The sequence below is a fragment of the Kitasatospora sp. NPDC052868 genome (assembly GCF_044547105.1).
GTDB lineage: Bacteria > Actinomycetota > Actinomycetes > Streptomycetales > Streptomycetaceae > Kitasatospora.
Genome location: NZ_JBITZW010000041.1, coordinates 1 through 44,617 on the forward strand (window position 1 = coordinate 1; position 44,617 = coordinate 44,617).

The window sequence follows — 44,617 nt, forward strand, 5'->3', positions numbered from 1 at the left end:
ATCCTCGAATCCCTCGGCCTGCGCGAACGCGGCCTGGAGATCGTCTCCTGCCCCTCCTGCGGCCGCGCCCAGGTCGACGTCTACAAGCTCGCCGAAGAGGTCACCGCCGGCCTCGAGGGCATGGAGGTACCGCTGCGCGTCGCCGTCATGGGCTGCGTCGTCAACGGCCCCGGCGAGGCCCGCGAGGCCGACCTCGGCGTCGCCTCCGGCAACGGCAAGGGCCAGATCTTCGTCAAGGGCGAGGTCATCAAGACCGTCCCCGAATCGAAGATCGTCGAGACCCTGATCGAGGAGGCCCTCAAGCTCGCCGAGCAGATGCAGGCCGACGGCGTCGAAGCCGGCGCCCCCACCGTCACCGCCGGCGAGTGACCGGCGGACGGTAGTTTCCGGAAGCGGGGCCGTCCGTCCACGGACGGCCCCGCGGCCGTAGCCGGGTGGGGCCACGGAGTAGGGTGCGGCCAGAGTCGTCTCAGTGAGGTGCTGTCTCGATGCTCGATCGAGGTGTGATGCTCCCCAGCTCGTTCCAGGTCGCCCGCGCGCTGGCGACCACCCGTGTCCTGGAGGCACCGGACCTGGCGGACACCCTGGAGGTGCTGCGCCGCAACCCGGTCGCCAACGCCTTCGTCGCCACCCGGGTCGAGAGCGTCGGGCTCGACCCCTGGCGGCTCGGCGGGGAGATGTGGGGCTGGTACGACGAGCACGGCGAGCTGGACGCGCTCTGCTACGCCGGGGCCAACCTGGTGCTGGTGAACGCCGGGCCGGCCGCCGTCCAGGCCTTCGCCGAACGGGCCCGCCGCCAGGGCCGCCGCTGTTCCTCGATCGTCGGCCCGGCCGACGCGACCGCCGCCCTCTGGGCGCTGCTGGAGCGCAGCTGGGGGCCGGCCCGCGAGGTCCGGGCCCACCAGCCGCTGATGGCCGCCACCGTGCCGTCCGCCGAGATCGCGCCCGACCCGCTGGTGCGGCGGGTGGAGCGCAGCGAGGTCGAGACCGTGATGCCGGCCTGCGTGGCGATGTTCACCGAGGAGGTCGGGGTCTCCCCGCTGGCCGGGGACGGCGGGCTGCTCTACCAGGCCCGGGTCGCCGAACTCGTCTCCACGGGGCGCTCGTTCGCCCGCTTCACGGACGACGGCCAGGTGGTCTTCAAGGCCGAGATCGGCGCCGTCACCGAGGGCGCCTGCCAGGTCCAGGGCGTCTGGGTCGCCCCCGAGTACCGCGGCCGGGGCCTGTCCGAGACGGGTATGGCGGCCGTCCTCGACATCGCCCTGCGAGAGGTCGCCCCGGTGGTCTCGCTCTACGTCAACGACTACAACCTGCGGGCCCGCGCGGCCTACCGTCGGGTCGGCTTCCGCGAGGTCGGCGCCTTCATGAGCGTGCTGTTCTGATCCCCGACCGCGTTCGGGCCGTACGGGTAGTAACGTCCGGGGCATGGATCAGCTGACCGGGGTGACGATCGAGGCCATCGACCTTGCGGCGTGGGCGCCGCAGGCGCTCGAGGTCCAGGCGGTGGCGTTCGGGCTGACGCCCGAGGAGGTCGCCGTCCGGCTGCACATCGTCGGCCGGCACGCCCAGCAGCCCGGGGTGATCGCGCTGGGGGCGCTGAGCGGCGACCGGCTGGTCGGCTTCGGGTACGGGATGCCCAACCGCCGGGAGCACTGGTGGAGCACGGTGATCCAGCCCTACCTGGAGCAGCGCGGGTACGGCGACTGGCTGGACGAGGTCTTCGCGATCACCGAACTGCACGTGCTGCCCGGGTTCCAGGGCCAGGGCATCGGCTCCTCGCTGATCCGCACCCTGTGCGAGCGGTCCGGGCTGCGGCGCAGCATCCTCTCCGCGATCGACGCCGAGACGCCGGCGCGCCGGCTCTACCGGGCGCTCGGCTACCAGGACCTCGCGCGCGCCGTGCACTTCCCGAACACCGATCGGCTGTACGCGGTGATGGGCGCCGCGCTGCCGTTGCGCGGGCGGCCGGATCAGAGCGCGCCGGCGAACTCCAGGTAGAGCTCGGCGTCCTCCCGGCGGCCCACCGCGAGGGCGCGCAGCCCGGTGGCCGCGGCGCGGAACAGCGTCCAGCCGCGCAGGCGTTCCTGGTCGACCTCCAGGGCGTCGGAGAGCTGGTGCAGCCGGCGGCGGACGGCGGCGGCCGCGCCGGGGGAGCCGATCAGGGTGTCGGCCCGGTCCATGGCCAGCCGGGCCAGGTCGTAGGCGCGCTCCCCGACCAGCGGCCGGGGGTCGATCGCCAGCCAGGGCGCGCGGTCGGCGGCGAGCACGTTGCCGTGGTGGAAGTCGCCGTGCAGCAGGAAGTCCTCCGTGGCGGAGGCGGTCAGGCCCTCGGCGCGCTCCAGGGCCTCGGTGACCAGGGCGTCGGCGTCGGCGGCGCCGGGCAGTTCGCGGTGGCGGCGCAGTTCGTCGGAGGTGGTCGCGACCCGGTCGGCGAGCGAGGGGAAGGGGTGGCCCTCGGAGGCCGGCCCCCAGAGGCGGTGCAGCAGGCTGGTGGCCTCCAGCGTGGCCTTCGCCTCGGCGAGCGAGCGCAGCGGGATGTCGCCGTGCAGCCGCTCCAGCAGCAGGACCCCCTCGGCGGGGTCGGCGGCGAGCAGCAGGACGGCGCCGCGGCCGGCCCAGTGGGTGAGGGCGGCGTGCTCCTGGGCGGTCTCCGGGGTGACCAGCCCGGTCTTCAGGACGGCCGGCGTCAGGTCGTCGCGGTGGACGTACCCGACCAGGCTCAGACTGCCCCCGGGGTCGAGCACCCGCTCCAGCGTGAGGTCCCAGCGCGCGAGGTGGTCGGCCACCCGGGCGGGCAGCTCCGTGAGCCACTGCCGTCCTGCCGCGCCCCCGCCCTCGCCGACGCTTCGCGCCAGCCACTCGGGGACGGTGATCTGCCCTGGTGCTGCCGACATGCTGGCCTTCCGGTTGGTGCTTCCCCCGTGGTGCTACCTGTCCATTGTCGGCCATGCGACCGAAACCGCAGGTCAGAGATAAGGAGGGCGTGGAGGCCGGCTCAGGGGGTGGTGGTGGGGGAGGGCGTGGGGGCCGCAGAGCCGGTCGGGGAGCCGCTCGGGGAACCGGTCGGGGAGCCGGTCGGGCCGGTGGCGGGGTCGGGGAGGCCGGGGAAGGCGATGGGGGCGGCGCCCCAGCGCTTGGCGCGCAGGGCGCTCTCGCGCAGCGCGTCGGCGGCGGCGGTGCGCTGCGCGCCGGTGACGGCGGTGACCAGGTCGGCGTAGACCGTGGTGAGCCTGGTCTCGAGGTGGGCGGCGAGCTTGGCGGCGCCCGCCGCGTCGGTGACCGCGAACGGCAGCTGGTAGCCGGCCGCGGCGGCACTCGGGGTGGCGCCGGTGCCGCTGACCAGCCGCTGCCAGGCGTCCCGCCGGGCCTGGTGGGCGGCGTAGGCGGTCCGGGCGTCGGTGCGCTGGTCCTCCGGGAGCCGGGCACCGACCACGCCGTAGCCGTAGACGGCGGCGTGTTCGGCGCTCAGCGCGCCCTGGAATGCGGCGACCGCCTCGGGGCCGAGCGCCGCCCCGGTGCCGGACGCGGCGGCCGAAGCGGAGGCGGAGCCGGAGGCCGACGGCGAGGCCGATGCGGAGGTGGAGCCGGAGGCGGACGTGGAGGAGGTGGGGGAGCCCGACGCGGACGCCGTGGGCGCACCGGTCTGCACCGGGGCCGGGGCGGCGGCGAGCGGGGCGCTGTCACCGAGGGCGACGGCGTGCAGCACCCCGGCCGCGGAGACCGAGGCGAGCAGCCGGGCCAGCTGCGGGGAGGCGGCCCCGAGGTCGGCGAGCCGGGCCTGCGCGGTCTGTCGTTCGAGCGAGGCGAGCGCCGCGGCGGTGGCGATGCCCGTCCCGGCGGAGGCCGACGGCGAGGTCGCAGCGGAGCCCGCAGCGGAGGCCGGAGCGGAGGTGGTGGGGGAGGCCGAGACCGGAGTGGAGGCGGAGGGGGAGGCCGACGGCAGCCCGGCGGCCAGCGCCGCCCGGTGCTGGACGACCTCCGCCCGCAGCGGCTGGAGCTGGGCCGCCTGCCCGGCGCCGGGGCCGGTCAGCAAGGCGTCGTACCCGGCGAGCAGGGTGTCGGTTGCGGCGACCGCGCGCAGCCGGACCGGCTCGTCCGGGTCCGGCCGGCGGCGTTCGCCGGGCGCGGTCGTGGTGTCCTTGCCGTCGTCGGTGCACGCGGTGAGCGCCGCGCCCGCGGCGAGGAGCACCCCGAAGGCCAGGAAGGTCCGTCGGCTGGGCGGCTGCATCGGCGTCACTCCGGGGCGTGTACGGGAGGACGGCCTGCCCGCCTGCCCTCGTTGGCGTGAATGATTACAGAATCCTCACGTTACCGGGCCCTGATTTCGCCGAGCGGTACCGCGGTCGACCGGTGTGAGCTTGCTCGCAGTGGGTGTCGCACGGCGGCCGGGCGCCGTGCGGAATCGGTGGTTGGGTCCCCGACCGGATAGGCTTTGGGCCGAGCTGCCGCGACCCGGCCTGCGCCGAACCGGGCGCCAGGGGGCGCGGTGCGACCTTCTGACAACAGCAGACGCGGCCGAGGAGTCCACCCGGATGAGCACCACCCACATCGACCGGCTGCGTGTGTTGCTGGAGCCCCTGGCCGCCCAGGCGGGCCTGGACCTGGAGGACGTGAAGGTCACCCAGTCGGGCAGTCGCCGGCAGGTGCAGATCGACGTGGACGCCGACGGCGGCGTGGACCTCGACGCCATCGCCGAGTTCAGCCGCGAGGTCGGCGAGGCCCTGGACGCGTCCGACGTGATGGGCAGCGGCGCGTACGTGCTGGAGGTCGGGTCGCCGGGGGCCGAGCGCCCGCTGAGCGAGCCGCGCCACTGGCGCCGCGCCGAGGGCCGGCTGGCGAAGATCCACCTGGTCGACGGCGGGGAGATCGTCGCCCGGGTGCTGGAGGCCGACGAGGACGGCGCACTGGTCGAGGTGCAGCCCGTGAAGGGCCGCGGCCGGGCCAAGGAGCGCCGTCTGGAGTACTCCGAGGTGGACCGGGCGCGCGTCCAGGTGGAGTTCAACCGCAAGGACGAGAAGCTCCTCGACGAGGCCCCGGACTTCGCGGACGGCGAAGCCGACGAAGCCTCCGAGGAGGGGGACGACGGTGTGCAGTGAAGGCCTGCGCACCGACCGCACCATGACGAACGTGACGAAAGACGAGGAGGCGTAGCCGTGGACATCGACATGAGTGCCCTGCGCACGCTGGTCAACGAGAAGAACATCCCTTTCGACCTGCTGGTCGAGTCGATCGAGTCCGCCCTCCTCACCGCGTACCACCGCACCGAGGGCTCGCGCCGTCGGGCCCGGGTCGAGCTGGACCGCAAGTCCGGCCACGTCACGGTGTGGGCGACGGAGGACCCGGCGGAGCTGGACGAGGGCGTCGAGCCCAAGGAGTTCGACGACACCCCGAACGGCTTCGGCCGGATCGCGTCCAGCATCGGCATCCAGGTGATGATGCAGCGCCTGCGGGACGCCGCGGACGACCAGACCTTCGGTGAGTACGCCGGCAAGGAGGGCGACATCGTCACCGGTGTCGTCCAGCAGGGCAACGACCCGAAGAACGTGCTGGTCGACATCGGCAAGCTGGAGGCCATCCTGCCTCCGCAGGAGCAGGTCCCGGGCGAGGACTACCGGCACGGCACCCGCCTCAAGTGCTACGTGGTCGCGGTCCGGCGCGGTGTCCGCGGTGCGTCGGTGACGCTCTCGCGCACCCACCCCAGCCTGGTGAAGAAGCTCTTCGCGCTGGAGGTCCCGGAGATCGCGGACGGCAGCGTGGAGATCGCGGCGATCGCCCGCGAGGCCGGCCACCGCACCAAGATCGCGGTCTGGTCGCGCCGGGCCGGCCTGAACGCCAAGGGCGCCTGCATCGGCCCGATGGGCAGCCGGGTGCGCGCGGTGATGGGCGAGCTGCACGGCGAGAAGATCGACATCGTCGACTGGTCGGAGGACCCCCGGGACATGGTCGCCTCGGCGCTGTCCCCCGCGCGGGTGACGAGTGTCGAGATCGTGGACCTCCAGCAGCGCTCCGCACGGGTGATCGTGCCGGACTACCAGTTGTCGCTGGCGATCGGCAAGGAGGGGCAGAACGCCCGCCTGGCCGCCCGCCTCACCGGCTGGCGGATCGACATCCGCCCGGACACCGAGGGCCAGTCGGAGGACCGCCCCGAGGGCGGCCACCGGGAATCCTCGGACCAGTAGTCAGCGTTGTCCTGGGCTCCCCGCCGGTCCTCCCCGGATCGGCGGGGCGGCGCCATGTCCCTTCGGAGGGGTAGACTTGCCTTCGTCTGGCCGGACGCATGTCCGAGCACGCCCGGAACGCACCTGCGTGGGCTGCCGCAAGCGAGCGGCCAAGCACCAGCTGTTGCGTGTCACGGCGGTTGAGGGCGTCTGCGTCCCCGATCCCCGTGGCGCACTGCCGGGCCGGGGCGCGCACCTGCACCCCGATCCGACCTGCCTCGACCTCGCGGTCCGCCGCCGGGCGTTCCCCCGGGCCTTCCGGCTCCAGGGCACGCTCGACACCGAGCGGCTCCGCGAGTACATCGGGGAGCGGGTGGACGGCACCCCGGCGCCCTGATCCACTCAGGCCCGTTCGGCGGAGCACCACCCGCTACGGCCGCCGCTCCACGCGGCGGAGAACCACCGCAACAAGCACAGTGCGCGGGTAGCCGCACGCCGTGCCACCAGTCAGGTACCTCGCGATGTGGAAGTAGGTCGAGATTGCGATGAGCACTCGATGAGTACGCGATGAGTACGCGATGGGTACGCCCATGAAGTAGCGACGGTCCGGCGGACGAGACACCCCGGACTCATAGACAGGAGTGAAGTGGCTAAGGTCCGGGTATATGAACTCGCCAAGGAACTTGGCTTGGAGAGCAAGGCCGTCATGGCCAAGCTCACCGAGCTCGGTGAGTTCGTCCGTTCGGCGTCCTCGACCATCGAGGCGCCGGTCGTACGCAAGTTGACTGACGCGCTGGGCGTCGCCCCCACCGGTGGCGCTGCCAAGCCTGGCCCGCGGAAGCCCGCGGCGCCCCAGCCGGCCGGCGGTTCCGCCGCCGGTTCGGCCGCACCCAAGCCGGGTGCCCCCACCCCGGGTCCGCGCCCCGCCGCGACCCCGGGACCTCGTCCCACCCCCGCTGCCGCGGCGCCCGCCGCCCCGGCCGCGACCCCCGCCGCCGCCCCGCGTCCGGCCGGTGCGCCGACCCCGGGCCCGCGCCCGGCGGCCCGCCCGGCCACGCCGGCGGCTCCGGCCGCCCCGGCGGCCGAGTTCTCCTCGCCGGCCCCCGCCGGTGACGCCGCTCCCGCCGAGCGTCCGGCCGCCCCGGCCGCGCGTCCGGCTGCGGCCGCTCCCTCCGCCGGTGCCGGCGCCCGTCCGGGCCCGCGTCCGGCCGGTCCGCGTCCGGGCAACAACCCGTTCACCTCCGGCAGTGCGACCGGCATGGCCCGCCCCGGCGACCGCCGTCCGGCCGCGCCGGGTGCGCGTCCGGGTGCCGGTGCTCCCGGTGGCGAGCGTCCGGCGCGTCCCGGTGGCGACCGCCCCCGTCCGGGTGCCGGTGCGCCCGGTGGCGAGCGCGCGCCCCGTCCCGGTGGCGACCGTCCGCGTCCGGCCGGTGCCCCCGGTGCCGACCGCGGCGCCCCGCGCCCCGGTGGCGACCGTCCGCGTCCGGCCGGCGGCCCCGGTGCCCCCGGCGCCGGTGCCCCCCGTCCGGGTGGCGCCCCGCGTCCCGACGGCATGCCCCGTCCGGCCGGTCCGCGTCCCGGCGGCCCGAGCCCGTCCGGCATGCCGCGCCCGAACCCGGGCATGATGCCGCAGCGTCCGGCTCCGGGCCCGCGTCCCGGCCCCGGTGGCCGTGGTCCCGGTGGCCCCGGCGGCCGTCCGGGTGGTCCCGGTGGCGCCGGTGGCGCCCGTCCGGGCTTCGCCGGTCGTCCGGCCGGTCCGGGTTCGCGCCCGGCCGGTGGCTTCGGCGGCCCCCGTCCCGGTGGCGGTGCCCCGGGTGGTGGCGGCGGCTTCGGCCCCCGTCCCGGCGGCTTCGGCGGCCGTCCCGGCGGCCCGGGTGCCCGTGGTGGCACGCAGGGCGCCTTCGGTCGTGGCCCGGGCGGTCGCCCGGCTCGCGGTCGCAAGTCGAAGCGGGCGAAGCGCCAGGAGTACGAGGCCATGCAGGCCCCGTCCGTCGGCGGTGTGATGCTGCCCCGCGGCAACGGCCAGACCGTTCGCCTGTCGAGCGGCGCCTCGCTGATGGACTTCGCGGAGAAGATCAACGCCAACCCGGCCGCGCTCGTCTCCGTCATGTTCAACCTCGGTGAGATGGTCACCGCGACCCAGTCGGTCTCCGACGCCACGCTGCAGCTGCTGGCGGACGAGATGGGCTTCGTCCTGGAGGTCGTCAGCCGCGACGACGAGGACCGCGAGCTGCTGGAGTCGTTCGACATCGACTTCGGCACCGACGAGGGCGACGAGGACCAGCTGGCCCCGCGCCCGCCGGTCGTCACCGTCATGGGTCACGTCGACCACGGTAAGACCCGACTGCTGGACGCGATCCGCAAGTCGAACGTGGTGGCCGGCGAGGCGGGTGGCATCACCCAGCACATCGGCGCCTACCAGGTGGCCACGGTCGTGAACGGCGAGGACCGCCCGATCACCTTCCTCGACACCCCGGGTCACGAGGCGTTCTCCGCCATGCGTGCCCGTGGTGCCAAGTCCACCGACATCGCGATCCTGGTGGTCGCGGCCAACGACGGTGTCATGCCGCAGACGGTCGAGGCGCTCAACCACGCCAAGGCCGCGGGTGTGCCGATCGTGGTCGCCGTCAACAAGATCGACGTCGAGGGCGCCGACCCGACCAAGGTCCGCGGTCAGCTGACCGAGTTCGGTCTGGTGGCCGAGGAGTACGGCGGCGACACCATGTTCGTCGACATCTCCGCGCGCCAGGGTCTGAACATCGACCAGCTGCTGGAGGCGGTCGTGCTGACCGCCGACGCCTCGCTCGACCTGCGGGCCAACCCGGACCAGGACGCGCAGGGTATTGCGATCGAGGCCCACCTCGACAAGGGCCGCGGCGCCATGGCGACCGTGCTCGTGCAGCGCGGTACCCTCCGCGTCGGCGACTCGATCGTGGTCGGCGACGCCTACGGCCGCGTCCGCGCGATGCTGGACGAGAACGGCAACAGCCTCAGCGAGGCCGGCCCGTCCCGTCCGGTGCTGCTCCTCGGTCTCACCTCGGTGCCCCGCGCCGGCGACAGCTTCATCGTCGTCGACGAGGACCGCACCGCGCGTCAGATCGCCGAGAAGCGCTCGGCCCGTGACCGCAACGCCGCGTTCGCGCAGCGCCGGGTCCGGGTGTCCCTGGAGGACCTGGACAAGGCCATCGCCGCCGGCGAGATCGAGCAGCTCAACCTCATCATCAAGGGTGATGTCTCCGGTTCCGTGGAGGCCCTGGAGGACGCGCTCGTCAAGCTGGACGTGGGCGAGGAGGTCGAGCTCCGCATCCTGCACCGCGGTGTGGGTGCGATCACCGAGTCCGACGTCAACCTGGCGATGGGCTCCGACGCCATCATCATCGGCTTCAACGTGCGCGCCGAAGGCCGTGCGCGTACCGCGGCCGACAAGGAAGGCGTGGACGTCCGGTACTACTCGGTCATCTACCAGGCGATCGAGGAGATCGAGTCGGCCCTCAAGGGCATGCTCAAGCCGGAGTACGAGGAGGTGCGCCTCGGTTCCGCGGAGGTGCGCGAGGTGTTCCGTTCCTCCAAGTTCGGCAACATCGCCGGTGTGCTGGTCCGCGAGGGCCTGCTGCGCCGCAACGCCAAGGCCCGCCTCATCCGCGACGGCCGCCTGGTGGCGGAGAACCTCTCCATCGAGGGTCTGCGCCGCTTCAAGGACGACGCGACCGAGGTCCGCGAGGGCTTCGAGGCCGGTGTGACCCTGGGGTCGTTCAACGACATCAAGGTCGACGACGTCATCGAGACCTACGAGATGCGCGAGAAGCCGCGCGGCTAAGCAGGGCTCACCGGGGCCGGTCGACGGGTGGAAATTCCCGTCGACCGGCCCCGGTCTCGCTGTGTAGGGTCCGGGGTAGTCAGACGAGCACCACCAGCCCGGTTCAGGGCTGTCCCCGAGGCCCCCAGGTCGGCGAGACCTGTCATACATGTTCGTGGGAACACTCACCTTCGACCTGCTGCTGGGCGACGTCCACTCGCTCAAGGAGAAGCGTTCGATCGTGCGGCCCATCGTGGCCGAACTGCAGCGCAAGTACAGCGTGTGCGCTGCCGAGACCGGGAACCAGGATCTGCACCGCAGGGCCGAGATCGGCCTCGCGGTGGTGTCCGGCGAAGCCGGGTACGTCACCGAGATCCTGGACAGCTGTGAGCGGTTGGTCGCCGGCCGCCCCGAGGTTCAGCTGCTCTCCGCCAGGAGGCGCTACCACAACGACGACGATGAATGAGGTCTGCGGTGAGGGCCGGCGCACGTCGCCGTTCTCACACAGATCAGGACCGAGAGCGCCCACAAGGCTGGGCGCGGGCCGGTACTTTGGGGCATGGGCCCCGACGGGTGAGCGATCGACCCGGATACCCGGCCCACTGCACGAGGAGGCAACGTGACCGACACCGCAAGGGCGCGCAAGCTCGCCGACCGCATCCAGGTGGTCGTCGCCCAGACCCTGGAGCGCAGGATCAAGGACCCGCGTCTGGGGTTCGTGACCATCACCGACACCAAGGTGACCGGCGACCTGCGCGAGGCCACCGTCTTCTACACGGTCTACGGCGACGACGCCGAGCGCGAGTCCACGGCGGCCGCGCTGGAGAGCGCCAAGGGCGTGCTCCGCTCCGAGGTCGGCAAGCAGACCGGGGTGCGCTTCACCCCGTCGCTGACCTTCGTCGCGGACGCCCTGCCGGAGAACGCCCGGAACATCGACGACCTGCTCGACCGGGCCCGGCAGATCGACGCGGCGGTGCGCACCACCGCCGCCGGCGCGACCTACGCCGGTGACGCGGACCCGTACAAGGTCCCGGGCGCCGAGCGTGACGACGAGGACGAGTAGTCATGGCGGGTGAGCCGGCGAAGGCCGGTTCGGTAGCCGGAGCAACCGCGGGGGCGTCCTCCACCAGCACGGTGGAGGGTGCCCTCGCGGTGCTTCCGGGGCCGCGCGCCGAGGCGCCCGGCTTCGAGCTGGTCTGGCAGCAGGTGGTCGCCGAGATCGGGCGGGCCCGGTCCATCGACCTGATCTGCCACATCTGCCCGGACGGCGACGCGCTCGGCTCGGCCCTGGCGGCCGCGCTGGCGCTGCGCGGGCTCGGCCACGAGGTCCGGGTGTCCTTCGGCGACGACCCGCAGATCGTGCCCGAGTCGCTGGCCTTCCTGCCCGGCCAGGAGCTGATCGTCCCGGCCTGCGAGGTGCCCGACGAGCCGGAGCTGGTGCTCTGCTTCGACGTGGCCGCGGAGAGCCGGCTCGGCCTGCTGCACGACAAGGCCTTCGCGGCGCCCGTCCTGGTGGTGTTCGACCACCACGCCTCCAACCCGGGCTTCGGCACCCACCAGCTGATCGACCCGAGTGCCCCGGCCACCGCCGTCCTGGTGGACGAACTGCTGCGCCAGCTCGGCGTGGAGCTCGACCAGGACCTCGCCACCTGCCTCTACACCGGCGTCGCCACCGACACCGGCTCCTTCAAGTACGCGGCCACCACCCCGGCCACCCACGAACTCGCCGGGCGGCTGCTGGCCACCGGCATCCGGCACGACCTGATCTCCCGGCGGCTGTGGGACACCTCCTCCTTCGGCTACCTCAAGGTGCTCGCCCGCGCGCTCGACCGGGCCGTGTACGAGCCCGACGCGGCCGGCGGCCTCGGCCTGGTGTGGACCTGGGTGCCCTACCAGGACATGGTGCTGTTCAGCGTCACCGTCGAGGAGATCGAGGGCCTGATCGACATCGTGCGGCGCCCGGCCGAGGCCGAGGTCGCACTGGTGCTCAAGCAGGACCCGGACGGCACGCTGCGCGGCTCCTCGCGCTCCAAGGGCGCGGTGGACGTCGCCGCCGCCTGTGCCGCGCTCGGCGGCGGCGGCCACACCTACGCGGCCGGGTTCTCCACCCGGGACGACGTGGCGGCCGTGGTGGAGCGGTTCCGCGGCGCGCTGCGGCCCGCCAACTGATCATTTCCAGAGAAAGAACCCGATGAAGCGCAAGGGAACCGGCCCGGACGGCCTGGTCATCGTCGACAAGCCGGAGGGCATCACCTCGCACGGGGTGGTCGCCAAGCTGCGGTGGCTGGCAGGCACCCGCAAGGTGGGCCACGCCGGCACGCTGGACCCGATGGCCACCGGCGTCCTGGTGATCGGCGTCGAGCGGGCCACCCGGCTGCTCGGCCATCTGATGCTGACCGCCAAGACCTACGAGGCGACCATCCGGCTCGGCCAGACCACCGTCACCGACGACCGGGAGGGCGAGGTCACCGCCTCCGCCCCGGCCGACGGCGTGACCCGGGAGGCCGTCGACGCCGGCATCGCCGCGCTCACCGGCGAGATCATGCAGGTGCCGTCCAAGGTCAGCGCGATCAAGATCGACGGCAAGCGGTCGTACGCGCGGGTGCGCGAGGGCGAGGACTTCGAACTGGCCGCCCGGCCGACCACCATCCACTCCTTCACCGTGCACGGGCAGCGCGCGGCCGTGGCCGAGGACGGCACGCCCGTGCTCGACCTGGACGTGACCGTGGAGTGCTCCTCCGGCACCTACATCCGGGCGCTGGCCCGCGACCTCGGCGCCGGGCTCGGGGTCGGCGGCCACCTCACCGCGCTGCGGCGCACCAGGGTCGGCCCGTACGGCGTGGAGTCGGCGCGGACCCTGGACCAGCTGGAGGAGGCGGTGAAGGGCGAGTCCCCGACCGGGCTGGAGGTGCTGCCGATCGGCGAGGCCGCGGCCGCGGCCTTCCCGCGCTGGGACCTCGACGCCGACCAGGCGAAGCAGCTGTCGCACGGCGCGCGGCTGAAGGCCCCCGGACTGGGCGTGGACGGGCCGATCGCGGTCTTCGGGCCGGACGAGCGGTTCCTCGCCCTGGTGGAGGAGACGGGCGGCCAGGCGAAGCCGGTCGCGGTGTTCGTCGGCTGAAGCCGCACGCTCGTTGAGCCCCCGGGTCTCCGTCCTCGGACGGCGGGCGGGGGCTCCTCGCTGTGCGTTTCACCCGGACGGGGGAGCGCGCGAGGTGAACCGCGGTGGTGACCGGCGCAGGCGCGGTCGGGCCGCGCCGGGGAGGGGCAGGCTCCCGGCGGCGAGCAGGTCGCCGCGACGAGTCCCCTCCCGGGCCGCCCGGCCCTGCGGGGAGGGCTGCGCGAGATGCCGGATTTCCTGGACGGCGACGGGGTGGCGGGCGATCCGGGGCGGTACCTGCTGCGGATCCGCGACCTCGGCGGACGGCTGCACGGGCTGGGGTTCGTCGTCGACCCGCAGGGCACCGTGCTCACGGCGTACGAGGCCGTGGCCGGCCTCGACCGGATCGTCCTGCACACCCCCGGCGGGCAGACCCGCGTCCTGGGCCCCGACAGCGTGCTGGCGCTGCCGCGGCACGGGCTCGCGCTGCTGCGCACCGACGCGGTCGGCGGGCTGCCGGTACCGCCGCTGCCGATCGCGTCGGCCGGCCCGGGGCACCGGGTCGCGCTGGCCGGGCTGAGCGGGGAGGGCGAGCGGGCGGTGGCGCTGCGGGCCGCGGTGCTGGGCACCGCCACCGTCGTCCACCCGGTGCGGGGGGAACGCCGCCACCCGGTCGGCGGGGTGCTGCTGCTCGACCTGGCGGCGGGCGGCGCGGCGGCCGCAGTACCGGCCGGGGCGCCGGTGCTGGACGCCCGCAGCGGCGCGGTGGTCGGCGTCGTCGCGCCCTCGCTGGGCGGTGCGCAGTCCGAGGGCCCGGCGCCTGGAGGTGCGCTGACGGCGGTGCCGGCGGCGGGCGGCGGACCCGGGGAGTCGGCGCCCGAGCTGGCCGAGGCGCTGGCCCGGAACGCGGCGGGCGTCCCCGGGTACGGCCCCGCGCTCAACCTGGCCGGGGTGCTGCGGCTGGCCGCCGTGCAGCTGGCCGCCGCCGGCGCGGGCCCTGGGCGGGTCGCCGCCCTGGCCGCCGACCGGGTCGACCGCCCCGACGGGCCGCCCGGGGAGGAGCCGCCGCAGCCGTTCACCGCGCTGGTCGGTGCCCCGGGCAGCGGCCGGACCACCGAGCTCGCCGCGCTCGCCGTCCGGCGGACCGCCGCCGCCCGGCCGCTGCCGACGCTCTGGCTGCGCGGCGCCGACCTCCGCCCGGAGGACGGCTCGCTCGCCGACGCGGTCGGGCGGGCGCTGGCACCGGCCGCGCTGGAGCTGGGCACGCCGCCACCGCCGCCGCCGGGCGAGGTGGCGGCGCTCTGTGCGGCGGCGGGGCGCCCGCTGCTGGTGGTCCTGGACGGCCCCGAGGAGGCCCCCGCCCCGCTCGGGCCCGCCTGGCGGCAGGCCACCGCGCAGTGGCTCGCGGACAGCGGCGCACGGCTGCTGACGGCCTGTGGCGAGGAGACCTGGGAACGCCTCTCGTCAGGGGCCTGCGACCAGGCCGCCCCGGACGGGCTCGCGGCCGCCGCCGTCCACCGGCTCGGGCCGCTGCCCGCGGAGGCCGCGGACCGGGTGCGGCGGCGCTACGGGGTGCCGCCCGGCTGGGCGGCGGAGGCGGACGCCCGGCACCCGCTGGCCCTGCGGCTGGCGGGGGAGCTCTGCGCGGAGGGGCTGGCCGGGGAGGCCGTCCGGCGCGGCGAGCTGTTCGCGGCCCACCTCGACCTGCGCTGCCTGCGGGTGGCCCAGCGGATCGCGGCGGACGGGCACCCCCGCCGCCCGGGCGCCCACCGGAAGGGCGCCACCCGCCCCGCGGGCCGCCGGCCGGGCCGGTCCCGGCGGCTGGCGGCGGCGGTGGCCGGCCGGGTGCACGAGGCGGCCCGGCGGATGCTCGGCGCCGGGCAGGGCGGCCTGGACCGGGCCGCCTTCGAGGAGCTGTTCCCGACCGCCGGCGGCTGGGCGACGGCGGTACTCGCCGAGGGCCTGTTCGTCCCCGCCGGGCCCGGCTACCGGCTGGCGCACGGCGAACTGTCCGACTGGCTGCAGAGCCTTCACCTGGACCTCGACGCGGCGCTGCGGCTGCTGCTGGGCGAGGCCGAGGACACCAGGCCCGCCGGGCAGGCCCGGGGCGTGCCCAGGCACCGGATCGGCCCGGTGGCGGCCGCGCTCCAGCGGCTGGCCGAGACCTGGGGCGCACCCGCCCTGGACCCGTGGCTGCACCGGATCTGGCGGGCCCTGGACCTGCGCCCGCCCGGCAGCGAACCCGCCTGGTGGGCGGGCGGACTGCTGGCCGCCGGGCTGGCCGCCAGCCCGGACATCGGCGAACACCGCGCACTGCTCGACCAGTTGGCCGGCCGGATCGCCGAACGGGCCGCCGCGGCAGGCGGGTTCGAGCAGCTCCCGGCGGCCGGGCTGGGCCGCTTCGGCCCGGCGTTCTGGACCGGCCTCGGGCTGCCCGCCGGACACGAACTGGCCCTGCTGCGCCGCCTGGTGGCCGTGGACGGGCCCGGACAGCCCTTCCTCACCGCCGTCGCCGACCGGCTGCGCACCGACCCGGCGGCCGCGATCCCGTGGCTCTGCACCTGGTTCGACGACCCGCACGGCCTCGTGGCCAGGCCCGGCACCACCGTCGCCGACCTCGCCCACGACCTGCTGTACGCCCACCGCAGGCTCGCCCTGGACGATCTGACGGAGGCGCTCGCCGACGCCGCGCACCCGGGGGCCGACGCCCTGCTGACCGTCCTCGCCGCCGAGGAGCCCTCCGCGCTCTGCCGGGCGGTGGACCGCTGGAGCCACGACCCGCGGCCGGAGCGCCATGTCGCCGCCGCCGTCCACGCGCTGCGCACCGCCCCGCACGCGAGCGGAGCCGGCCGGGAGCTGCTGCGGTACACCGCGCAGACCCTGCTCGCCCGCGAGGAGGAGCCGGGCCTGCACGGCGCCGCGCTCGCCCTGCTGGTCCAGGACGGACCGGCCGGGGCGGCCCACCTCCCGGCCGCCCTCGCCGTCTACCGGCGCGGCGAGGACCCCTTCCTGACCGCTCGGGCGCTGGCCCCGGCCTTGGAGAGCGACCCGGAGGCGGTGCTCGCCGCCCTCGCCGAGCGGCTGCCCGAACCCGGCGCGGCGGTGGCCGAGGCGCTGCGCGTCCTGGCCGACGCCCGCTCGCCGCTCGCCGCCCGCCGGGGCGCCGAGCTGGCCGGGCGGCTGCTGAGGGAGTGTCCGGGCCTGGCCGGGCCGATCGCGGTCGACTACCTGGGCCGCCGGCTGGCCCGGGGCGGCGCCGAGGGCCCGGCCGCCCGGCTGGAGCTGCGGCTGCTGCTGGGCGGCGCCCTGGCGGCCCGCACGGCGGCCGTGCGCCGCCCGTTCGCCGAGGTGCTGGCGACCCCGGTGCCCGGAACCGGCGCGGACGCCCTGCGGCGCGACCTGCTGGACACCCTGCTGGCCGCCGAGGGCGACCCGGAGGTGCTCACCGCCGCCCTAGGGCCTGGCTTCAAACCCTCGCCTGCGGGGCGGACGACGGGGGTTTGAAGACACGCCCTGGAGCGGCTGGCCGAGGGCTGCGCCGCCGACGGGCGACCGGACCGGACCCGCGCCCTGGTGGCCGGGGCGGCCGCCGGACTCCCTGCGGCGGACGAGCTGCTGGCCCGCTGCGCCGAGCGCTGGCCGGCCTTCGCGCTGCTGCTCCTGCGGTGGCCCGGGGAGGCCGCCCCGCCCCCGCCCGCGGGGCCCCGGCTGGACCGGCTGCGGGCCCTCGTGGCGGCCGGTCGCGACCCGCGGTACGCCGCCGCCGAGGCCGGCCGCGAGGCCCCGTCCGGACCGGTACCCGAGCCCGCGCGGCCCGCCGGACCCCCGGCGGTGCGCCCAACCCGCCTTCCGGTGCCGAAGCAGGGCCAGACGCATGGCACGCTATAGGGGTTCGGGTTTTGAGCGTTTGAGCGTACAGAAGGTACGCGCCGTACGGAACAAGGAGCGGTCAGGGTGCAGCGCTGGCGTGGCCTGGAGGAGATCCCCGGTGACTGGGGACGCAGCGTCGTCACCATCGGTTCGTTCGACGGTGTGCACCGCGGACACCAGCTGATCATCAACCGGGCGGTCGAGCGCGCCCGGGAACTCGGCGTCCGCTCGGTGGTGGTCACCTTCGACCCGCACCCGAGCGAGGTCGTCCGCCCGGGCAGCCACCCGCCGCTGCTCGCCCCGCAGCCCCGCCGCGCCGAGCTGATCGAGGCGCTGGGCGTGGACGCCGTCCTGGTGCTGCCGTTCACCGCGGAGTTCTCCCAGGAGTCCCCGGAGACCTTCGTCCGGCAGGTGCTGGTGGACGCGCTGCACGCGCGCACCGTCATCGAGGGGCCGAACTTCCGCTTCGGGCACCGGGCGGCCGGCAACGTGGCGCTGCTCGCCGAGCTGGGCGTCCCGGCCGGCTTCGACGTCGAGGTGGTCGACCTCCAGGTGAGCGGGGAGGCGGGCGGCGGCGAGCCGTTCTCCTCCACCCTGACCCGGCGGCTGGTCGCGGCCGGCGACGTGGCGGGCGCGGGCGAGGTGCTGGGCCGTCCGCACCGGGTCGAGGGCGTGGTGGTGCGCGGCGCGCAGCGCGGCCGCGAGCTGGGCTACCCGACCGCGAACGTGGAGACCGTGCCGCACAGCGCCGTCCCGGCCGACGGCGTCTACGCGGGCTGGCTGACGGCCGACGGCGAGCGGATGCCGGCCGCGATCTCGGTCGGCACCAACCCGACCTTCGACGGCACCGCCCGCACGGTCGAGGCCTACGCGATCGACCGGGTGGGCCTGGACCTGTACGGGCTGCACGTGGCCGTCGACTTCCTGGTCTACCTGCGCGGGATGGAGAAGTTCGACTCCATCGAGGCGCTGCTCGACCGGATGGCCGACGACGTCAAGCAGTCCCGCGAGCTCACCGACGCCGGCTGACCCGCAGGACCGGGCCGACCCGCACAGCGCACAGGGGCCCGCCGACCGCTCGGAGACGAGTCGGTCGGCGGGCCCCTGCGTTGCCGCTACTGCCGTTACTGCTGCGGCGGCGGGCCCTGCTGCGGGTAGCCGTACCCGGCCGGCGGCGCGGGCGGCTGCTGCTGGCCGTCGGGCTGCGGGTAGCCGTAGCCGCCCTGCTGCGGGGGCTGCTGCTGCCAGTCCTGCGGCAGCGGCTGCGCACCCGGCGCCCCGGGCTGCGGCTGGGGGTAGCCGTACCCGGGCGGGGGCGGCGGGGCCTGGCCCGGCTGCGGGGCCCACGGTGCGCCGGGGGCCGGCTGGCCGCCCGGGTAGCCGCCCTGGCCGGGCTGCTGCGGCTGGTACGGCTGCTGCTGCGCCTGCTGCGGGTAGCCCTGCTGCTGCGGGTCCGCGTACGGCTGCGGCTGGCCCGGGTACTGCTGGGTCTGCTGCTGCCAGCCGGCCTGCTGGGCGGCGGCCTGCTGGGCGCGGATGATGTCCTCGCCGACCAGGGTGGCCAGGTCGAAGTACGCCTCGCGGACCTTGGGCCGCATCATGTCGAGGTTGACCTCGGCGCCGGCCGCCAGGCTCTCGTCGAAGGGCACCACGATCACGCCCCGGCAGCGGGTCTGGAAGTGCGCGACGATGTCCTCGACCTTGATCATCTTGCTGGTCTCGCGGACCCCGGAGACCACCGTGATGCTGCGCTGGACCAGGTCGGCGTAGCCGTGCGCGGACAGCCAGTCCAGGGTGGTCGAGGCGCTGGAGGCGCCGTCCACGCTGGGGGTGGAGACGATGATCAGCTGGTCGGCGAGGTCCAGCACCCCGCGCATCGCGCTGTAGAGCAGACCGGTGCCGGAGTCGGTCAGGATGATCGGGTACTGGCGGCCGAGGACGTCGATGACCTGGCGGTAGTCCGAGTCGTTGAAGGTCGTCGAGACGGCCGGGTCGACGTCGTTCGCCAGGATCTCCAGGCCCGAGTGCAGGTCCTGCGAGGTGAACTGACGGATGTCCATGTAGCTGCGCAGGTGCGGGATGGCCGTCACCAGGTCGCGGATGGTCGCGCCGGTCTGGCGCTTGACCCGGCGGCCGAGGGTGCCGGCGTCCGGGTTGGCGTCGATCGCGATCACCTTGTCCTGGCGCTCGCTGGCCAGGGTCGCGCCGAGCGCGGTGGTGGTCGTGGTCTTGCCGACGCCGCCCTTGAGGCTGATCACGGCGATCCGGTAGCAGCTCAGCACCGGGGTGCGGATGACCTCCAGCTTGCGGCCGCGCTCCGCCGCGGCGGCCTTGCCGCCGAACTGGAAGCGCGGCTGCTGGCGTTGCTGCTTGGGCTGGTTGCGCAGCAGGCGGTCCGAGGAGAGCTCGACGGCGGCGGTGTAGCCGAGCGGCGCGCCGTGGGCGACCTGCTGCGGGGCGGGGCCCTGCTGGAAGGCGGCGGGCGCCTGCGGGACGCCGGCCTGCTGCTGCCAGGGCTGGCCGCCGGTGGCCGGCGGCATCGGCTGCTGCGGCTGGGGCTGTTGCTGCTGCTGCGGGGGCTGCTGGTAGGCGTTCGGCTGCGGCCAGCCGCCCTGCCGGGGGTCGACCGGCGGGGACTGCGGACCGGGCACCGGCTGGCCGGCCTGCTGAGCGGCGGCGGCCTGCTGGCGCGCCTGTTCGGCGGCCCACGCGGCGGACTGCTGCGGGTCCGGGTACGGCTGGGGCTGGACCGGCTGAGCGGCGTGCTGCGGGTCGGCGTACGGCGGCTGCTGCTGCGGGTCCGGGTACGGCGGAGCCTGGGGCGCCACGCGCTGGGGATCGGCGTACGGCGGCTGCTGGGCCTGCTGCGGGTCGGCGTACGGCGCAGCCTGCGCGGCCGCGTGCTGCGGGTCCGGGTACGGCGGCTGCTGGGCGTGCTGCGGGTCCGGGTAGGCCTGCGCCTGCTGCGGCGGGGCCTGCTGGTCCGCGTACAGCTGGGCCGGGCCGGGCTGCTGCTGGTACGCCGCGCCGTCCGCGGGCGGCCACGGCTGGGCGGCGGCCTGCGGCTGCTCGGGCACCGGGGCGGGCGTGGGCCCCTGGGTGGGCGCGGGCGCCGGGGCGGGCCCGGGTGCGGGCACCGGCGGCGCGGCGAACGGGACGTGCTGCGCCTCGACATGGGTGGCCGGCACCGGTGCGGGGGCCTGCACCGGCTCCGGGGCGGCGGTCTGCGGCGCCACCGGCGCGGGACCGGGCGCCGGCGCGGCCGCGGACTCGGGGACCGGGGGCGGGACCGGGACAGGGGTCGGCACCGGCGGGGCGGCGGCCTCCACCGGGGGCACGGGCGGCGCCACCACGGTCGGCGCGGGCGCGAGCGCGGGCGCGGGACCGGGCGCGGCAACCGGCACCGCGGCCGGCACCGGCGCGGGACCGGGCACGGGAGCGGTACCGGGACCGGGCGCCGGGCTCACCACCCCTGGCGGTCCGGGGGCCGGCCCGGGCGCCGTGGGAACGGCGGGCGCGGGCGCGGGCGGTGGAGCCGCCGCGGAATCCGTCTGGATGTACCAGGACGGGGGAGTGTAGTCGGGCGCGTCGGACCAGTCGTCGTCGTCCTCCGCCGCGTTGTCGCCGACGTAGACGCCGTCCCGATCGCTGCTCACCTTGGGCTCCCTCGTGTTCGCCGCCGCTGTCCGCGGTGCCGTTGCCGCATCAAAGACTAGGGCGTGTGCCACCCCTCGTTGAAGGCGGAGTCACATCTCGCCGGGTGTACGCCGGAGGAGTGAACACGACCCGCGACGGCACCGCGGGGGCCCGTCAGTCCATCCGGCGCGGGCCTCCGAGGACCTGCTGCTCGGCCTGTCCGGGAATGGTGCGCACGTACTGGCGGCGCATCCGCGTCGTCCAGAGCGTGATGTCCTCGCCCAGGTTGGGCAGCGACTCGACGTCCTGGCGGCCGAGCGAGAGCACCCGTCCGAGCAGGTCCGCCTCCTGCGGGGAGACCCGCTGCACGCCGACCAGGTCGGCCGCGTTCAGCACCCGGGCCGCGTTCGGGCCCAGGTACGGCAGCAGGGTCAGCGTGGTCTGCCAGGGCGCGGCGGAGAGCCGGCTGCGCGGCGGGCGGGCGCCGAGGTCGCGCACCACCAGCACCGGCGAGGTCACCGAGGCGCCCTGCGGGCCGAGCCGGCCGACCTGGTGCACCGTCACGCACGGCTGGCCGCCGCCCGCGGCCTGCGCCATCGGGCCCCACAGCTGGGCGCGGCCGGTCTCCACCGCGATCCGGGCACCGGTCGCGGCGGCCCGCAGCGCGATGATCTGGGCCGTCCAGACGCCGCCGACCAGGACCAGGTCGTAGGCGGTCGGCCGGAACAGGCCCAGGACGGCCGGCTGCTTGTGCGAGTCCTCGCCGATCACCACGCCGTCGTCGCCGACGGGGAAGGCGAGCGCACCGAGGTCCTCGGTGGTCAGCACGTGCTTCTCCCGGCGCGGGCCGCGCAGCCCGAAGCCGGGCAGGATGCGGGGCCGGACCCGGGCCTGGCCGTCGCCGGGCTGCGGGGCGGGGGCGGTGAAGGTCTGGTACGCCATCAGGACGCTCCTCCCAGGGGCAGGGTGGCGAGCAGGCCGGGGGCCTGCTCCAGGTCGAGCCGGGCCAGCCCGAGGCCGGCGCTCTGCGCCCTGGCCTCCACCAGCCGCCCGACCTGGTCCACCTCGCTCTCGCTGCGCCCGGTCACCCGGACGTGTCCGCTGATCGTCACCGAGCCACCGGTGCCGTGTCCGGCGGTGAGGCTGAAGGTGCTGGCCAGCGCGGGTGTGCCGGTGACCAGGTTGACCAGGTCGGGGGCGGCGATCCGGCCGGGGGTGCCGCCGGGGCGGCTGAGCTGCGGCCAGCGGGAGATCCAGTACGTGCTGTGCCAGCGGTCGTCGATCCGCCAGAACCGGTTGCTCTCCTGGGTGCGGCGGCCGCTGCCGGCGCCGCCGCCGGTGCCCTGGCGCCCGGCCACCGCGAGCGGGTTGGCGCAGGTGGAGATGGCCAGGGCGGCGATCAGCTCGCGCTCGTCGAGGACGGTCGCGTTGAAGCCGGCGCCGTTGAGCCGCCCGGCCAGCTGGTCGGTGACCCGCTGGAGAGCCTTGCGGGCGCCCTCCTCGCCGCCGCCGCGGGCCCGGACGGCGGTGGCGGCCCGCTCGGGGTCGAGCTTGAGCGCGACCCAGGTCAGCCGCAGGCCGGGGGTGGCGGTGCCGTCCGGGAGCTCCTGGTAGGCGCGGGCGGCCAGCGACTGCTCGGGCAGGTGCGGGGCCGGCGCGGGCTGGGTGTGCTGGACCAGCTGGACGGACTCCAGCGTGATGTCGTCCACCTGCAGCGCCGAGCAGACCACGTCCAGCGGGAGCGGCAGCGCGGTGCGCGCCGGGCGCAGCGGCTGGTCCTTGGCCTGGACGAGCAGCACCGAGCTGAGGAAGGTGCCGTCGCCGACCATGCCGGTCTCGCGGCGCACCGGGCGCCCGCCGAAGTCGGCCTCGGTGGCGTGGGTGCAGGTGCGCAGGGCCGGTTCCAGCTCCAGCGCAGGGGCGAGGGCCGGGTCGGTGCCGGCAGGCGGGACGGTGGTCCTGGCCTGCTTCCGACGGGCCTTCAGGGCGGCCCGCACCCGCAGCGCCTCCGGGATGGTGCGGCCGCGCAGCGGGATCACGGCGAGCACGACCAGTGCCAGGGCGACCGCGCCGAAGGCGCCGGCGACCGGCTTGCTGATCGTCCAGCCGACGGCGACCAGCGCCACCGCGACCTCGACCAGCACGAGTTGCTGGAGCCTCAGGCGGCCGCCGAGCAGCCCCGGCCGGGGGTGGACCCGGACCGGTACGGGGGCGCCGGAGCCGCCGGCGGGCGCGGGCAGCGGCGCTCCGGCGGGGGCCGGGTCGTGCTGTGCGCGGCGGCCCGACCGGCGCGACCCCCTGCCCTGTGCCGTGCTGCGGCGCCCTGGAGCGGTCTGACTTGGCATCCCCCGAGTGACCCTCTCTGATCAGTTGTCGCGGCCCGGTTGGCCGGTTCGCGAACCGTACCCGTACCGTACTCACCGTCTGCTGCCGCATCGTAGAGGGTTCGACGCCACTCGCGCCCGGCGGGTGCGGACCACGGGGTATGTCGGTCAACAGGGGAGACGACGAGCATGGCATCGCGCCGGGACGAACTGAACGCCTACACCTTCGCCCGCAAGCGCACGGTCGGGGCCTTTCTGCTGCCCGGCGGCGGCGGCAGCGACGAGGACGCGCCGCGCCCGGTCAAGGCTGTCCTGCCGAGCGTCATCGTGGCGGCGCTGGTGGTCGGCGGGTTCGGCGTGTGGGGCGTCTTCAAGCCCGGGGCGCCGGTGGGTTGGGACGACGGCAAGAACGTCGTCCAGGGCAAGAAGTCGACCACCCGGTACGTGGTGCTGACCGACCCGGACGGCAAGACCAAGCGGCTGCACCAGGTGCTCAACATGTCCTCGGCCCGGCTGGTGCTGCCGGTGGACGCCAAGGTGGTGGTGGTCTCCGACGACGTGCTGGACAAGTACCCGCACCACGGCCCGACGATCGGCATCCCGTACGCGCCGGACAAGCTGCCCGCCAAGGACCGGGCGAGCAAGCCGATGAAGTGGTCGGTCTGCGACCGCCCGGGTTCGGACCAGTACCAGCAGACCGTCAACCAGGCGGTGTTCGTGGCGGCCGGCGACGACGCGACGGCGCTGGCGGCCAAGGACCGGGTGCTGGACATCGACCAGGCGCTGCTGGTGCAGCTGATCGACGAGCAGCAGGTCGTCGCGCAGCCCGGCGCCGGCCAGCCGCCGGTCGACCAGAGCAAGCTGAACCTGTACCTGGTCGACGCGCAGGGCCGCAAGCACGCCATCGGCGGCACCCAGACCTCCGACAAGGACAAGCAGTCGCTGATGACGGCCGTGTTCGGGGCGACCGCGCAGCCGCAGAAGGTGAAGAAGGACTGGCTGGAGACCCTGACGACCGGCAGCGCCGTCCAGTTCCCGACGGTCGACGGGCTGGTGCCGGACGTCAAGACCGCCAACTCCACGGTGGCGCTGCAGAATCCGGAGGACCGGAAGATCGGCCGCCTGGTCCGCTACGGCGACCAGCACTACGTGGTCGGCAAGGACCAGCTGTTCACCATCACCGCCTTCCAGGCGGAGCTGATCCGTCAGAACCCCGCACTGCAGGGCCTGTACAACCAGGACGCGAACAAGAACCCGCGGGTGGACGAGCTCACCCCGGCCGACCACAGCAGCTTCGGGCTGGCCGCCGGGCCGCTGAAGGGCGTGGGCGAGGACTGGCCCGCCAAGGCGGGTGCGCCGGCCAACAACTGGAAGGCGCCCAAGGACCCGCGGCTGGTGGTCTGCAGCACCTTCGACGGGGTGGCCGACGACGGCAAGACGCCCAGGCGCAGCGTCTGGGCGGGCCCGGACTACCCGGCGCAGTACAGCAACGGCGCCGGCTCGGCGCACGTGACCCCCGGTCACGGCCTCTTCTACCGGGCGATGGACAACGGGATGAGCGGCTCCGGAAGCGACTTCCTGATCACCGAGACGGGTCTGCGCTACTCGGTGCCCGCCAACACCGACGGCGGCAACAAGGACGCGCAGGCGACGGCCGGCCAGCCGACCGCGAGCGGTGCCCCGAAGGCGCCGACGGCCCAGCCCAGCGCCACGGCGGCCGCGCCGCAGCCGCAGGAGGAGCCCGGCGGGAACCAGGCCCGGCTGGGCTACCAGGGCCTGCAGCCGATCCCGGTGCCCAAGGAGTGGTCGAGCCTCGTCCCGGCCGGTCCGGCCCTGAACGCCAAGAACGCCAGGCAGCAGCAGAACGCCTGACGCCGTGTCCGGTAACGGAATTGGCCTCAGTGTCATGGTCTGGTAACTACGGCTCTCCCAGTGTTGGGCGAGCTGCGTGTGCCGACTACAGTTCTGCTGGACATCACACCGGTGATGCGACGGCGGGGCCGGGACGGCCTGCCGGACACAGCGTCTGTCTCATGGGGGACGGTAGAGCATGGGTCAGTTCAAGACGACCGCGGAAGAGATGCTGGGCTTCGCCAAGCACATGGACCAGGTCATCGGTCAGATCGAGGGTGAGATTCGCACCCTCGACAGTCTGGTCGGCTCGATTGCCGCGGGATGGCAGGGTCAGGCTGCTACCGCCTACAAGTCCCTGCAGACGCAGTTCAACGAGGATGCGGTGGAGCTCAACAAGTCGCTGAAGGCGATCAAGGAAGCGATCGAGGTCACGACCAAGCAGTACTCGGCCACCGACGCGGACCAGCAGGCCGCGTTCAAGGCCTGAGCCTCGGCCTGACGGGTCATCCATCGCCACCCCGGTGACGGGGTGCGCCGCTTCCTCGACTAGGAGACAACGTGTCCGACCAGCACATTCTCGTTAACTTCGAAGCCGTCAAGAGCGCCGGTGCCGAGGTTCGTCGCACCGCCAAGCAGATCTCGACCCAGCTCGAGGAGCTGAAGAGCGGCGTCACCAAGATCGCCGCCAGCTGGGAGGGTGTCGCCCAGCAGGGCTACCAGGCCCACCAGGCGAAGTGGGACCAGCGCGCCGCGCACCTGCAGCAGGTGCTCGAGCAGATCGCCAAGTCGCTGGACAACGCCGCCGACAGCTACCAGAGCACCGAGAAGAACAACGCCCAGCTCTGGGGCTGACGAGGTGCTCCCACCCCGCCAGGGGTGAGAACGACGCCGCCGTAAGGGGCGGGTGCCCGGTGTCCGGGCACCCGCCCCTGGCGCGCATTCACGGGTGGACGACATGAGGGGTGGCAGGGTGTCGGTAGGCAGGTACCGGAAGACGGCCGCGGCGCTGGCCGTGCTCGCGGTGCTGGGTGGCCCGCTGGCGGCCCCGGCGTACGCCGACGGCGTCCAGACCGGCCCCGGCCTCGCGTCCGCCGGAGACTGCCCCAACCCCGCGCCCGACGTCGAGGTCATGCCGTGGGCGCTGCAGCGCGTGGTGCTCGACGAGCTCTGGCAGGGCGGCAGGACCATCGGTGCCGGCGTCGTCGTCGCGGTCATCGACACCGGAGTGGACGACCACAACCCGCAGCTGGCGGGCAAGGTCCAGGACGGCGGCTCGCTGCTGAAGAACAAGGACAAGCAGAAGGTCGAGGGGACGGGCAAGGACGACCTGGTCGGCCACGGCACCAAGGTGGCCGGCATCATCGCCGCCTCCCACCGCGACCAGACCGGCTTCGTCGGGCTCGCCCCGGGCGCCACCATCCTGTCGATCCGCCAGAACGACAGCGAGGGCAACGGCGACGTCTCCTCCCTGGTCGAGGCGATCAACCTCGCGGTGCAGGGCGGCGCCAAGGTCATCAACATCTCGCAGGACGTGCGCGGCGCCGGGACGGCCGAGTTCAACGGCTACGCCGAGCTGAAGGCCGCCGTCGAGGCCGCCGAGGCCAAGGGCGTCGTGGTGGTGGCCTCCACCGGCAACGACGGCAAGGAGGGCGACACCTTCCCCGCGGCGTTCCCGACCGTGCTCGCCGTCGGCGCCTCCGACCGCAACAACGAGCGCGCCCTCTTCTCGCAGTACGGCGACTTCGTGGACGTCGCGGCCCCCGGTGTCGACATGCTCTCGACCGTCCCCAAGGGCGGCCAGTGCGTGGACAACGGCACCAGTTTCGCCGCGCCCTACGTGTCCGGCCTCGCCGCGCTGCTGGTCGGCGCCCACCCGGGCTGGAAGCCCGTGCAGGTGCGCGCCTGGATCGAGCAGACCGCCCAGCGCAACCTGCGCACCAGGGACCGGTTCATCGGCTGGGGCGTGGTGGACCCGCTGAAGGCCGTCACCAAGGCGCCCGACGCGGCCCCCGTCGCGCCCAAGGACGACCCGCCCGTCGAGCTGGCCGCCGCCCCGATCATTCCGCAGCCGCTCGGCCTCGGCGAGACCCAGGCCGACCGCGACGGCCGCACCGCGACGTACGTCCTCGGCGTCGGCGCCCTTCTCGTCGCGCTGCTCGTCGGCGGCGGCATCGTGCTCCGCGACCACCGCCGCCGCCCGCAGGGGCTCTGACCCCTCCGCGCCCCCGCCCGCCGGGCCGGTGAACCGACCCGGCCGTCGCGGCCGGTGCTGACCGTCGAGCAGCTGAAGGCCGTCGCCGTCAGCCCGAAGTGGACGCTCAAGAAGTAGCACCGTGCGGACACGGCAGTGCCCCGGGCCTGGGGGAGCCCGGGGCACTGCCGCATGGGGGTGGGGTGGGGGTCGTCAGGCCTGCTCGTCCTCGGGGAGGGTGATCACCCAGCGGGTGTCCTGCCGGGGGCGCAGGTAGAACAGCCAGTAGAGGGTCGCGGCGGCGGTGATGCCGCCGGTCCACAGCAGGGGCTCGGTGTCCAGCTGGGTCATGATGTAGACGAGCACCGCGATCAGCACGACCGGGACGGCCGGCCAGAGCGGCATCCGCCAGGCGGCGGCGTGCTTGTGGTGGTTGCGGCGCGACAGCAGGGCGGCGATCGCGACCAGCAGGTACATCCCGGTCACCGCGACGCCGGTGATCTCGCTGAGCAGCTCGCCCTTGACGAAGCACAGGGCGGCGCCGGGCAGGCCCACGGCCAGGGTGGCGATCCACGGGGAGCCGAACCGGCCCAGGGTGGCGAAGGCCTTGTTGACCGGCTCGGGCCAGGCCTTGTCGCGGGCCGAGGCGAACAGCACCCGGGAGTTCTGGATGACCATGACGATGCCGGCGTTGATGATGGCCAGCGCGACGCAGAGGCTGATGAAGGTGCCGACCGCGGAGCTGCTCCAGGCGGTGACCATGCCGGAGATGTCGCCGGAGCTCAGGGTCTCCAGGTCGGGGGCGCCCATGGTGATGGCGACCACCGGGACGAGGATGACGGCGGCGGAGATGCCGAGCGTCCACAGCACGGTGCGCGAGACGTTGCGGCGCGGGTTCTCCAGCTCCTCCGACAGGTAGACCGCGGTGGAGAAGCCCTGGGTGATGAAGAGTGCGATGCCGAGCGCGCCGATGATGGCGCCGATGCTCACCGTGGTGGTGGCACCGCCCTCGCCGGTCACCACGCCGTGCAGCATGCTGGGCGCGCCGCTGTTGGCGTGGGCGAAGCCGAGCACCGAGACCACCCCGGCGGCGATGACCTCCAGCACCAGGAAGATGCCGGTGATCCAGGCGTTGGCGCGCAGGTCCAGCAGGCCGGCCAGGGTGGCGGCGAGCATCACCGCGGCGCCGGCCATCGGCTTGTCCACGTGCAGCACCGGGGCGAGGTAGTCGGCGGTGCCGAGTGCGATCACCGAGGGGACGATCAGCACCACGATCAGCGACAGCACGAAGACCAGCCAGCCGGCCAGCCGCCCGGCCAGGGTGCCGACCATCGCGTACTCGCCGCCGGCGCTGGGGATCAGGGTGCCGAGCTCGGAGTAGCAGAAGGCCACCGCGATACAGAGCACCGAGCCGATCGCGATGGCCAGCGCGGTGGCGCTGCCGATGCTGGAGAACAGCTCCGGGACGATCACGAAGAGCGTGGAGGCCGGGGTGACGCAGGACAGCGTGAGCAGGGTCCCGCCCACGACGCCGATCGAGCGCTTGAGCTTCTGGGGCGAGGCGGTGGCGCCCTCGGCCGCCGCAGCGGGGGCTACGGCGCGTGGCGGGCGAAGCGTGTCGGTCATGCGGCTTCCGATCGACTCTGTGCGGTCCTGGAGAGGGGAGCGGTATCGCCTCCGCCGGCTGGTTGCTCTGGGTCCTGGTTCTGACGCTCCCGGTTCGCCATGGAACCTGGCCGTATTGATTGCGTCAATGGCCGAATTGCTTCGGAATCCGTTGCATGAAACGGCATAAACATACGATCCGGTGATCGCTCACGGTAATTGTCAAGTATGTCCGAGTTGTTACCTCTGCCACATTGCGATTGAATCCAAGGTGAACGCAGTGTTGCGGGCCAGGATTCAAAGGCTGTGGCCGAATGTGACGGTGGCACACCCAGGCGCCCCTCGACGGCCCGCCGGGCCCCGGGGCCACGACGGGAACCGCAGCGCCGGACCGGAAAGATCTAGGTAACGTTTCGGCACGTGGGACGCGAAAGGGGCCGGGCTCCCGAGGAACCCGACCCCTGGTCACCGAGCGTGACCGAAATGCGCGGACTATGCGGAGGGCAGCCAGCCCGTCTGCACCATCTGCCCGTTGGTGATCCGGCGCGACACGAACACCCCTCGGCCGGCCGGCAGCGGCTGCGGCTTCACGGTGCCCAGCAGTGCGCCCTCGTCCTTGCTGCCGGACAGGATCACGCCCTGGCCGCCCAGCTCGCGCATCCGCTGCATCACCGGCTCGTACAGCGAGCGCCCGGCACCGCCGGCGCTGCGCGCGATGATCATGCGCAGGCCGATGTCGCGGGCGAACGGCAGGAACTCGGCCAGCGGCGCCAGCGGGTTGCCCGAGGAGGTCGCCACCAGCTCGTAGTCGTCCACGATCACGAACATGTCCTTGCCGCTGTACCAGCTGCGGTTGCGCAGCTGCTCGGCGGTCACGTCCGGGCCGGGGAGGCGGCGCGAGCAGGCCCCGCGCAGCATCTCCACGATGCTCGTCATGGCCGGCTGCGCGGCCGCGTACTCCACCAGGTACTCCGGCGGCACCGTGCCGAGCAGTGCGCGCCGGTAGTCGCCGACCACGATGCCGGCCTGGTCCGGGGTGTACCGCTCGGTGATCTGCTTGATCAGCATCCGCAGCAGCGCCGACTTACCGGACTCGCTCTCGCCGAAGACGATGAACAGCGGGTCGGTCTCGAAGTTGACGAAGGCCGGAGCCAGCTCCACCTCGTCCACACCGAACGCGACACCGCGCTCCGGGACCTCGAAGCCCTTCGGCAGCGACTGCCCGTCGAGCACCGTCGGCAGCATCCGGACCTGCGGCGCGCGCGGACCCGACCAGGCCGCGTTGACGGCCTCGACCAGGCCGGCCACACCGCTCTGCAGGTCCTCCACCGTGGACAGGCCGTCCACCCGGGGCAGACCCGACAGGAAGTGCAGCTTCGACGCGGTGACACCGCGCCCGGGGGAGGACGGCACGTTCTGCGCCACCCGCCGGTCCACCTCGGACTCCATCGCGTCACCGAGCTTCAGCTCGGTCCGGTTCTGCAGCAGGTCCTTCAGCGCCGGCCGCACCTCGGCGTACCGGGCCGCCGTGATGACCAGGTGGACGCCGTAGCCGAGGCCGCGCTGGGCGATGTCCCCGATCACCGGCTCCAGCATCTCGAATTCCTGCTTGAAGGTGTTCCAGCCGTCGATCATCAGGAAGACGTCGCCGAACTGCTCGTCCGGCAGCTGCCCGTTCGCCCGGCGGGTGCGGTACGTGGAGATGGTGTCGATACCGGTCGCGCGGAACAGCTCCTCGCGCCGGTTGAGCACCCCGTGCACCTCGCTGATCATGCGGCGGACCTTCTCGCCGTCCAACCGCCCGGCCACCCCGCCGACGTGCGGCAGGTCCTGCAGCCCCTGGAAGCCGCCGCCGCCGAAGTCCAGCAGGTAGAACTGCGCCTCCAGCGGCGTGTGGGTGAGCGCGAAGGCCGCCACCGTGGTGCGCACCAGGGTCGACTTGCCGGACCGCGGACCACCGACGATCAGGCCGTGGCCGGCCGCGCCCGAGTAGTCCTGGTGCAGCACGTCGCGGCGCTGCTCGCGCGGCTTGTCGACGATGCCCACCGGCACCACCAGCCGGCCCAGCGCACCGAACCCGGGCGAGGTCAGCCCGCGCTCCGGCGTCGGCTGCAGCGGAGGCAGCAGCTGGTCCACGCTCATCGGCTCCTCCAGCGGAGGCAGCCACACCTGGTGCGCGGCCGGCCCCTGGCCCGCCATCCGCTGCACGAACACGTCCAGCACCGTGTCGACCAGCGCGTCGTCCAGCTCCTCGACCTCCGGCTCCACCTCCTGCACCAGCGGCTCCAGCACCGGCACCTCGGCGGCCGTGAACAGCACCGGCTGCGCGGTGACCAGCCGCCCGCCGCCCGACCGCTGCTGGCCCGGGGCGCGGTACGGCCCGGACACGTACGCGGCCTTGAAGCGGTCCATCACGTCGGTGCCGAACTTCAGGTACCCGACACCGGGAACCGGCGGCAGGTGGTAGGCGTCCGGCACACCGATCGCCGCTCGCGACTCGGCCGCCGAGAAGGTCCGCAGACCGATCCGGTACGAGAGGTAGGTGTCCAGACCGCGCAGCTTGCCCTCCTCCAGGCGCTGCGAGGCGAGCAGCAGGTGCACACCCAGCGAACGGCCGATCCGGCCGATCTGGATGAACATGTCGATGAAGTCCGGCTTGGCGGTGAGCAGTTCGGAGAACTCGTCGATGATCAGCACCAGCGAGGGCAGCGGGTCCAGCGCCGCACCCGCCCCGCGCGCCCGCTCGTACTCGTTGAGGTTGGCGTAGTTGCCGGCCGAGCGCAGCAGCTCCTGGCGCCGGCTCAGCTCGCCCTCGATCGCGTCGCGCATGCGGTCGACGAGGGTGAGCTCGCCCTCCAGGTTGGTGATCACCGCCGAGGTGTGCGGCATGTCCGCCATCCCGGAGAAGGTGGCACCACCCTTGAAGTCCGCGAGGACGAAGTTCAGCGTCTCCGAGGAGTGGGTCATCGCCAGACCCAGCACCAGGGTGCGCAGCAGCTCCGACTTGCCGGAGCCGGTCGCGCCGACGCACAGGCCGTGCGGGCCCATGCCGTCCAGCGCGGCCTCCTTGATGTCCAGGTAGACGTGCTCGCCGCCGGCGCCGACGCCGATCGGCACCCGCAGCTTCTCGTGCTGCGCGCGGGTGCGCCAGCTGCGGCTCACGTCGAAGGAGCCCGGGTCGCCGGAGCCCATCAGCTCGGTGAAGTCCAGGTTGGACAGCAGCGGCTCGTCGTCGCCGCCGGCCGAGATCCGGTACGGCGCGAGCTGGCGGGCCAGCGCCTCGGACTGCCAGGTGGACAGCGTGTCCGGCTTGCCGGCGTAGGTGGCACCGGAGGCCGAACGCAGCATCAGCTCCTGCGGCGTGACGGTGACGATCAGGTGGCCGGTCGGCTCGTCCAGATCGCCCGGGACGACCTCGACGATGGTCACCCCGTGCACACCCTCGGCGCCGGCCAGCAGCGAGTCGTGCGGCACCGAGGCGCCGTCCATCACGACGATGATGTGCGGCTGGTCGGCCGCCGGAGCGGCGTCCCGGACGAAGCGCTGGCGCCCCGCCAGCTCGTCCTGGAGCAGGTCCTCCAGCTCACCGAGGCCGGTGGCGATCAGCCGCCGCGATCCGGCGCCGTCGTTCTCCTTGCGGTGCTGGTTGTGCGGGAGCCACTTGGTCCACTCCCACTCGTCCACCGCGCCCGGCGCCGCGGCGACCGTGACCAGCAGGTCGTCCGGCGAGTGCAGGGTCGTCAACTGGGCGATCATCGCCCGGACGTTGCCGTACACCGTGTCGGGATCGCCGCAGACCGTGATGTGGTAGAAGGCGCGCAGCGAGACCGCCAACGGCAGGTCCTGCAGAGTGCCGTGGGCCTTGAGGAAGGTGTGCATCGCGGCGGCGGACAGCGGCTCCAGCTCGTCCATCGGCGCGGTCTGCGGGGCCACCAGCGGAGTGGACAGCTGCACCGGCCCCCGGCCGACCCGGATCTGCGCGAAGTCGGCGTCCCCGGTACGGCGTTCCCACAACCGGCGGCCGTCCGCGACGATCGACCAGAGCTGGTCGGGCTCCGGGTTGAGGAACAGCTGGGCGCCGCGCTGGCGCTCCGCGGTGCGCCGCACCTGGCGGCGCATCTGCTGCAGGTACTTGAGGTAGTCGCGCCGCTCGTCCGCGGTCGCGGTGGAGCCGCCCTTGCGCGCCCGCACGATCTGGGCCAGCGCCATCCCGACCGTGGAGACGATCATCAGACCGCCCATGATCTTCATCGGGGGCGCGGCGCCCGGCGAGAAGAAGAACACCGCCGAGCCGCCCATGCCGAGCATCGGCAGGATGCTCATCACCCAGTCCTCCCCGCCCGCCCTGGGCAGTTCGGGCGGGGTGACCAACTCCACCGGCTCGTCCGGCACCACCGGCGGATAGGCGCGGGCAGGCCGCTTGACCATGACAACACTCATGCGCCCACCCCATGGTCCTGAACGGTTCGCTCGCTCACTTCGGCATCAGCCCTCACGCAACTGGATACGTACGGGTGAGGACGCCCCGTGTGACGCCGCCCCCGCTCCGCCGACCGCAGGCACCCGGGGAGGAGCGCGGCCCCTGCCCCCGTCGCCTTGCGCAGGGGCCGATCCTACTGGTCGCCCCCGCGGGCCGTACCGGCCCTACCCCACCGCACCCTGCGCGGCACCGGGCACGAACGGAGCGGGTAGGGTAACGCCGCGCCAACTCATGGCCGGATCGAGCCAGTTCCGCCCCGGCCGCGCGCCCGCGCAGCAGCCACACCAGACCACCGCCGGTACGCGGCACAGTCAACCAACAAGGGGGAGCGCCCAGTGCGCCGAGCGATCGAGGGGTGCGCATGAGCACCGCCGCCACGACCGGCTTCTGCCGGGTCACCGTCGTCGCACCGGACAGCCGGATCGACGTCGCCCTGCCCGAGGACGTCCCGCTCGCGGACGTCTACCCCGAGGTGCTGCGCCTTTCCGGCCAGGCCCAGCCCGACGGCGCCCCGACCGGGTTCCACCTGGTCCGCCGCGACGGCACCGTGCTCGACAGCGGACTGCCGCTCGCCGCCCAGCAGGTCCGCGACGGCGACCTGCTCAGCCTGCGCCCGTTCGCCGAGTCGCTGCCGCCGGCCGTCTACGACGACGTCGCCGACGCCATCGCCACCGCCGTCGAGGCCGACCGCCGCTTCTGGAGCCCCGAGTTGATGCGGGCCTTCGGCCTGATCGGCGCTGGAGTCCTGCTCACCCTGCTCGGCTTCGCCCTCTGGTTCTCCGACCTGCTCCACGACATGCACGGCCTGCCCGGCGTGCTGTCCGGCGTCACCGCCGTCGTGCTCACCGCACTGGCCGGCGTCCGGGCCCGGGTCTACCAGGACCCGTACGCCGCCCTGGCCCTCGGCCTGGGCGCGCTGCCGCACGCCATGATCGGCGGCAGCGGCATCATCGCCGTCGCCCACAAGTGGGACGGCCCGGGCCGGCTCCAGTTCCTCACCGGCTGCGTCGCCGTCCTGGTCGTCGCCGTCCTGCTGGTCGGCCTGCTGCCCGAGAAGGACTCGCTGTTCGTCGCCGCCGCCTTCCTGGCCGCGGCCGGCGCGCTTGCCACCTTCGCCGCCGTCCTCCTCCCGCAGACCCCGGCCGGCCACATCGCCGCCGTCACCGGCGTCGCGGCCGTCGCCGTGATCGGCTTCCTGCCCGGCCTGTCCGCGCGCTTCGCCCGGCTGCCCGTCGGCTTCAGCGCCCCCGGCCAGACCCGCACCCGCAGTCGCGACTACGACGAGGAGGCCGGCCGCGCCGAGGCCGTCCAGTACGAGCGGATCGCCCAGCAGGCCCGCCGCGGCCACGAGGTGCTGGTCGGCCTGGTCGGCGGCTGCGCCGCGGTGATCGTCGGCGCCTGCGCGGTGCTCGGCTTCACCGACCAGGTCTACCCCGAGCTGCTCGCCCTGGCCATCGGCATCGCCACCATGCTGCGCGCCCGGTTGTTCCGCTACACCGCGCAGGTCTTCAGCCTCACCATCGCGGGCCTGCTCGGCCTGTCGTTGCTGATCATCGGCCTGTCGTTGCACACCCCGCTGTTCATCCTGAAGGCCACCAGCTCCACCGACGTCGACCTGCGCACCATCTGGCTGGCCGCCTCGATCGCCTTCGGTGCGGCGGTGCTCACCGCCATCGCCCTGGTGGTGCCCCGACTCGGCGTCTCCCCCTTCTGGGGACGCATCCTGGACCTGGTCGACAGCATCACCCTGATCGCCCTCGTCCCGATCGCGCTGGCCGTGCTCGACGTCTACAACCTGGTACGCGGCGCCACCGGCTGACCGGCCCGAGGACGGGCACTGGTACGCTTGGCCTTCGAGCGCAGCCGTGTGCCCGGCCCCGGGTCGGAGGCAGCAGGCGGCGCCCGCATTACGACACCGAGTTCTCCAAGAGTCCTGTGCCGTAGACCAGGACTGCTCGGTATCACCTCTGAAGGAGTTGCAGTGGCTCTCGCCTCTGACGTCAAGAAGCAGATCTTCGCCGAGTTCGGCCAGAAGGAGGGCGACACCGGCTCCCCCGAGGTCCAGGTCGCCATGCTCTCGCGCCGCATCTCGGACCTGACCGAGCACCTCAAGGCCCACAAGCACGACCACCACTCGCGTCGTGGCCTGCTGATCCTGGTCGGCCAGCGCCGCCGCCTGCTGCAGTACCTGGCCAAGAAGGACATCGAGCGCTTCCGTACGCTCGTCGACCGCCTGGGCATCCGCCGCGGTGCCGCCGGTGGCGCCCGCTAAGACCGCCGCTCGGGGCGGCTCCCCACACCGGGGAGCCGCCCCTCGCGCGTATGCCGCGGCCGACGATCCGCGGCGCCCGAACATAACAACTCGCGCGCACCTCCCCAGGTGGCCGAGGATTGCACCGTAGGGTTGTGGGCATGCCGGGTGATGGCGCCAACGGCGCGCCACCCGAACCAGGACCCCAACCCCCCGCGGGACGAAGGCTTCAAACGGAAGCCGCCCGCATCCGAGAGAGCGTCCAGACGCGGACCGCCCGTCCAGGCCTGGCAGCCGAGAGGCGCCGGTCCTCGGTAGTGGCCGTCGGAAGTCCCGCAGACCGAGCGGGCACTCCGGAGGCTTCGATCGAAGACCGGCCCGGCTGGTCCAGGGCCCACCGGCAGGCCAAGCGCGGGGACGCTCTCCCGGAGACGTACGAAAGAGGAGATCTTCCAGGTGGAAGAGAACGTGTTCTACGCCGAAGCCGTCATCGACAACGGTTCCTTCGGCACCCGTACCATCCGCTTCGAGACCGGCCGCCTGGCCCGTCAGGCCGCCGGCTCCGCCGTGGCCTACCTGGACGACGACACCATGGTGCTGTCGGCCACGAGCGCCTCCAAGCAGCCGAAGGAGCACTTCGACTTCTTCCCGCTGACCGTGGACGTCGAGGAGCGGATGTACGCCGCGGGCCGCATCCCCGGCTCGTTCTTCCGTCGTGAGGGCCGGCCCTCCGAGGACGCGATCCTCACCTGCCGCCTGATCGACCGCCCGCTGCGCCCGTCCTTCGTCAAGGGCCTGCGCAACGAGATCCAGGTCGTCTGCACGATCATGGCGCTCAACCCCGACCACCTGTACGACGTCGTGGCCATCAACGCCGCCTCCGCGTCCACCCAGCTGGCCGGCCTGCCGTTCTCCGGCCCGATCGGCGGCGTCCGCGTCGCGCTGATCAAGGGCCAGTGGGTCGCGTTCCCGACCCACAGCGAGCTGGAGGACGCCGTCTTCGACATGGTCGTCGCCGGCCGCACGCTGCCCGACGGCGATGTCGCGATCATGATGGTCGAGGCCGAGGCCACCACCAAGACCATCAAGCTGGTCGAGGGCGGCGCCGAGGCGCCGACCGAGGACGTCGTGGCCGCCGGCCTCGAGGCCTCGAAGCCCTTCATCAAGGTGCTCTGCGCCGCGCAGTCGCAGCTGGCCGCCCAGGCCGCCAAGCCGACCGCCGAGTTCCCGATCTTCCTGGACTACCAGGACGACGTGCTGGCCGCCCTGACCAACGCGGTCAAGGACGAGCTGTCGCAGGCGCTGACCATCGCCGGCAAGCAGGAGCGCAACGCCGAGCTGGACCGCGTCAAGGCGATCGCCGCCGAGAAGCTCCTGCCGGAGTTCGAGGGCCGCGAGAAGGAGATCAGCGCCGCGTACAACGCGCTGACCAAGAAGGTCGTGCGCGAGCGCGTCATCAAGGACAAGGTCCGCATCGACGGCCGCGGTGTCACCGACATCCGCACCCTGGCCGCCGAGGTCGAGGCCATCCCGCGCGTCCACGGCTCGGCCCTGTTCGAGCGCGGCGAGACCCAGATCCTGGGTGTCACCACGCTGAACATGCTCCGCATGGAGCAGCAGCTCGACACGCTCTCCCCGGAGACGCGTCGCCGCTACATGCACAACTACAACTTCCCGCCGTACTCGGTCGGCGAGACCGGCCGCGTGGGCTCGCCCAAGCGCCGCGAGATCGGCCACGGCGCGCTGGCCGAGCGGGCGATCCTGCCCGTGCTGCCGACCCGCGAGGAGTTCCCCTACGCGATCCGCCAGGTCTCCGAGGCGCTGAGCTCCAACGGCTCCACCTCGATGGGCTCGGTCTGCGCCTCGACGATGTCGCTGCTGAACGCCGGTGTGCCGCTGAAGGCCGCCGTCGCCGGTATCGCGATGGGCCTGATCTCGCAGGAGATCGACGGCGAGACGCACTACGTCGCGCTGACCGACATCCTGGGCGCCGAGGACGCGTTCGGCGACATGGACTTCAAGGTCGCCGGTACCCGCAACTTCATCACCGCCCTGCAGCTGGACACCAAGCTGAACGGCATCCCGGCGTCGGTGCTGGCCGCCGCGCTGAAGCAGGCCAAGGACGCCCGCCTGCACATCCTCGACGTGATGAACGAGGCGATCGACACTCCGGACGAGATGTCGCCGAACGCCCCGCGCATCATCACCATCAAGATCCCGGTGGACAAGATCGGTGAGGTCATCGGCCCCAAGGGCAAGATGATCAACCAGATCCAGGAGGACACCGGCGCGGACATCACCATCGAGGACGACGGCACCATCTACATCGGTGCGGTCGACGGTCCCTCGGCGGAGGCTGCCCGTACGACGATCAACCAGATCGCCAACCCGACCATGCCGGAGGTCGGCGAGCGCTACCTGGGCACCGTGGTGAAGACCACGACGTTCGGCGCGTTCGTCTCGCTCATGCCGGGCAAGGACGGCCTGCTGCACATCTCGCAGATCCGCAAGCTCGCCGGTGGCAAGCGCGTGGAGAACGTCGAGGACGTGCTGGGCGTCGGCGCCAAGGTCCAGGTCGAGATCGCCGAGATCGACCCGCGCGGCAAGCTCTCGCTGATCCCGGTCGTCGAGGGCGAGGAGGGCGGCGAGGCCGCTTCCGAGTGAAGCGCCGCTAGCCACCCCGTTCCATAGAAGCGGCCGCGGCCCGCACGCCCCGTCGGCGTGCGGGCCGCACCCTGTTGTTCTCGCATCACTACGGAGGTACACCCCGTGGCTCAGGCCTCGGCGGCGACGCAGCGCCCCGGCACCACCCGGACCCTGCTCAAGGGGGTCGACGGTGCCGGCACGGTACGCCGCACCGTCCTCCCCGGCGGCCTGCGGGTCGTCACCGAGACCCTGCCGACGGTGCGCTCCGCGACCTTCGGCATCTGGGTCGGCGTCGGTTCACGGGACGAGACCCCGCAGCTGAACGGTGCCACCCACTACCTGGAGCACCTCCTCTTCAAGGGCACCGAGCGGCGCAGCGCGCTGGACATCTCGGCGGCCCTGGACGCGGTCGGCGGCGAGATGAACGCCTTCACCGCGAAGGAGAACACCTGCTACTACGCCCGGGTCCTCGACACCGACCTGCCGCTGGCCATCGACGTGGTCTGCGACATGCTCACCGGTTCGCTGATCCGCCCCGAGGACGTGGAGGCCGAGCGCGGCGTCATCCTCGAGGAGATGGCGATGGCCGAGGACGACCCGGGCGACGTGGTGCACGACCTCTTCGCCAAGGCGATCTTCGGCAGCGGCCCGCTCGGCCGCCCGATCCTCGGCACCCAGGAGACCGTCCGGGGCCTCACCCGGGACCAGATCGCCGGGTTCTTCCACCGCCGCTACAAGCCCGAGCACCTGGTGGTCGCGGCGGCCGGCAACCTGGACCACCGCAAGGTCGTCAAGCAGGTCGAGCAGGCCTTCGCACCGCTGCTGGCGCGCTCCGAGGCGGCCCCCGCCGCGGCCCGCCGCGGCGTCAAGGCGCTCCGCACGGCCGGCCGGGTCGAGGTGCTCAACCGCTCCACCGAGCAGGCCCACCTGGTGCTGGGCGTGCCCGGCGTGCCCCGGCACGACGAGCGCCGCTGGGCGATGGGCGTGCTCAACGCGGCCCTCGGCGGCGGCATGAGCTCGCGGCTCTTCCAGGAGGTCCGGGAGAAGCGCGGCCTGGCGTACTCGGTGTACTCCTACTCCTCCTCCTACGCGGACAGCGGCCTGTTCGGCATCTACGCCGGCTGCCAGCCCAAGCGGGTCGAGGAGGTGCTGCGGATCTGCCGCGAGGAGCTCGCCAAGGTGGTCGCCGACGGCATCACCGAGGAGGAGCTGCGCCGGGCGATCGGCCAGATCTCCGGCTCCACCGTGCTCGGCATGGAGGACACCGGCTCGCTGATGAACCGGATCGGCAAGGCCGAGCTGAGCTACGGCCACCACCTCTCGGTGGACGAGATGCTGGCCAAGATAGCGGCCGTGACCCTGGACGACGTCCACGCCGTGGCCCGTGACGTGCTGGGCGCGTACCGGCCGTCGCTGGCGCTGATCGGCCCGATCAACGACAAGCGGGCCGCCGGGCTCGCCGACCTGCTGGTCTGAAGGGACTAATCGCTATGACGCTGCGTGTCGCCGTGATCGGCGCCGGGGGCCGGATCGGCTCCGAGGCCGTCAAGGCCGTCGAGGCCGCCCCGGACATGGAGCTGGTCGCCGCGCTGGGCCGGGGCTCCGACCTCGACGAGCTGACCAGGGCGGGTGTGCAGGTCGCCGTCGAGCTGACCCACCCCGACTCGGTGATGGGCAACCTCGACTACTGCCTGCGCCACGGGATCCACGTGGTCACCGGCACCACCGGCTGGACGGACGAGCGGCTGGCCACCGTCGGCGGCCTGCTGGAGAAGGCGCCCGAACTGGGGCTGCTGATCGCGCCGAACTTCTCGCTCGGCGCCGTGCTGGGCATGAAGTTCGCGCAGACCGCGGCCCGGTACTTCGAGTCGGTCGAGGTGGTCGAGCTGCACCACGACCGCAAGGCGGACGCGCCCAGCGGCACCGCCACCCGCACCGCGCAGCTGATCGCCGCCGCCCGCGCGGAGGCCGGCCTGCCCGCGCAGCAGGACCCGACCACGCACAGCCTGCCCGGCGCCCGCGGCGCCGACGTGGACGGTGTGCCGGTGCACGCCGTCCGGCTGCGCGGCCTGCTCGCGCACCAGCAGGTGATGTTCGGCGACACCGGCGAGACACTCACCATCCGGCACGACTCGCTGCACCACAGCAGCTTCATGCCCGGCATCCTGCTCGGTGTCCGCAAGGTCGTGGAGCACCACGGGCTCACCGTGGGCCTCGAGAACTTCCTGGACCTGTGAGCACCGGATGACCTCCCGTACCGGTTTCTTCGTCCTCTCCGGCGTCCTGCTGCTGGTGGCCCTGGTCTGCGTGGGCGAGGGCGTCCAGCTGATCGCCACCGGCAAGCCGCTCGGCATCGGCATGGGGCTCTGCGCCTTCGTCATCCCGCCGATCGGGGTCTGGTTCCTGCGGCAGACCGTCCGCTTCGGCCGGGCCAGCGAGCGGCTCGCCCGCGAGCTGGAGGCCGAGGGCGGCCTGCCGGTGGACGAGCTGAAGCGCACCACCGGCGGACGGATCGACCGGGCCTCGGCCGACGAGGTGTTCGCCCGCCGCAGGGCGGAGGCCGAGCAGGCGCCCGGCGACTGGCGGGTCTTCTTCCGCCTCGCGGTGGCGTACGCCGACGCCGGGGACACCCCGCGTGCCCGCAAGACCATGCAGCACGCGATCACACTGCACAGCCGCACCGAACCCGCAAGGAGTAGCGCGTGACCGATGAAACGACGGCCCCCCAGTTCCGCAGCGATGTGACCGTGGAGCTGGTCCGCAGCGCCGCCGCCGACTCGGACGTCATCTGGGCGGCCCGCGTCTCGACGGCGGGCGAGCAGTCCCTGGAGGCGCTCCAGCAGGACCCGGAGAAGTCCAAGGGCTTGATCAACTACCTGATGCGGGACCGGCACGGCACGCCGTTCGAGCACAACTCGATGACCTTCTTCATCAGCGCGCCGATCTTCGTCTTCCGCGAGTTCCACCGCCACCGCAGCGGCTGGTCCTATAACGAGGAGTCCGGCCGCTACCGCGAGCTGCAGCCGGTCTTCTACGTGCCGGGCGAGGAGCGCAAGCTCGTCCAGCAGGGCCGTCCGGGCCGCTACGAGTTCGTCGACGGCACGCCCGAGCAGCACCGGACCGTCACCGGGGCGATGGAGACGGCGTACCGCGAGGCGTACGGCCGCTACCAGGAGATGCTGGACGCCGGCGTCGCCCGCGAGGTGGCCCGGGCCGTCCTGCCGGTGGGTCTGTTCTCCTCGATGTACGCGACCTGCAACGCCCGTTCGCTGATGCACTTCCTGTCGCTGCGGACCAAGAAGGAGAACGCCGCCGTGCCGTCCTTCCCGCAGCGCGAGATCGAGATGGTCGCCGAGCAGATGGAGGAGCAGTGGGCCCGGCTCATGCCCCTCACCCATGCGGCCTTCGAGAAGCACGGCCGCGTCGCCCCCTGACCTGGGGTGATAGGCATATGGACGGTTTGCCGGGCATGTCTGGATTGCGGCTTTTCTAGCCGCTCCCTACGCTCGTGACACGGATTCCGGTGCTGCTTGAACCCCCGAGCATGCAGCACCGGAATCCCACTGTCTGCGCCGACCTGAGTGCTACACCTGTCCGAACCCTGGACCGGCATGGGTACCGCCCCACCGCCTACGAGTAGCTTTGGACGCATGGCTCCGACCTCCACCCCCCAGACGCCTTTCGGCCGGGTCCTGACCGCCATGGTCACCCCGTTCACCGCCGACGGCGGCCTCGACCTCGACGGCGCCCAGCGCCTCGCGGCCCACCTCGTCGACTCCGGCAACGACGGCCTCGTCGTCAACGGCACCACCGGCGAGTCCCCGACCACCAGCGACGCCGAGAAGGCCCGCCTCGTACGCGCCGTGGTGGAGGCGGTGGGGGACCGCGCCCACGTCGTGGCCGGTGTCGGCACCAACGACACCCACCACAGCGCCGACCTGGCCCGCCAGGCCGAGACCGCCGGAGCCCACGGCCTGCTGGTCGTCACGCCGTACTACAGCAAGCCCCCGCAGGAGGGCCTGTACCGGCACACCACGCACATCGCCGACGCCACCGGGCTGCCGGTGATGCTCTACGACATCCCCGGCCGCAGCGGTGTCGCGCTGAGCCACGAGACGCTGGTCCGGCTCGGTGAGCACCCGCGGATCGTCGCCAACAAGGACGCCAAGGGCGACCTCGGCGCCGCCGCCTGGGCGATCGCCCGCTCGGACCTCGCCTGGTACTCCGGCGACGACATCCTGAACCTGCCGCTGCTGTCCGTCGGAGCGGTCGGCGTGGTCAGCGTGGTCGGCCACGTGGTCGCGGGCGAGCTGCGCAGCATGGTCGAGGCCTTCCAGAGCGGCGATGTGGCCAAGGCCACGGCGATCCACCAGAGCCTGCTGCCGGTCTTCAGCGGTATGTTCCGCACGCAGGGTGTCATCCTCACCAAGGCCGCGCTGGAGCTCCAGGGCCTGCCGGCCGGGCCGCTGCGGCTGCCGCTGATCGGTGCGGACTCCGAGGAGATCGCGCAATTGAAGAAGGATCTCGCCGCAGGCGGGGTACACCTGTAACAGACACAGACGTGCGCGCCCCGGCTCGCCGGCCCTTTGCGGGACCGTCGCTGAACCGGACGAAGGCGCGAGAGCACCGACCCAGTAGGAAACCGACACTGAGTACGCACGCCATATGTCTCCAGGGGGAGGACCCCGGGCATATGGCGTGCGTCGTGAGGAGAGTCTTTTGAGCCACCCGCACCCCGAACTCGGCGCGCCCCCCGCTCTCAAGGAGGGCGCGCTCCGCATCACCCCGCTCGGCGGTCTCGGTGAGATCGGCCGCAACATGACGGTCCTGGAGTACGGGGACCGCATGCTCATCATCGACTGCGGTGTCCTCTTCCCCGAGGACGAGCAGCCCGGCGTCGACCTGATCCTCCCGGACTTCAGCTACATCCGGGGCCGTCTCGACAAGATCGACGGCATCATCCTGACCCACGGACACGAGGACCACATCGGCGCGGTGCCGTTCCTGCTCCGGGAGAACCCGGACATCCCGCTGATCGGTTCGAAGCTCACCCTCGCCCTGATCGAGGCCAAGCTCGCCGAGCACCGCATCCGCCCGTACGTGCTGGAGGTCAAGGAGGGCGACCGCGAGCGGATCGGCCCCTTCGACTGCCAGTTCATCGCGGTCAACCACTCCATCCCCGACGCGCTGGCCGTCGCCGTCCGCACGACGGCCGGCATGGTCGTCGCCACCGGCGACTTCAAGATGGACCAGCTGCCGCTCGACGGCCGCCTCACCGACCTGCCGGCCTTCGCCAAGCTGGCGGAGGAGGGCATGGACCTGCTGCTGGTGGACTCCACCAACGCCGAGGTCCCCGGCTTCATCCCGTCCGAGCGGGACATCTCGGCCGCGCTGCGAAACGTTTTCGCGAGCGCCGAGAAGCGGATCATCGTGGCCTCCTTCGCGAGCCACGTGCACCGGATCCAGCAGGTGCTGGACGCCGCGCACGAGCACAAGCGCAAGGTCGCCTTCGTCGGCCGCTCGATGGTCCGCAACATGGGCATCGCGCGGGACCTCGGCTACCTGAAGGTCCCCGGCAACATGATCGTGGACGTCAAGCAGCTGGACGACCTGCCGGACAAGGACGTCGTGCTGATCTGTACCGGTTCGCAGGGCGAGCCGATGGCCGCGCTGTCCCGGATGGCCAACCGCGACCACCAGATCCGCATCGTCGAGGGCGACACCGTCGTCCTCGCCTCCTCGCTGATCCCCGGCAACGAGACCGCCATCTACCGGGTGATCAACGGCCTGACCCGCTGGGGCGCCAAGGTCGTGCACAAGGGCAACGCCAAGGTGCACGTCTCGGGCCACGCCTCGGCAGGCGAGCTGCTGTACTTCTTCAACATCTGCAAGCCGCGCAACCTGATGCCGGTCCACGGCGAGTGGCGCCACCTGCGGGCGGCCGCCGACCTGGGCATCGCCACCGGTGTGCCGCGCAACCGCACGGTCATCGCCGAGGACGGCGTCTGCGTCGACCTGGAGGGCGGCGTCGCGCGGATCGTCGGCAAGGTGCAGGCGGGCTACGTCTACGTCGACGGCTCGTCGGTCGGCGACATCACCGAGGCCTCGCTCAAGGACCGCAGAATCCTCGGCGAGGAGGGCTTCATCTCGGTGTTCGTGGTGGTCGACTCCACCAACGGCAAGATGGTGAGCGGCCCGACCATCCAGGCCCGCGGCTCCGGTATTGACGACAACGCGTTCGTCCCGGTCGTCGCGAAGCTCCAGGAGGCCCTGGAGCGCTCGGCCGGTGACGGCGTCCTCGAGGTCCGTCAGGTTCAGCAGCTGGTCCGCCGGACCATCGGCAAGTGGGTGGCGGACAACTACCGCCGCCGGCCGATGATCCTGCCGGTCGTGGTCGAGGTCTGATCCTCCCGCTGGTCGGTTTGACGTGGGGCAGCCCGGTGCGTAATGTTCTCCGGGTTGCCCCACGGGACGGCCCCGGCAGAAGTTCTCGAAATGAAATTCGAGAACGGAGCGCGGAAAACGGCCCGAGAAACTCTGGTAGAGTTCGGGAGCGCCGAAAGGCCAAAGCAAATCAGATAAACGAAACTCCGGAAAACGGAGCGGAAAACATCTGCTAAGCTGGAAACACGAAAGAACGAAGCGCCCGGAGGGCCCGCTGGAAGGCGGTCCGAAGGAAGTGTCCGTTCCTTGAGAACTCAACAGC

34 protein-coding genes are annotated in these 44,617 nt (G+C 73.2%); 27 read left to right on the forward strand and 7 right to left on the reverse strand.

Annotation, left to right across the window (positions count from 1 at the left end; genetic code table 11):
• The 3 genes from ACIGZJ_RS35810 to ACIGZJ_RS35820 all read left to right on the forward strand — a co-directional run.
• Positions 1 to 369 (forward strand): flavodoxin-dependent (E)-4-hydroxy-3-methylbut-2-enyl-diphosphate synthase (locus ACIGZJ_RS35810; protein WP_396461208.1); only part of this gene is annotated, 369 nt, incomplete at its 5' end.
• Positions 370 to 506: 137 nt separating this feature from the next.
• A complete protein-coding gene (locus tag ACIGZJ_RS35815; RefSeq protein ID WP_396461232.1) occupies positions 507 to 1,382 on the forward strand; it encodes a GNAT family N-acetyltransferase in 876 nt (291 codons plus the stop codon).
• Between the two features lie 43 nt (positions 1,383 to 1,425).
• Entirely contained in the window at positions 1,426 to 1,998 is a 573-nt protein-coding gene (locus tag ACIGZJ_RS35820) for a GNAT family N-acetyltransferase (RefSeq protein ID WP_392941919.1), read from the forward strand.
• On the opposite strand, the gene ACIGZJ_RS35825 is transcribed toward ACIGZJ_RS35820, so the two are convergent.
• Both ACIGZJ_RS35825 and ACIGZJ_RS35830 read right to left on the reverse strand, forming a co-directional pair.
• Positions 1,971 to 2,894: an aminoglycoside phosphotransferase family protein gene (locus ACIGZJ_RS35825; RefSeq protein ID WP_396461209.1), complete on the reverse strand. Its 924-nt coding sequence runs from the start codon at positions 2,892 to 2,894 to the stop codon at positions 1,971 to 1,973. The two genes, ACIGZJ_RS35820 and ACIGZJ_RS35825, sit on opposite strands and share 28 nt — an antisense overlap.
• Positions 2,895 to 2,995: 101 nt before the next feature.
• A complete protein-coding gene (locus ACIGZJ_RS35830; RefSeq protein ID WP_396461233.1) occupies positions 2,996 to 3,649 on the reverse strand; it encodes a ferritin-like domain-containing protein in 654 nt (217 codons plus the stop codon).
• An 883-nt stretch (positions 3,650 to 4,532) separates the two neighbouring features.
• On the opposite strand from ACIGZJ_RS35830, the gene rimP reads away from it, so the two are divergent.
• From rimP to ACIGZJ_RS35885, 11 genes are all read left to right on the forward strand, one after another.
• A complete protein-coding gene (gene rimP, locus ACIGZJ_RS35835; protein WP_396461210.1) occupies positions 4,533 to 5,096 on the forward strand; it encodes a ribosome maturation factor RimP in 564 nt (187 codons plus the stop codon).
• Positions 5,097 to 5,153: 57 nt separating this feature from the next.
• Positions 5,154 to 6,179 carry a transcription termination factor NusA gene (gene nusA / locus ACIGZJ_RS35840; protein WP_396461211.1) on the forward strand — a complete coding sequence of 342 codons (1,026 nt, stop codon included), beginning with the start codon at positions 5,154 to 5,156 and terminating at the stop codon, positions 6,177 to 6,179.
• Between the two features lie 76 nt (positions 6,180 to 6,255).
• Positions 6,256 to 6,555 (forward strand): YlxR family protein, encoded by a 300-nt coding sequence (locus ACIGZJ_RS35845; protein WP_392941928.1) that lies wholly within the window; start codon positions 6,256 to 6,258, stop codon positions 6,553 to 6,555.
• A 249-nt stretch (positions 6,556 to 6,804) separates the two neighbouring features.
• Positions 6,805 to 9,975, forward strand: coding sequence for a translation initiation factor IF-2 (gene infB / locus ACIGZJ_RS35850; RefSeq protein ID WP_396461212.1), 3,171 nt, complete (start codon positions 6,805 to 6,807; stop codon positions 9,973 to 9,975).
• A 148-nt stretch (positions 9,976 to 10,123) separates the two neighbouring features.
• Positions 10,124 to 10,420 (forward strand): DUF503 domain-containing protein, encoded by a 297-nt coding sequence (locus ACIGZJ_RS35855; protein ID WP_030397729.1) that lies wholly within the window; start codon positions 10,124 to 10,126, stop codon positions 10,418 to 10,420.
• Between the two features lie 153 nt (positions 10,421 to 10,573).
• On the forward strand, positions 10,574 to 11,017 hold the full coding sequence (gene rbfA / locus ACIGZJ_RS35860) for a 30S ribosome-binding factor RbfA (protein ID WP_387951977.1): 444 nt from the start codon (positions 10,574 to 10,576) through the stop codon (positions 11,015 to 11,017).
• A 2-nt stretch (positions 11,018 to 11,019) separates the two neighbouring features.
• Positions 11,020 to 12,123, forward strand: coding sequence for a bifunctional oligoribonuclease/PAP phosphatase NrnA (locus ACIGZJ_RS35865; protein WP_396461213.1), 1,104 nt, complete (start codon positions 11,020 to 11,022; stop codon positions 12,121 to 12,123).
• A 22-nt stretch (positions 12,124 to 12,145) separates the two neighbouring features.
• Complete coding sequence (gene truB / locus ACIGZJ_RS35870; RefSeq protein ID WP_392941937.1) at positions 12,146 to 13,075, forward strand: tRNA pseudouridine(55) synthase TruB; 930 nt, start codon at positions 12,146 to 12,148, stop codon at positions 13,073 to 13,075.
• A 225-nt stretch (positions 13,076 to 13,300) separates the two neighbouring features.
• The gene (locus tag ACIGZJ_RS35875; RefSeq protein WP_396461214.1) at positions 13,301 to 16,558 is read left to right on the forward strand and encodes a trypsin-like peptidase domain-containing protein; all 3,258 of its coding nucleotides are present in this window, start codon (positions 13,301 to 13,303) and stop codon (positions 16,556 to 16,558) included.
• A gap of 69 nt (positions 16,559 to 16,627) precedes the next feature.
• Positions 16,628 to 16,942: a hypothetical protein gene (locus ACIGZJ_RS35880; protein ID WP_396461215.1), complete on the forward strand. Its 315-nt coding sequence runs from the start codon at positions 16,628 to 16,630 to the stop codon at positions 16,940 to 16,942.
• 66 nt (positions 16,943 to 17,008) lie between these two features.
• On the forward strand, positions 17,009 to 17,953 hold the full coding sequence (locus ACIGZJ_RS35885; RefSeq protein ID WP_396461216.1) for a bifunctional riboflavin kinase/FAD synthetase: 945 nt from the start codon (positions 17,009 to 17,011) through the stop codon (positions 17,951 to 17,953).
• Positions 17,954 to 18,048: 95 nt separating this feature from the next.
• On the opposite strand, the gene ACIGZJ_RS35890 is transcribed toward ACIGZJ_RS35885, so the two are convergent.
• The 3 genes from ACIGZJ_RS35890 to eccE form a co-directional block, all read right to left on the reverse strand.
• Positions 18,049 to 20,580, reverse strand: coding sequence for a MinD/ParA family protein (locus tag ACIGZJ_RS35890; RefSeq protein ID WP_396461217.1), 2,532 nt, complete (start codon positions 20,578 to 20,580; stop codon positions 18,049 to 18,051).
• Between the two features lie 154 nt (positions 20,581 to 20,734).
• Positions 20,735 to 21,502, reverse strand: a complete 768-nt coding sequence (locus tag ACIGZJ_RS35895; RefSeq protein WP_392941946.1) for a hypothetical protein — start codon at positions 21,500 to 21,502, stop codon at positions 20,735 to 20,737.
• A complete protein-coding gene (gene eccE, locus ACIGZJ_RS35900; protein ID WP_396461218.1) occupies positions 21,502 to 22,905 on the reverse strand; it encodes a type VII secretion protein EccE in 1,404 nt (467 codons plus the stop codon). The genes ACIGZJ_RS35895 and eccE overlap by 1 nt, the downstream gene beginning before the upstream one ends.
• 168 nt (positions 22,906 to 23,073) lie before the next feature.
• Between eccE and ACIGZJ_RS35905 the strand changes: the two genes are divergently transcribed.
• From ACIGZJ_RS35905 to mycP, 4 genes are all read left to right on the forward strand, one after another.
• Positions 23,074 to 24,756 (forward strand): type VII secretion protein EccB, encoded by a 1,683-nt coding sequence (locus ACIGZJ_RS35905; protein ID WP_396461219.1) that lies wholly within the window; start codon positions 23,074 to 23,076, stop codon positions 24,754 to 24,756.
• Between the two features lie 178 nt (positions 24,757 to 24,934).
• Positions 24,935 to 25,225, forward strand: a complete 291-nt coding sequence (locus ACIGZJ_RS35910; protein ID WP_396461220.1) for a WXG100 family type VII secretion target — start codon at positions 24,935 to 24,937, stop codon at positions 25,223 to 25,225.
• A gap of 71 nt (positions 25,226 to 25,296) precedes the next feature.
• A complete protein-coding gene (locus tag ACIGZJ_RS35915) occupies positions 25,297 to 25,590 on the forward strand; it encodes a WXG100 family type VII secretion target (RefSeq protein WP_396461221.1) in 294 nt (97 codons plus the stop codon).
• A gap of 103 nt (positions 25,591 to 25,693) precedes the next feature.
• The gene (gene mycP, locus ACIGZJ_RS35920; protein ID WP_396461222.1) at positions 25,694 to 26,950 is read left to right on the forward strand and encodes a type VII secretion-associated serine protease mycosin; all 1,257 of its coding nucleotides are present in this window, start codon (positions 25,694 to 25,696) and stop codon (positions 26,948 to 26,950) included.
• Positions 26,951 to 27,142: 192 nt separating this feature from the next.
• Here mycP and ACIGZJ_RS35925 read toward each other — a convergent pair whose 3' ends face one another.
• The gene (locus ACIGZJ_RS35925; RefSeq protein ID WP_396461223.1) at positions 27,143 to 28,555 is read right to left on the reverse strand and encodes an APC family permease; all 1,413 of its coding nucleotides are present in this window, start codon (positions 28,553 to 28,555) and stop codon (positions 27,143 to 27,145) included.
• Positions 28,556 to 29,026: 471 nt separating this feature from the next.
• Positions 29,027 to 32,974, reverse strand: a complete 3,948-nt coding sequence (gene eccCa / locus ACIGZJ_RS35930) for a type VII secretion protein EccCa (protein ID WP_396461224.1) — start codon at positions 32,972 to 32,974, stop codon at positions 29,027 to 29,029.
• 401 nt (positions 32,975 to 33,375) lie between these two features.
• Between eccCa and eccD the strand changes: the two genes are divergently transcribed.
• From eccD to ACIGZJ_RS35975, 9 genes are all read left to right on the forward strand, one after another.
• On the forward strand, positions 33,376 to 34,833 hold the full coding sequence (gene eccD, locus ACIGZJ_RS35935; protein ID WP_396461225.1) for a type VII secretion integral membrane protein EccD: 1,458 nt from the start codon (positions 33,376 to 33,378) through the stop codon (positions 34,831 to 34,833).
• Between the two features lie 162 nt (positions 34,834 to 34,995).
• Entirely contained in the window at positions 34,996 to 35,286 is a 291-nt protein-coding gene (gene rpsO / locus ACIGZJ_RS35940; RefSeq protein WP_030397713.1) for a 30S ribosomal protein S15, read from the forward strand.
• Between the two features lie 435 nt (positions 35,287 to 35,721).
• Positions 35,722 to 37,929 carry a polyribonucleotide nucleotidyltransferase gene (locus ACIGZJ_RS35945; RefSeq protein WP_396461226.1) on the forward strand — a complete coding sequence of 736 codons (2,208 nt, stop codon included), beginning with the start codon at positions 35,722 to 35,724 and terminating at the stop codon, positions 37,927 to 37,929.
• An 84-nt stretch (positions 37,930 to 38,013) separates the two neighbouring features.
• The gene (locus ACIGZJ_RS35950) at positions 38,014 to 39,387 is read left to right on the forward strand and encodes a M16 family metallopeptidase (RefSeq protein ID WP_396461234.1); all 1,374 of its coding nucleotides are present in this window, start codon (positions 38,014 to 38,016) and stop codon (positions 39,385 to 39,387) included.
• 14 nt (positions 39,388 to 39,401) lie between these two features.
• Positions 39,402 to 40,148: a 4-hydroxy-tetrahydrodipicolinate reductase gene (gene dapB, locus ACIGZJ_RS35955; protein WP_396461227.1), complete on the forward strand. Its 747-nt coding sequence runs from the start codon at positions 39,402 to 39,404 to the stop codon at positions 40,146 to 40,148.
• 7 nt (positions 40,149 to 40,155) lie between these two features.
• Positions 40,156 to 40,617, forward strand: a complete 462-nt coding sequence (locus ACIGZJ_RS35960; protein ID WP_396461228.1) for a hypothetical protein — start codon at positions 40,156 to 40,158, stop codon at positions 40,615 to 40,617.
• Positions 40,614 to 41,345: an FAD-dependent thymidylate synthase gene (gene thyX, locus ACIGZJ_RS35965; RefSeq protein ID WP_396461229.1), complete on the forward strand. Its 732-nt coding sequence runs from the start codon at positions 40,614 to 40,616 to the stop codon at positions 41,343 to 41,345. The genes ACIGZJ_RS35960 and thyX overlap by 4 nt, the downstream gene beginning before the upstream one ends.
• A 216-nt stretch (positions 41,346 to 41,561) precedes the next feature.
• Entirely contained in the window at positions 41,562 to 42,461 is a 900-nt protein-coding gene (dapA, locus tag ACIGZJ_RS35970) for a 4-hydroxy-tetrahydrodipicolinate synthase (protein WP_396461230.1), read from the forward strand.
• A gap of 169 nt (positions 42,462 to 42,630) precedes the next feature.
• On the forward strand, positions 42,631 to 44,316 hold the full coding sequence (locus ACIGZJ_RS35975; RefSeq protein WP_396461231.1) for a ribonuclease J: 1,686 nt from the start codon (positions 42,631 to 42,633) through the stop codon (positions 44,314 to 44,316).
• Positions 44,317 to 44,617: the final 301 nt, after the last annotated feature.

Bases quoted from the DNA above. Each gene is read 5' to 3' on its own strand.
- ACIGZJ_RS35960 (WP_396461228.1), top strand. From the start codon at position 40,156: ATGACCTCCCGTACCGGTTTCTTCGTCCTCTCCGGCGTCCTGCTGCTG.
- eccE (WP_396461218.1), bottom strand. From the start codon at position 22,905: ATGCCAAGTCAGACCGCTCCAGGGCGCCGCAGCACGGCACAGGGCAGG.
- ACIGZJ_RS35820 (WP_392941919.1), top strand. From the start codon at position 1,426: ATGGATCAGCTGACCGGGGTGACGATCGAGGCCATCGACCTTGCGGCG.
- mycP (WP_396461222.1), top strand. From the start codon at position 25,694: ATGAGGGGTGGCAGGGTGTCGGTAGGCAGGTACCGGAAGACGGCCGCG.
- rimP (WP_396461210.1), top strand. From the start codon at position 4,533: ATGAGCACCACCCACATCGACCGGCTGCGTGTGTTGCTGGAGCCCCTG.
- ACIGZJ_RS35855 (WP_030397729.1), top strand. From the start codon at position 10,124: ATGTTCGTGGGAACACTCACCTTCGACCTGCTGCTGGGCGACGTCCAC.
- ACIGZJ_RS35905 (WP_396461219.1), top strand. From the start codon at position 23,074: ATGGCATCGCGCCGGGACGAACTGAACGCCTACACCTTCGCCCGCAAG.
- ACIGZJ_RS35895 (WP_392941946.1), bottom strand. From the start codon at position 21,502: ATGGCGTACCAGACCTTCACCGCCCCCGCCCCGCAGCCCGGCGACGGC.
- dapA (WP_396461230.1), top strand. From the start codon at position 41,562: ATGGCTCCGACCTCCACCCCCCAGACGCCTTTCGGCCGGGTCCTGACC.
- ACIGZJ_RS35815 (WP_396461232.1), top strand. From the start codon at position 507: ATGCTCCCCAGCTCGTTCCAGGTCGCCCGCGCGCTGGCGACCACCCGT.
- truB (WP_392941937.1), top strand. From the start codon at position 12,146: ATGAAGCGCAAGGGAACCGGCCCGGACGGCCTGGTCATCGTCGACAAG.
- ACIGZJ_RS35925 (WP_396461223.1), bottom strand. From the start codon at position 28,555: ATGACCGACACGCTTCGCCCGCCACGCGCCGTAGCCCCCGCTGCGGCG.
- ACIGZJ_RS35875 (WP_396461214.1), top strand. From the start codon at position 13,301: ATGCCGGATTTCCTGGACGGCGACGGGGTGGCGGGCGATCCGGGGCGG.
- eccD (WP_396461225.1), top strand. From the start codon at position 33,376: ATGAGCACCGCCGCCACGACCGGCTTCTGCCGGGTCACCGTCGTCGCA.
- ACIGZJ_RS35910 (WP_396461220.1), top strand. From the start codon at position 24,935: ATGGGTCAGTTCAAGACGACCGCGGAAGAGATGCTGGGCTTCGCCAAG.
- ACIGZJ_RS35825 (WP_396461209.1), bottom strand. From the start codon at position 2,894: ATGTCGGCAGCACCAGGGCAGATCACCGTCCCCGAGTGGCTGGCGCGA.
- ACIGZJ_RS35865 (WP_396461213.1), top strand. From the start codon at position 11,020: ATGGCGGGTGAGCCGGCGAAGGCCGGTTCGGTAGCCGGAGCAACCGCG.
- eccCa (WP_396461224.1), bottom strand. From the start codon at position 32,974: ATGAGTGTTGTCATGGTCAAGCGGCCTGCCCGCGCCTATCCGCCGGTG.
- dapB (WP_396461227.1), top strand. From the start codon at position 39,402: ATGACGCTGCGTGTCGCCGTGATCGGCGCCGGGGGCCGGATCGGCTCC.